The organism is Pseudomonas putida W15Oct28 (genome assembly GCF_000708715.2).
Taxonomy (GTDB): domain Bacteria; phylum Pseudomonadota; class Gammaproteobacteria; order Pseudomonadales; family Pseudomonadaceae; genus Aquipseudomonas; species Aquipseudomonas putida_R.
In genome coordinates, this window is sequence record NZ_JENB01000024.1 from 1 (window position 1) to 56,193 (window position 56,193).

General features: G+C 63.2%; 55 protein-coding genes (1 of these 55 only partly in view). 28 read left to right on the forward strand and 27 right to left on the reverse strand.

Annotated elements, in window-relative coordinates; genetic code table 11:
- Positions 1–648: DUF6515 family protein (locus AK81_RS17380; RefSeq protein ID WP_043200729.1), on the reverse strand; the 648-nt coding region annotated here is incomplete at its 3' end.
- A 395-nt stretch (positions 649–1,043) separates the two neighbouring features.
- On the opposite strand from AK81_RS17380, the gene AK81_RS17385 reads away from it, so the two are divergent.
- The gene (locus AK81_RS17385; RefSeq protein WP_016501780.1) at positions 1,044–1,520 is read left to right on the forward strand and encodes an Lrp/AsnC family transcriptional regulator; all 477 of its coding nucleotides are present in this window, start codon (positions 1,044–1,046) and stop codon (positions 1,518–1,520) included.
- A gap of 54 nt (positions 1,521–1,574) precedes the next feature.
- Complete coding sequence (locus AK81_RS17390) at positions 1,575–1,778, forward strand: DUF2788 domain-containing protein (RefSeq protein WP_003249787.1); 204 nt, start codon at positions 1,575–1,577, stop codon at positions 1,776–1,778.
- A gap of 114 nt (positions 1,779–1,892) precedes the next feature.
- Here AK81_RS17390 and AK81_RS17395 read toward each other — a convergent pair whose 3' ends face one another.
- The 3 genes from AK81_RS17395 to AK81_RS17405 form a co-directional block, all read right to left on the reverse strand.
- Entirely contained in the window at positions 1,893–2,525 is a 633-nt protein-coding gene (locus AK81_RS17395) for a pseudouridine synthase (RefSeq protein ID WP_043200731.1), read from the reverse strand.
- 6 nt (positions 2,526–2,531) lie between these two features.
- On the reverse strand, positions 2,532–3,995 hold the full coding sequence (amn, locus tag AK81_RS17400) for an AMP nucleosidase (RefSeq protein WP_043200733.1): 1,464 nt from the start codon (positions 3,993–3,995) through the stop codon (positions 2,532–2,534).
- 175 nt (positions 3,996–4,170) lie between these two features.
- Positions 4,171–5,823, reverse strand: a complete 1,653-nt coding sequence (locus tag AK81_RS17405; protein ID WP_043200737.1) for an acyl-CoA dehydrogenase family protein — start codon at positions 5,821–5,823, stop codon at positions 4,171–4,173.
- 266 nt (positions 5,824–6,089) lie between these two features.
- Here AK81_RS17405 and AK81_RS17410 point away from each other — a divergent pair, with 266 nt between their 5' ends.
- Together AK81_RS17410 and AK81_RS28460 are read left to right on the forward strand one after the other, a co-directional pair.
- On the forward strand, positions 6,090–7,496 hold the full coding sequence (locus AK81_RS17410; protein ID WP_081042092.1) for a PAAR domain-containing protein: 1,407 nt from the start codon (positions 6,090–6,092) through the stop codon (positions 7,494–7,496).
- Complete coding sequence (locus AK81_RS28460) at positions 7,489–7,875, forward strand: hypothetical protein (protein ID WP_081042093.1); 387 nt, start codon at positions 7,489–7,491, stop codon at positions 7,873–7,875. The genes AK81_RS17410 and AK81_RS28460 overlap by 8 nt, the downstream gene beginning before the upstream one ends.
- 155 nt (positions 7,876–8,030) lie before the next feature.
- Here AK81_RS28460 and AK81_RS17415 read toward each other — a convergent pair whose 3' ends face one another.
- Together AK81_RS17415 and AK81_RS17420 are read right to left on the reverse strand one after the other, a co-directional pair.
- Positions 8,031–8,291 carry a DUF3077 domain-containing protein gene (locus AK81_RS17415; RefSeq protein ID WP_043200740.1) on the reverse strand — a complete coding sequence of 87 codons (261 nt, stop codon included), beginning with the start codon at positions 8,289–8,291 and terminating at the stop codon, positions 8,031–8,033.
- A 696-nt stretch (positions 8,292–8,987) separates the two neighbouring features.
- Positions 8,988–10,976 (reverse strand): sensor histidine kinase, encoded by a 1,989-nt coding sequence (locus AK81_RS17420; RefSeq protein ID WP_043200741.1) that lies wholly within the window; start codon positions 10,974–10,976, stop codon positions 8,988–8,990.
- 265 nt (positions 10,977–11,241) lie between these two features.
- Here AK81_RS17420 and AK81_RS17425 point away from each other — a divergent pair, with 265 nt between their 5' ends.
- The 4 genes from AK81_RS17425 to AK81_RS17440 all read left to right on the forward strand — a co-directional run bounded on the left by AK81_RS17425 (position 11,242) and on the right by AK81_RS17440 (position 14,809).
- Entirely contained in the window at positions 11,242–12,039 is a 798-nt protein-coding gene (locus tag AK81_RS17425) for a hydroxymethylpyrimidine/phosphomethylpyrimidine kinase (protein WP_043200743.1), read from the forward strand.
- A gap of 13 nt (positions 12,040–12,052) precedes the next feature.
- Positions 12,053–12,676, forward strand: a complete 624-nt coding sequence (gene thiE, locus AK81_RS17430; protein WP_016501788.1) for a thiamine phosphate synthase — start codon at positions 12,053–12,055, stop codon at positions 12,674–12,676.
- A 17-nt stretch (positions 12,677–12,693) separates the two neighbouring features.
- Positions 12,694–13,977, forward strand: coding sequence for a glutamate-1-semialdehyde 2,1-aminomutase (gene hemL / locus AK81_RS17435; protein ID WP_043200745.1), 1,284 nt, complete (start codon positions 12,694–12,696; stop codon positions 13,975–13,977).
- Between the two features lie 286 nt (positions 13,978–14,263).
- The gene (locus AK81_RS17440; RefSeq protein WP_043200746.1) at positions 14,264–14,809 is read left to right on the forward strand and encodes a tetratricopeptide repeat protein; all 546 of its coding nucleotides are present in this window, start codon (positions 14,264–14,266) and stop codon (positions 14,807–14,809) included.
- Positions 14,810–14,812: 3 nt separating this feature from the next.
- On the opposite strand, the gene AK81_RS17445 is transcribed toward AK81_RS17440, so the two are convergent.
- The gene (locus AK81_RS17445) at positions 14,813–15,139 is read right to left on the reverse strand and encodes a DUF1820 family protein (RefSeq protein WP_041167902.1); all 327 of its coding nucleotides are present in this window, start codon (positions 15,137–15,139) and stop codon (positions 14,813–14,815) included.
- 275 nt (positions 15,140–15,414) lie between these two features.
- Here AK81_RS17445 and AK81_RS17450 point away from each other — a divergent pair, with 275 nt between their 5' ends.
- Genes AK81_RS17450 through lnt form a run of 4 tightly spaced genes read left to right on the forward strand, consistent with a single transcriptional unit; the run spans position 15,415 to position 19,270 of the window.
- Positions 15,415–16,413, forward strand: coding sequence for a PhoH family protein (locus tag AK81_RS17450; protein WP_043200750.1), 999 nt, complete (start codon positions 15,415–15,417; stop codon positions 16,411–16,413).
- Complete coding sequence (gene ybeY / locus AK81_RS17455) at positions 16,406–16,879, forward strand: rRNA maturation RNase YbeY (protein ID WP_043200752.1); 474 nt, start codon at positions 16,406–16,408, stop codon at positions 16,877–16,879. The genes AK81_RS17450 and ybeY overlap by 8 nt, the downstream gene beginning before the upstream one ends.
- Positions 16,880–16,904: 25 nt before the next feature.
- On the forward strand, positions 16,905–17,744 hold the full coding sequence (locus AK81_RS17460) for an HlyC/CorC family transporter (RefSeq protein WP_043200754.1): 840 nt from the start codon (positions 16,905–16,907) through the stop codon (positions 17,742–17,744).
- 8 nt (positions 17,745–17,752) lie between these two features.
- Complete coding sequence (lnt, locus tag AK81_RS17465) at positions 17,753–19,270, forward strand: apolipoprotein N-acyltransferase (RefSeq protein WP_043200756.1); 1,518 nt, start codon at positions 17,753–17,755, stop codon at positions 19,268–19,270.
- Positions 19,271–19,425: 155 nt separating this feature from the next.
- Here the strand turns inward: lnt and AK81_RS17470 are convergent, their stop codons facing one another.
- Both AK81_RS17470 and AK81_RS17475 read right to left on the reverse strand, forming a co-directional pair.
- On the reverse strand, positions 19,426–20,187 hold the full coding sequence (locus AK81_RS17470; RefSeq protein ID WP_043200758.1) for a YdcF family protein: 762 nt from the start codon (positions 20,185–20,187) through the stop codon (positions 19,426–19,428).
- Between the two features lie 135 nt (positions 20,188–20,322).
- The gene (locus AK81_RS17475; protein ID WP_043200760.1) at positions 20,323–20,637 is read right to left on the reverse strand and encodes a hypothetical protein; all 315 of its coding nucleotides are present in this window, start codon (positions 20,635–20,637) and stop codon (positions 20,323–20,325) included.
- A gap of 228 nt (positions 20,638–20,865) precedes the next feature.
- On the opposite strand from AK81_RS17475, the gene leuS reads away from it, so the two are divergent.
- The 5 genes from leuS (at position 20,866) to AK81_RS17500 (ending at position 26,947) form a co-directional block, all read left to right on the forward strand.
- Positions 20,866–23,472: a leucine--tRNA ligase gene (leuS, locus tag AK81_RS17480; protein WP_043200762.1), complete on the forward strand. Its 2,607-nt coding sequence runs from the start codon at positions 20,866–20,868 to the stop codon at positions 23,470–23,472.
- A gap of 61 nt (positions 23,473–23,533) precedes the next feature.
- A complete protein-coding gene (lptE, locus tag AK81_RS17485; protein ID WP_043200765.1) occupies positions 23,534–24,139 on the forward strand; it encodes an LPS assembly lipoprotein LptE in 606 nt (201 codons plus the stop codon).
- Positions 24,140–24,178: 39 nt separating this feature from the next.
- A complete protein-coding gene (holA, locus tag AK81_RS17490; RefSeq protein ID WP_043200766.1) occupies positions 24,179–25,216 on the forward strand; it encodes a DNA polymerase III subunit delta in 1,038 nt (345 codons plus the stop codon).
- 189 nt (positions 25,217–25,405) lie between these two features.
- Positions 25,406–25,570, forward strand: a complete 165-nt coding sequence (gene arfA, locus AK81_RS17495; RefSeq protein WP_012274368.1) for an alternative ribosome rescue factor ArfA — start codon at positions 25,406–25,408, stop codon at positions 25,568–25,570.
- Between the two features lie 60 nt (positions 25,571–25,630).
- Entirely contained in the window at positions 25,631–26,947 is a 1,317-nt protein-coding gene (locus AK81_RS17500) for a lytic murein transglycosylase (RefSeq protein ID WP_043200768.1), read from the forward strand.
- A 133-nt stretch (positions 26,948–27,080) separates the two neighbouring features.
- On the opposite strand, the gene AK81_RS17505 is transcribed toward AK81_RS17500, so the two are convergent.
- The 13 genes from AK81_RS17505 to AK81_RS17565 form a co-directional block, all read right to left on the reverse strand.
- The gene (locus AK81_RS17505) at positions 27,081–28,019 is read right to left on the reverse strand and encodes a S66 peptidase family protein (protein ID WP_043200770.1); all 939 of its coding nucleotides are present in this window, start codon (positions 28,017–28,019) and stop codon (positions 27,081–27,083) included.
- A gap of 87 nt (positions 28,020–28,106) precedes the next feature.
- Positions 28,107–29,123: a lipoyl synthase gene (gene lipA / locus AK81_RS17510; protein WP_043200771.1), complete on the reverse strand. Its 1,017-nt coding sequence runs from the start codon at positions 29,121–29,123 to the stop codon at positions 28,107–28,109.
- A 2-nt stretch (positions 29,124–29,125) separates the two neighbouring features.
- Complete coding sequence (gene lipB / locus AK81_RS17515; RefSeq protein WP_012274372.1) at positions 29,126–29,773, reverse strand: lipoyl(octanoyl) transferase LipB; 648 nt, start codon at positions 29,771–29,773, stop codon at positions 29,126–29,128.
- A complete protein-coding gene (locus tag AK81_RS17520) occupies positions 29,773–30,048 on the reverse strand; it encodes a DUF493 domain-containing protein (protein WP_043200772.1) in 276 nt (91 codons plus the stop codon). Before AK81_RS17520 ends, lipB begins: the two co-directional genes overlap by 1 nt.
- A 73-nt stretch (positions 30,049–30,121) precedes the next feature.
- Positions 30,122–31,282: a D-alanyl-D-alanine carboxypeptidase family protein gene (locus AK81_RS17525; protein WP_043200774.1), complete on the reverse strand. Its 1,161-nt coding sequence runs from the start codon at positions 31,280–31,282 to the stop codon at positions 30,122–30,124.
- Positions 31,283–31,554: 272 nt separating this feature from the next.
- Complete coding sequence (locus tag AK81_RS17530; protein ID WP_043200776.1) at positions 31,555–32,556, reverse strand: septal ring lytic transglycosylase RlpA family protein; 1,002 nt, start codon at positions 32,554–32,556, stop codon at positions 31,555–31,557.
- Positions 32,556–33,566, reverse strand: coding sequence for a lytic murein transglycosylase B (gene mltB / locus AK81_RS17535; protein WP_043200777.1), 1,011 nt, complete (start codon positions 33,564–33,566; stop codon positions 32,556–32,558). The genes AK81_RS17530 and mltB overlap by 1 nt, the downstream gene beginning before the upstream one ends.
- A gap of 17 nt (positions 33,567–33,583) precedes the next feature.
- A complete protein-coding gene (gene rodA, locus AK81_RS17540) occupies positions 33,584–34,687 on the reverse strand; it encodes a rod shape-determining protein RodA (protein ID WP_050491907.1) in 1,104 nt (367 codons plus the stop codon).
- A 38-nt stretch (positions 34,688–34,725) separates the two neighbouring features.
- Complete coding sequence (gene mrdA / locus AK81_RS17545; protein WP_043200780.1) at positions 34,726–36,615, reverse strand: penicillin-binding protein 2; 1,890 nt, start codon at positions 36,613–36,615, stop codon at positions 34,726–34,728.
- Between the two features lie 16 nt (positions 36,616–36,631).
- Positions 36,632–37,099 carry a 23S rRNA (pseudouridine(1915)-N(3))-methyltransferase RlmH gene (rlmH, locus tag AK81_RS17550; protein WP_003249722.1) on the reverse strand — a complete coding sequence of 156 codons (468 nt, stop codon included), beginning with the start codon at positions 37,097–37,099 and terminating at the stop codon, positions 36,632–36,634.
- Between the two features lie 9 nt (positions 37,100–37,108).
- Positions 37,109–37,540 carry a ribosome silencing factor gene (rsfS, locus tag AK81_RS17555; RefSeq protein ID WP_043200781.1) on the reverse strand — a complete coding sequence of 144 codons (432 nt, stop codon included), beginning with the start codon at positions 37,538–37,540 and terminating at the stop codon, positions 37,109–37,111.
- A 43-nt stretch (positions 37,541–37,583) separates the two neighbouring features.
- The gene (gene nadD, locus AK81_RS17560) at positions 37,584–38,243 is read right to left on the reverse strand and encodes a nicotinate-nucleotide adenylyltransferase (protein WP_043200783.1); all 660 of its coding nucleotides are present in this window, start codon (positions 38,241–38,243) and stop codon (positions 37,584–37,586) included.
- 1 nt (position 38,244) lies between these two features.
- A complete protein-coding gene (locus AK81_RS17565) occupies positions 38,245–39,516 on the reverse strand; it encodes a glutamate-5-semialdehyde dehydrogenase (protein WP_043200784.1) in 1,272 nt (423 codons plus the stop codon).
- A gap of 328 nt (positions 39,517–39,844) precedes the next feature.
- Here AK81_RS17565 and AK81_RS17570 point away from each other — a divergent pair, with 328 nt between their 5' ends.
- Positions 39,845–40,513 (forward strand): DNA-3-methyladenine glycosylase, encoded by a 669-nt coding sequence (locus AK81_RS17570; protein ID WP_043200786.1) that lies wholly within the window; start codon positions 39,845–39,847, stop codon positions 40,511–40,513.
- A 2-nt stretch (positions 40,514–40,515) separates the two neighbouring features.
- Complete coding sequence (locus tag AK81_RS17575) at positions 40,516–41,832, forward strand: bifunctional DedA family/phosphatase PAP2 family protein (RefSeq protein ID WP_043200787.1); 1,317 nt, start codon at positions 40,516–40,518, stop codon at positions 41,830–41,832.
- Between the two features lie 174 nt (positions 41,833–42,006).
- Here the strand turns inward: AK81_RS17575 and AK81_RS17580 are convergent, their stop codons facing one another.
- From AK81_RS17580 to AK81_RS17590, 3 genes are read right to left on the reverse strand one after another with little or no spacing between them, the layout of a single operon-like run.
- Positions 42,007–42,597: an LON peptidase substrate-binding domain-containing protein gene (locus AK81_RS17580; protein ID WP_016501812.1), complete on the reverse strand. Its 591-nt coding sequence runs from the start codon at positions 42,595–42,597 to the stop codon at positions 42,007–42,009.
- Positions 42,598–42,606: 9 nt separating this feature from the next.
- Positions 42,607–43,323 (reverse strand): LrgB family protein, encoded by a 717-nt coding sequence (locus AK81_RS17585; RefSeq protein ID WP_043200788.1) that lies wholly within the window; start codon positions 43,321–43,323, stop codon positions 42,607–42,609.
- A complete protein-coding gene (locus tag AK81_RS17590; protein WP_043200790.1) occupies positions 43,320–43,682 on the reverse strand; it encodes a CidA/LrgA family protein in 363 nt (120 codons plus the stop codon). The genes AK81_RS17585 and AK81_RS17590 overlap by 4 nt, the downstream gene beginning before the upstream one ends.
- Positions 43,683–43,825: 143 nt before the next feature.
- Here AK81_RS17590 and AK81_RS17595 point away from each other — a divergent pair, with 143 nt between their 5' ends.
- The 9 genes from AK81_RS17595 (at position 43,826) to AK81_RS17635 (ending at position 55,336) form a co-directional block, all read left to right on the forward strand.
- The gene (locus AK81_RS17595) at positions 43,826–44,281 is read left to right on the forward strand and encodes a MaoC family dehydratase (RefSeq protein ID WP_043200791.1); all 456 of its coding nucleotides are present in this window, start codon (positions 43,826–43,828) and stop codon (positions 44,279–44,281) included.
- A 390-nt stretch (positions 44,282–44,671) separates the two neighbouring features.
- Entirely contained in the window at positions 44,672–45,550 is an 879-nt protein-coding gene (gene prmA, locus AK81_RS17600) for a 50S ribosomal protein L11 methyltransferase (RefSeq protein ID WP_043200794.1), read from the forward strand.
- A gap of 42 nt (positions 45,551–45,592) precedes the next feature.
- Entirely contained in the window at positions 45,593–46,951 is a 1,359-nt protein-coding gene (locus AK81_RS17605) for a DUF3426 domain-containing protein (protein ID WP_043200795.1), read from the forward strand.
- Between the two features lie 174 nt (positions 46,952–47,125).
- Positions 47,126–48,139, forward strand: coding sequence for a tRNA dihydrouridine synthase DusB (dusB, locus tag AK81_RS17610; RefSeq protein ID WP_016501818.1), 1,014 nt, complete (start codon positions 47,126–47,128; stop codon positions 48,137–48,139).
- Positions 48,136–48,456 carry a DNA-binding transcriptional regulator Fis gene (gene fis / locus AK81_RS17615; protein ID WP_003249693.1) on the forward strand — a complete coding sequence of 107 codons (321 nt, stop codon included), beginning with the start codon at positions 48,136–48,138 and terminating at the stop codon, positions 48,454–48,456. Before dusB ends, fis begins: the two co-directional genes overlap by 4 nt.
- An 81-nt stretch (positions 48,457–48,537) precedes the next feature.
- A complete protein-coding gene (purH, locus tag AK81_RS17620; protein WP_043200796.1) occupies positions 48,538–50,145 on the forward strand; it encodes a bifunctional phosphoribosylaminoimidazolecarboxamide formyltransferase/IMP cyclohydrolase in 1,608 nt (535 codons plus the stop codon).
- A gap of 182 nt (positions 50,146–50,327) precedes the next feature.
- On the forward strand, positions 50,328–51,623 hold the full coding sequence (purD, locus tag AK81_RS17625; RefSeq protein WP_016501820.1) for a phosphoribosylamine--glycine ligase: 1,296 nt from the start codon (positions 50,328–50,330) through the stop codon (positions 51,621–51,623).
- A 150-nt stretch (positions 51,624–51,773) separates the two neighbouring features.
- Positions 51,774–54,545, forward strand: coding sequence for a hybrid sensor histidine kinase/response regulator (locus tag AK81_RS17630; protein WP_043200798.1), 2,772 nt, complete (start codon positions 51,774–51,776; stop codon positions 54,543–54,545).
- Positions 54,546–54,739: 194 nt separating this feature from the next.
- Complete coding sequence (locus tag AK81_RS17635; RefSeq protein WP_016489380.1) at positions 54,740–55,336, forward strand: MarC family protein; 597 nt, start codon at positions 54,740–54,742, stop codon at positions 55,334–55,336.
- On the opposite strand, the gene AK81_RS17640 is transcribed toward AK81_RS17635, so the two are convergent.
- On the reverse strand, positions 55,333–55,956 hold the full coding sequence (locus tag AK81_RS17640) for a hypothetical protein (RefSeq protein ID WP_043200800.1): 624 nt from the start codon (positions 55,954–55,956) through the stop codon (positions 55,333–55,335). The two genes, AK81_RS17635 and AK81_RS17640, sit on opposite strands and share 4 nt — an antisense overlap.
- A protein-coding gene (locus tag AK81_RS17645) for a hypothetical protein (RefSeq protein ID WP_081042096.1) crosses the window boundary here: on the reverse strand, positions 55,953–56,193 show its 3' portion. It continues 449 nt past the right edge of the window; 241 of the gene's 690 nt are visible here — the last part of the coding sequence; the start codon falls outside the window, past its right edge — the gene reads right to left on this strand; it ends in the stop codon at positions 55,953–55,955. Before AK81_RS17645 ends, AK81_RS17640 begins: the two co-directional genes overlap by 4 nt.

Here is a 56,193-nt window from a genome sequence, read left to right on the forward strand (position 1 = left end):
CCCGCCATTCGGCGGGGCCACCGGGACGGGCGCCGGGGCGGGCGCCGGGGCGGCGGCGGGCGGGTTGACCACCACATACTCCTGGCTGTCAGCCAGGTACTGGTAATAGGTGTCGGCCACCAGGAAGAACATCGCACCACCTAGCCAGACCTCCTGCGCATAGGGCGGCAGGTAATTGACCCGCACGCCGTAAGGCGGGGTTACCACGATGTAACTGCCACCCTGCGGGCGATACCAGTAGCCACCGGAGTAGAAGTAGTCCGCCCCCCGATAAGGCACTTTCCAGTAGCGGTCGGGGAAATGATCGACAGTGTGACCCGGTCGATACTGCGGCCCGGGCCCCCAGCCATTGCCATGGCCATCCGGGCGCCCCTGCCAGTCACCACCGGGGCGTTGCCCGGGGCCGCCGGCCTCCCACTGACGGTTATCGCCATGGCGCCGGGGAATGTCCTGGTAGTAGCCCTGCCTTGGCGGCTGGGTCTGACGCACTTCGTCGCGCGAGTTCAGTGACCGACCGGGCGACCCTTCTGGCTGCCCCTGCTGGCCTCGTTCGCCATACCCCTCACCCGGCCCTTCGGCCAAGGCCCCAAGGCTGATGCTCAAGCCCAGCAAACCTACACCTGCCAACTGCCAGATGCGCGACTTCATGGTGTTCCTCTCGGTAGAAAATACGGCAACCACAGCCAGTCTACCGTGACGGCCACACAGGCCAATTAAATTTCCAGACAGAAAAAAGGGAGGCCACAGGGCCTCCCTTCAGAAATTGTCGTCCGTGCTCGGCACTTGTGGCGCCGGCTCACCTCACACCGTCTTCTGGAGGGTGTGTAGCCCGGGGGCCGAGTGCATCCTGTTGGATGGCTGGCCGCGACCGCCCGCCTAGGGCGCGTCGCCGTGGACTGATGTCCGGGCAGTGATTCTGTTGATAAAGATACCGGACAGGTTGCGGCAGAGGATTGCGAAGATTGCTCAGATAAATAGCACTTGCGCAATTTTTCACCCTGGATTGATAATTCACCGCAATACGAACAGAAAAGGCAAATGCCATGAGCAAACTTGACCGCTACGACCTGAGCATCCTCGCCGAATTGCAGCGCGATGCGCGCATTTCCAACCAGGAACTGGCCGAACGCATTGGCCTGTCGCCTTCGCCATGCTCGCGTCGGGTCAAGCAACTGGAGGACGATGGCTACATCTCGCGCCAGGTGGCCCTGCTCGACCGCAAGAAGCTGGGCCTGAGCCTGACCGCCTACGTGCTGATCGGCATGGACCGCCACACCCCGGAGCGCTTCGAAACCTTCGAAGCGGCCATCCGTATCCTGCCGCAGGTGCTTGAATGCAGCCTGGTCACCGGGATGGATGCCGACTACCAGCTCAAAGTGGTAGTGCCGGACATGGACCATTATCAGAAACTGCTTCTAGGCAGCCTGACCCGTATCGAAGGCGTCACCAGCGTGCGATCGAGCTTCGTGCTCAACCAGGTGTTGGCCAGCACCGAGCTGCCATTGACCCACCTGCGTTAAATGCCCACGGTAGCCGGCATATGATCGGCTGCTCAGCCTGCCTGGAGAACACAGATGGATCCCGCCGTATTCGAAGAGTGGATGATGATCATCCTGGTCACCGTATTGATCGGTTTCATGGGCTTCATCGTCTGGGACCTGGCGAAAAAGTCCAAGGCTGGCAAGTTCGGGACGTTGATCCTGTTCTTCGTGCTGGGGCTGGGGGTGCTGGCCTTTATCATCAAGAGCGTGGTGGTGGGGTTTTTGGAAGGCGTGTAAAAAGTTTCAGGGCCATTCGCGGGCACGCCCGCTCCCACAGGATTGGCGCTGCCTCCAAGTACTGCGCCGTCCCTGTGGGAGCGGGCGTGCCCGCGAATAGGCCCTTGAACTGGACTAAAGCTTGGCAGGGACCTCGCGCCAACAACCCTGCTCCAGCCCATCCAGCGCCCAATCCCCGATCCGCACCCGCACCAGGCGCAAGGTCGGCAGCCCCACCGCCGCCGTCATCCGCCGAACCTGGCGGTTACGCCCCTCGCGGATCACCAGTTCCAGCCAGCTGGTCGGCACGCTCTTGCGAAAGCGTACCGGCGGGTTGCGTGGCCACAGGTCGGGTTCGTCCAGGCGCCGCGCTTCGGCCGGCAAGGTCGGCCCATCGTTCAGCTCCACGCCATCACGCAAGCGCTGCAACTGCTCGTCGCTCGGCTCACCCTCCACCTGCACCCAGTAAGTCTTGGCCAGCTTGTGCTTGGGGTCGGCGATACGCGCCTGCAGGCCGCCATCGTTGGTCAGCAACAGCAAGCCTTCACTGTCGCGGTCCAGCCGCCCGGCCGGGTACACGCCTGCAATGTCGATGAAGTCCTTGAGGGTCGCGCGCCCTTCGCCGTCGCTGAACTGGGTCAGCACGTCGAACGGTTTGTTGAACAGGATCAGGCGCGGCTCGGCCGGTGGCGCCTTGGGCTGGCGACGCGGGCCGGCGGCAGGCCGCGCCTGGGGGCGGCGCGGCTTGTTACGGGGTGGCAGTGACATGGATCCTCAGCGGAACGGCGGCTCATCGAAGCTGCGCAGTTTACGCGAGTGCAGCGAGTTGAGCTCGGTGCGCAGCAGGTCGAGGGCGGCAATGCCGATCTTAAGGTGCTGGCTGACCGCCCGGTTGTAGAAGGCGTTGGCCGAGCCCGGCAGCTTGATCTCGCTGTGCAGCGGCTTGTCGGACACACACAGCAAGGTGCCGTACGGCACGCGCAAACGATAACCCTGGGCGGCAATGGTGCCGCTTTCCATGTCCACGGCCACGGCACGCGACAGGTTGATCAGCGGCCGTTCCTGGGCCCAGCGCAGCTCCCAGTTACGGTCGTCGTAGGTCAGCACGGTGCCGGTGCGCAGGCGCTTCTTAAGCTGTTCACCACGCTCGCCGGTAACCTGCGCAGCCGCTTCCTGCAAGGCCAGCTGCACCTCGGCCAGGGCCGGAATCGGGATGTTCGGCGGCACCACCCGGTCGAGAATGCCGTCACGGCGCATGTAGGCGTGGGCCAGCACGTAGTCGCCGATGGTTTGCGACTGCCGCAGGCCGCCGCAGTGGCCGATCATCAGCCAGCAGTGCGGGCGCAGCACGGCCAGGTGGTCGGTGATGTTCTTGGCGTTGGATGGGCCTACACCAATGTTGACCAAGGTAACGCCGTCGCCGTCGGCGGCGATCAGGTGGTAGGCCGGCATCTGGTAGCGGTGCCAGATCACGCTGGCGACCAAAGCCTGGGTTTCACCGTGGTCCATGGCTTTTTCGATCACCACGTTGCCCGGCAGCACCATACGCACGAAGCGCGGGTCGTCGCGAAGTTGCTCAAGACCGTGGCTGATGAACTGGTCGACATAACGGTGGTAGTTGGTCAGCAGGATCCACGGCTGCACATGGCGCCAGTCGCTGCCGGTGTAGTGCACCAGGCGGCGCAGCGAAAAGTCGACGCGCGCGGCATCGAACAACGCCAGCGGCATGATTTCGGCACGGTCCCAGTCGTACAGGCCATCGGCAATGTTGTCGGTAGCGGCCGACAGGTCGGTGCTAGGGAACACCCGCGCCAGCTGCGCGGCGGTAATGCCGCTGCCGGCCAGTTCGTCGCCCTGGTCGACCACGTAAGGGTACGGAATGTTCTGCTCGCTGATGCCCACCTCAACCGTGACGGTGTAGTCGTGCATCAACGGGCGTAGCTGCTCCAGCAGGTAGCCACGGAACGCGGCGGGCTGGGTGACGGTGACACTGTAGGTGCCGGCAACCTGTACCTTGGCGTAGGCCCGCGTGGTGGCGGCAACCTCACCGTGGCTGTGGTAGGTCAGGCGCAGCGCCGGGTAGCGGTACAGGTCGCGTTCATCGGCATTCGGCTCGGTACGGTCCTTCAGGTAACGCTTGAGGGCCTGGCTAAGGGCCCCGGTGGCCTGTTCATGCAGGGCCGCCAGACGGTCGACGGCCTGTTCGGGGGTATCAACGACTACAAAAGCGTGGCTCACACTGTGCTTCCTGTCTGGACATGCATGTGAACCATCTTGCCTGCCTTCTTTGGTAAATACACCCCCATTGATCGCTGTTGGCTTCTTCGCGGGCACGCCCGCTCCCACAGGATATTCGCAACCCTGAGATCAGCACGTTTTCTGTGGGAGCGGGCGCGCCCGCGAAGAAGCCAACTCAGCCCTCCCAGACTGGTGTTGCTCTTGCGACCAACGCCTCAACATCCACGCCCCGCGGAAGTGCCCCGTACACCCGGCCACCACCTGTCAGGCGGCTGCCGATAAAGGCATCGCTGACCACCGCATTCCCCGCCTCCAGCAACAGCTTGGCCTGCAACGCCAAGGCAATATCCTCGGTCAGCTGCCGCGCGCGGTACTGCATGTCGCCGGTGTCGGCAAATGCCCCCTTGAGGTTGCCGATATGCGCTGCCAGGCGCGGGTCGCCATGCCCATCGCCCAATTCGGTGAACAGCGCATCGAGCACGCCCGGCTCCTTGGACAAGGCCCGCAGCACATCCAGGCACTGCACATTGCCCGAGCCCTCCCAGGTCGAATTGACCGGCGCCTCGCGGTACAGCCGCGGCAGGATGCTGTCTTCCACATAACCCGCGCCGCCCATGCACTCGGCGGCCTCGTTGATCATGGCCGGCGCCCGTTTGCAGATCCAGTACTTGCCCACCGCCGTGACCAGCCGGGCGAAATGCGCCTGCTGCGGGTCATCCAACTGCTCCAGCGCCTGCCCCATACGCAGGCTCAGGGCCAGTGCAGCCTCGCTTTCCAGCGCCAGGTCGGCCAGCACGTTCTGCATCAGGGGCTGTTCGTTCAGCACCCGCCCGCCGACCTTGCGGTGCGCGCAGTGGTGGGCCGCCTGGGTCAGCGCTTGTCGCATCAGCGCGCTGGAGCCAACCATGCAGTCGAAACGGGTCATGGCCACCATCTCGATGATGGTCGGTACACCCCGCCCCTCTTCCCCAATCATCCACGCCAGCGCACCACGGAACTCCACTTCGCTGGAAGCGTTGGAGCTGTTGCCCAGCTTGTTCTTCAGGCGCTGGATATAGAACTGGTTGCGGTTGTCATCCGGGCGATGGCGCGGCAGCAGGAAGCAGCTCAGGCCTTTTTCTGTGTGGGCCAGGGTGAGGAAGGCATCGCACATGGGCGCAGAGCAGAACCACTTGTGCCCGACCAGCTCATACGGCTGGCCCGGGCCAGGTGCGCCTACCGGATACGCCCGCGTGGTATTGGCGCGTACATCGGTGCCGCCCTGCTTCTCGGTCATGGCCATGCCCAAGGTGACACCGGCCTTGTGCCGGTCGCCAACGTTGCGCGGGTCATATTCGCAGGCAAGGATTTTCGGCAGCCAGTACTCGGCCAGTTCGGGCTGCAGGCGCAGCGCCGGCACGGCGGCGAATGTCATGGTCAGCGGGCAGCCGGTGCCAGCTTCGGCCTGGCTGTGCAGGTAGGTCATCGACGCCCGCGCCACATGGGCACCTGCGCGGGGCTCGGCCCACGGCAAAGAAGGTAGGCCGTGCTCGACGGCAGTGCGCATCAGCTCGTGGTAAGCCGGGTGGAACTCCACCAGGTCGATGCGATGGCCGTAGCGGTCATGGCTGATGAATTCAGGTTTGTGCGCATTCGCCAGAAAGCCCGCCTGCATCAGCGGGCCACCGGCCAGGGCACCGTAGGCATCGATCCGCGACTCGGCCCAGCCCGCGCCGAAACGCCGTGACCACTCCTGCAATGGCAGGTCGAGGCGGTACAGGTTGGCACCGTCGAGGGACGGCGGCTGGTTGGTGACTTCGTGGGTTTCAGCGTACTGGTGCAGGTTCATCGGGGGCTCCTGGATCCGGGTAGGCTTGAGAGACCCAGTGAAGCACTGCTTGCGGGGGAGTCAAAGGGGCATTAATGACTAAACATGTGGTGGGGGTGGCGCATGTCTTGAGAATGCATGAGGGCAGACAGGCGGTGCCACTCAAAAGGATTTGTAGTCCGATTCTCTATCCTGCGTAGGACCTTTCCTAAAGCCTCCCCGCCCCGAAAATACCCGTCTACAGGCTGCTAGGTTCCTGGCTCTCATCTTCAAAAAAGAGGCGAGCCATGAGCATGCGCATGAACATCTTCGGCCGATACCAGGGCCTGGACGGCGACCAAACCACCACCGGCGCTATCTGCATCGCCGGCCGGGCCAGGGGCCGCGTGCATGGCCGCGACTGGCTGCTCGAAGGCGACAAGACCACACCCTGCCCGTGCTGTGGACAGCCAGGCACCATCGTCGAGGGCGAAGTCCGCTGGCGGCAGGACGGCATACCCACGGCAGTGGATGGAGCGATGGTGCAATGCGCATGCCCATCGGGCAGCAATCGCCTGGTTGCAAGTGGTTTCGCACCTGCGGCGTCGCGCAGGGCGCCTGCACCTGAGCCTGTTCATGAGGCACCGCCACAGGCCCAAGCAAGCAACCAGGTAAGAAGCAGCTATCAACCTGGGGCACATCAGCCCTCAACCGCTGCGCAAGGCATGGAACCTGGCTTCTACATCGTGCCGCGCTGCATGACGTATCAGGAAGTCCTGGCAGAACTCGGCGCGCCGCAGGCCAACCTGCCTAGCTCGATTCTGGAACGACTGAACCCGACCTATCAGCGTGGGTTCAAGGCAGGTGAGATCTTCGTTATTGGCGACGGTTTGCGGCGGCCGGTGTGTACGCGTGAAGAACTGACTGCAATGAGTGCGGCGAAGCAGGCGCGGGAAGCGTTGGCAAACCTGACGCCAGAAGAGGCCGAGTTCATGATGCGCCATCAGGCCGAGATTGCCGGGTTGCTCAGCGATGTGAGCTTGGCGATGGGTGTGAGTGAGGCGATGGTTGGCAAGTCGCTGGATGAGCTCAGCGACATATTGCGAAAAATTGAAGAGCTGCATAAAAATCAATTTATCAAGCATGGGCATCTTAGGCACCCTGAGTTTTTTGCGAAGCGTCAAAAACTGTTCACTCAATTGAGTGCAAACTTAAAAGCGACCGTTCTGAACAAACGACTCAACCTCGGGAACTATGAAAACCTGCGCCGGGACTTAGGCATATCGTCAAGAAGCTTGGTGCACCACTGGAGTAAAGCGGGAGGACCGACACACATCCCTGGTTACTCGACACACTTGGACAAGCTGGCCAAGATGGCTAAATATTTAAGGGCCGGAGGACATATTGGCATCGCTGTTGGCGGTGGTGGATCTGCTCTGAAAATTTCTGAGGTGTGCAAAGAGGGCAACCCAAATACTTGTAAAAAAGTCAGCGTTACTGAGGCCGGTAATTTTTCAGGTGGCTTAGCAGGTGGCTGGATGGCAGGAAAACTTTCGGGCAAAATCTCTGCGAAGGTTTGCTGGAGAGTCGGACCCTATGCCTTGGCATGCGGAGTAGTCATCACTGGCGGAGGCGCTTTGGCCGGCAGCATCGGTGGCATGGAGGCGGGTGAGGAGTTCGGCGAGTTAGTCTTCGAGGTCTTTGGAGATGATTGATCACCTTGACGTAAAACTAAGACTATTTCTGTTAGGCACCCCTATATGCCTCGCCTTGATCGGGCTTGCATCTGATATTCACATCGCCTGCTCTCGCCAATATAAAGAAATGACCTCAGCACTCCAGCGGAGCGCGTGCCTTCCATTTGCGACCGCCATGTGGGGAGAGAAAACAATAGGTTCCAGAATTCTAGTTATTTCTGTAATCGCTGGCGGCATTGGCTCCCCCGCCTCTAGCATTCGCAGTGGGTTTCTGGATGAGCAAGACCATTTACAATTCCCTAGGTATTTAAGAAGAAAAATACTCATTGCATCTTCTCTAAATACTATTGGCATTGTCTGGATAGCAGCATACTACCTAATGAAGCTCATCAAATGATGATGACAAGAGTATGATTTCAGATCAAAGCTGATCGCACAGCTAATTCGCGGCTAAACCCGCTCCCATAACGGATCGCGTATCTTTCAGGTTATGCACAACGCCTGTGGGAGCGGGCTCACCCGCGAAAGGGCGGGTACAGCCCATACAAACAGTCAGCGCATCAAGCCCAACTCGGCATCATCCAGCAGCGCTTTTGCCATAGCTGAGAAGTAGTGCGAAGCCCAGAGCATCTGCTGATCGCCATCCATCAAACCAGTCAGCGACAGGTCCCGTGCATAGCCCATCAGTTCCGAGGCTTGCTCGCGGGCGCTGCGGCAGGGAATGCCTTCGGCGATGCGGAACAGCGGGTGGGTTTGGCCTTCGCCTTGGAAGAAGTAGGTAACGCCTGGGGTGGTTTTGGTTTCGTCGTTCATTGGGTGGGCACCATAATGATATGTGTCACCCGTCCGTTTCCACACATAGGGGTGACAGCTGCACACGGGGTGGAAAACCAGGCATGGTGCGAACCCGGTAGACCCGAAGGTCTCCCGCGTACAGCTGTCATAACGACACGCGCCATATGTCTTGCCAGGTTTCCACACCCGATCACTGAACCGTCAGCGACAGGAAAAGCCTAGAGGGCGGGATGTGCAGGAACAATCAGACGCGTGTCGACAGGAGTTGTAGGGTATTTCGCAGAGAATGCAGTTACTAGTGCAGATGCGTAGGAAGAGTCTGGAGTTGTTGTAGGTCGCAAGGGTATGTCTTGAGAATGCATCAGGGCTGACAGGTGCTCGCCACAACAGGTGCAGCGCCTATGAGATCGAGCGCCGCCCGCGCGGCGCATCGCCGGCAAGCCAGCTCCCACATCTGTTTCGGGCCAGTCTCTCCTGCGCCTTTGGCGCGCGCCCCCTGGGTGCATGGCTGGGGATCGATAAAAAGCAGCAGCGCAACCTTCGATATCGAAAGGAACAGACAAGGCGGGCAGCGGTGCCCCCACAGGACTGACTGGCCCGAAACAGATGTGGGAGCTGGCTTGCGGGCGATGCGCCGCGCGGGCGGCGCTCGATCTCATAGGCACTGCACCTGTTGTGGCGAGCCCCCTTCAGCCCTGACCGAGTCCCATGCCTTCAAAGCGAGCGCCGCGCCTGCAGGATATTCGGGCTCATCTGCACCTGCGAAATCGCCATGTTCAAACTCAACTCGAACCGGCTCCCCAACCCGCGCGTCGACTCATGCGCCAACCTGGCGCCCAGCAATTCCCCCATCTGCCGGCAGATCGACAAGCCAATCCCCAAGCCGCCATAGCGCCGGGTCATCGACCCGTCGACCTGGAAGAACCGCTGATACAGGGTCGACTGCTCCAGGTCATCGAAGCCGATACCGCTATCACTGACGGTGAAGGTCAAGGCCAGATCGCCCGGCCCCAACCGGCGGCCGCGCACCTGGATCATCACCCCGCCCTGATGGGTGAACTTCAAACCGTTGTCCACCAGGCAACCCAGGCAGTGGGCCAGTTTCTCGCCGTCGCCCAGCAGCCCGTCTGGCAGGTCGGCCGGGATGTCCAGGCTCAGGTACAAGCCTTTGCGCAGGGCCTGCCCGGCATGGCCGGCGCGCAAGCCCTGCAGCATCGCGCGCAGGCTGAACGGCGCCGGCTGCGCACGCAGGCGGCCGGCCTGCAATTCAGACAGAGTGAGAATGGCGTCGACCATGTCCATCATGCCTTGGGCCGACCCCACCGCCGTATGGTGGTACTGGGCCATTTCGGCTTCCATCGGCAGGGTGTGCATCAGCTCCAGCGAGCCGATCACACCATTCATCGGGGTGCGCAGCTCATGGGTCACGCTGGCCAGGAACTCGTCCTTCAGGCGGTTGCTCCTGGCCAGTTGCAGGTTCAACTGCTCCAGCGTGCGGCCGGTGTCGCGCAAGGTTTGTGCCTGCTGCTCGCGCAGGCTGTTGATGCGGTCGGCCAGCGCCAGCGACAGCAACGCCACCTCAAGCGCCGAACCCAGCTGGCTGGCATACATGGTGATGAACACGTTCGGCAGGTAGCCCAGCACCATCAGGGTGTTGACCAGCCCGCCGAGCAGGAAGGCCGTCCAGGCGATGATGAACCAGCGCGCCACGCGCAAGCCACGCCACCAGGCGTACAAGCCGGCGCTGAAGATGCTCACGGTGAACAACAACGCCAGCAGTGTGGCCATGCGCAGGGCAATGCCGTAGGGCATGCTCACCGCCAGCACCATGACCAGCGCGCCACCCAGCATCAGTAGCTGCAGCAGCCGGTCGAAACCACGGCTGATGTTGCCCATTTGCAGGAAGTGCCGGGCGAACTGGCAACCAAACAGGCCCGCTGCACCGATGAACAGCGGCGTCGAGGCGTTGGCCCACCAAGGGCTGTCCGGCCAGAAGTAGGCCACGCCCGCACCGTTCACCGACACCTGGTATAGCCCGAACGAGGCGATATAGAAGATGTAGTAGAGGTAGCTGACGTCGCGCACGCTGAGGTAGATGAACAGGTTGTACACCAGCATCACCAGCAACACGCCGTAGATGATCCCCAGCACATACAGGCGCGTGGGCTGATCTTCCATATAGGCTTCAGGGGACCACAGCGCCAGCGGCGCTTGCACCGACCCTTGGCTGTGCAGCCGCAGGTAGGCGGTGGTCACCTTTCCAGGGGGCAACTGCAGCTTGAACAGGTAGTTGTTCTGCCGGATCTGCCGGCTGTCGTAGGGCAAGGCATCGCCAGTGCGCTGCGCCAGGCGATATATGCCGCTGTCGTCAGGCAAGTACAGCTCGAGGTGGTCCAGCGGCGGGTAGGCCAGCTCCAGCAGCCACTGCCGTGGGGCAGCGCTGGGCGCAGCAACGGGGCGCAGCTCGACCTTGAGCCAGAACACCGAGGTGGAATAACCGGCGTTCAGCACGTCTTCATGGTGGGGGCGGAAGGCTTTGGCGAACCCGGGGGCACTGACCTGGGCGATGCTGGCACTGCCATCGAGGTCTTCGTAAACCTGCATGGCCTTGCCCAATGGAAGATGCCGGGTAGCGTCGTCGAAATCGACCGCTCCGGCGAGCACGGGCAGCAAGCCCAGAAGCACAATCAGCAAATAGCGCATACAGCCCCAGCATGGCCTGTCCGGTCGCGTCGCGGTAGCCTCCCATCCGTTTGAGACGACGTGATCCTGCAGAACCCGTTTGTCGAGTTATCCGAGCACTCTAGCATAGCTTCGCAACCTGGCAATCGGCCATATCAAAAACCAAAGAAAAGGCTCTAAATCAATACTTTCAGAATGTCAGCCAATTAAAATCTGACCGATCGATCAGTAAAACTCGTTTGTCGGACGATCCGCCCAAACAGGTTTGGTGGTAAGCTCGCCGACCATGAATACCTACAGCTCCCGCCCCGTTGTCCTCTGTCTCTCCGGCCACGACCCCAGTGGCGGCGCCGGCCTGCAGGCAGATATCGAAGCCCTGATCGCCCAAGGCTGTCACGCTGCACCCGCAGTGACCGCCCTGACCGTGCAGGATACCGTCAACGTTTCCGACTTCCGCGTGCTCGACCGCGAGTGGGTACTGGCCCAGGCCAATGCCGTGCTGGCCGACTCCACGGTGGCCGCCGTCAAGCTGGGCATGCTCGGTTCGATCGAGATGGTCGACACCGTCGCCGAACTGCTGGCCGCCCACCCGCACCTGCCGCTGGTCTGCGACCCGGTACTGCGTGCTGGCGGCGGCGGCCGCCTGGGCAAGGACGAAGTGGGCTACGCCGTGCGCGAGCGCCTGCTGCCGCTGGCGACCATCGCCACGCCGAACCTGCCCGAAGCCCGCATCCTCGCCGAACTGCCCGAAGGCACCGCCGACGAATGTGCCGAAAAGCTGCTGCCGTACTGTAGACACCTGCTGATTACCGGCGGTCACGGCGACGAAGACGAAATTCACAACCCCCTGTACACCCAGGACGGCCAGCTCCACACCTGGACCTGCCAACGCCTGCCGGGCAGCTACCACGGCTCGGGCTGCACCCTGGCCAGCGCCCTGGCTGGCCGCCTGGCCCTCGGCGAGCAGCTGGAAAGCGCCGTGCGCAGCGCCCTGGACTACACCTGGCGCACCCTGCGTGACGCCGAGCAGCTGGGCAAGGGCCAGTTCGTGCCACGCCGCCTGCCCCTGGACTTCTGTTCCTGATACGAGGCCTTCAATGAAGCTACGCGGTCTGTATGCAATCACCGACAGCCAGCTGCTCGCCGGCCGGTTCCTGTCCCATGTCGAGGCGGCACTGGAAGGCGGCGTGTGCCTGCTGCAGTACCGCGACAAAAGTGACGACGCGGCGCGCCGCCTGCGTGAAGCCGAAGGGCTGATGAAGCTCTGCGAGCGCTATGGCACCCAGCTGCTCATCAACGACGACGCCGAACTGGCCGCACGCCTGGGCGTCGGCGTACACCTGGGCCAGACCGACGGCCCGCTGACCCCGGCCCGCGCCCTGCTCGGCCGCCGGGCGATCATCGGCTCCACCTGCCACGCCAGCCTCGACCTGGCCGCCCAGGCCGCCAGCGAAGGCGCCAGCTACGTGGCCTTCGGCCGCTTCTTCAATTCAGTTACCAAGCCGGGCGCGCCCGCCGCCAACGTCGAACTGCTGGAGCAGGCGCGTGCCCAGGTGAAACTGCCGATTGCCGTGATCGGCGGCATCACCCTCGACAACGCCGCCCCGCTGGTCGCCCACGGCGCCGACCTGCTGGCGGTGATCCATGGCCTGTTCGGTGCCGACAGCGCGCAGGAAGTTACCCGCCGCGCCCGCGCCTTCAATGCCTTGTTCGCATCCTGATTTCGAGAGAACCTTTCATGTCCCGTTCCGAAGACCTGTTCGCCAAAGCCCAGAAGCACATCCCCGGCGGCGTCAACTCGCCAGTGCGCGCGTTCAAAAGCGTGGGCGGCACGCCGCTGTTCTTCAAGCATGCCGAAGGCGCCTACGTCGTTGACGAAGACGACAAGCGCTATGTCGACTACGTCGGCTCCTGGGGCCCGATGATCCTGGGCCACGGCCACCCGGACGTACTGGATGCGGTACGCAAGCAACTGGAGCACGGCCTGTCCTACGGCGCGCCGACCGCCATGGAAACCGACATGGCCGACCTGGTCTGCTCGCTGGTGCCGTCCATGGAAATGGTGCGCATGGTCAGCTCGGGCACCGAAGCCACCATGAGTGCCATCCGCCTTGCCCGTGGCTACACCGGCCGTGACGCCATCATCAAGTTCGAAGGCTGCTACCACGGCCACTCCGACAGCCTGCTGGTAAAAGCCGGCTCCGGCCTGCTGACCCAGGGCGTGCCAAGCTCGGCCGGCGTGCCGGCCGACTTCGCCAAGCACACCCTGACCCTGCCGTTCAACGACATCGCCGCGGTCGAGAAAACCCTGGCTGACGTCGGCCAGACCGTGGCCTGTATCATCGTCGAGCCTGTGGCCGGCAACATGAACTGCGTCCCCCCGGCGCCGGGCTTCCTTGAAGGCCTGCGCGAGCAGTGCGACAAACACGGCGTGGTGCTGATCTTCGACGAAGTGATGACCGGCTTCCGCGTCTCGCTGGGCGGCGCCCAGGGCCACTATGGCATCAAGCCGGACCTGTCCACCTTCGGCAAGATCGTCGGTGGCGGCATGCCGGTCGGCTGCTTCGGCGGCAAGCGCGAAATCATGGGCTGCATCGCCCCGCTCGGCCCGGTCTACCAGGCCGGTACCCTGTCGGGCAACCCGCTGGCCATGGCCGCCGGCCTGACCACCCTGAAGCTGATCAGCCGCCCGGGCTTCCACGCCGAGCTGACCGACTACACCAGCCGCATGCTTGATGGCCTGCAGCAACGTGCCGATGCCGCTGGCATACCGTTCGTCACCACCCAGGCCGGTGCCATGTTCGGCCTGTACTTCAGCGGCGCCGACGACATCGTCACCTTCGAAGACGTGATGAGCAGCGATGCCGAACGCTTCAAGCGCTTCTTCCATTTGATGCTGGACGGTGGCGTGTACCTGGCGCCGAGCGCGTTCGAGGCGGGCTTCACCTCCATCGCCCATGGCGACAAGGAGCTGCAGATCACCCTGGATGCGGCTGAAAAGGCCTTTGCAGCCCTGAAATAAGCAGCTGCTCCCCTTTGTGGGAGCGGCCTTGTGTCGCGATAGGGCCGCAAAGCGGCCCCGGCAATTGATGCATTCATGCTGAAGTTCTGGGGCTGCTCCGCAGCCCTATCGCGACACAAGGCCGCTCCCACAGGGGCCGTTACAGGAAATAAATAACCCCGCACAATCAGCTGACTTCCCCAACCAAGCAGAAATTCGAGTAAAACTTTGTAAGGTTGGCGCTGCTTATCCCATAATGTGCCACCAGAGACATTGGCCGCAGCTTCGCAGAGGTAAGTCGATCCCCATGAACCGCACCGGCCGCGCCCTGACCCTGGGCTGCCTGTTGCTTCTTCAGCCCCTGCTGGCCTTGGCGGAGGGCGGTAACTCGTTGCTGATTCCGGCGACGGGCCGCTGCACCTTGAATGTTCAGCCTGAAGACCTGGCAAACGCCCTCAAGGCCTGCGAGCAGACGGCTACCGCGGGGGATGCCCAGGCGCAATTCGAACTGGGCGAGTACTACTACACGCAAACGCCGAAAAACCTCAACAAAGCCCTGGACTGGTTCCAGAAGGCTTCGCTGCAGGGCCAGGCCGACGCCCAGTACCGTCTGGGTGCAATGTTCTTCCATGGCGAAGGGGTCAAGGCCAACAACGTGCAGGCCTACATCCTGCTGAAGATGGCCGCGGTCAACGGTGCCGAAGATGCATTGGACATGGCCGACGAAGTGACCGAGCAAATGCCCCGCGACGAGCTGGAGCATGCCACCCAGGTGCTCGGCCAGATCTTCCGCAAATACCTGCTGGAACTGCAGAACGCCGAAGGGCGCACGCCGTTCTCGCCACTCCCCTGACGGTTACTTTTCCGGCATTGGCATCGGGAACGGCATCACATTGCCGCCACCCTTGGCTTCGCTGATCTTTGCCGTGCCCAGGCGCTCCACTTCGTCGATGCGCACGATCGAGTGCATCGGCACGAAACTGCGGATCACCCCCTCGAACTGGTTCTTGAGCTTCTCCTCGCTCGGGTCCACCACCAGTTGCGAGCGCTCGCCGAACACGAACTCCTCGATTTCCAGGAAGCCCCACAGGTCGCTCTGGTAGATCTGCTTGGCGTACATCTCGAAGACCTGCCCCTGGTTGAGGAAGATCACTTTATAGATGGCAGGTTCGCGTTTGCTCATGTCGGGAGGGATAACACATGCGTAAGAAAAGGGGCGCATCATAGCAGACAGGTTTGCAGATCTGTGTCGGCTGTACCGGCCTCATCGCCGGCAAGCCAGCTCCCACAGGTACTGTGCAAGCCTGAGGCCTGTGCAGTACCTGTGGGAGCTGGCTTGCCGGCGATAGGGCTGGAACAGGCCATACATACCGTTGAACGTTTCAGTGCTTTCGCCACTGGCATTCAAGGGTTATTCTTGAGTTCACACCCATTGCCGTCGAGCGGCTAAAAACGACCTTGAACGCACCCATAGAACCCCATCGTTTCCTCCTCGAGCCCTTCGAGGCCCACCGTTTCGCCAACCTGTGCGGGCAGTTCGACGAGCACTTGCGCCTGATCGAACAGCGCTTGGCCATCGAAATCCGCAACCGCGGCAATCAGTTCGAACTGATCGGCGAACCCAGGATCACCTCTGCGGCCGAACAGTTGCTGCGCCGTCTCTACCGCGAGACCAAGGCCACCGACCTGTCGCCGGAAACCGTGCACCTGTACCTGCAGGAATCGGCTGTCGAGAACATCGACAACCCGGCCGTCAACGAGGTCAGCGTGTCGCTGCGTACGCGCAAGGGCAACATCCGCCCGCGCGGGCTCAACCAGCAGCGCTACGTGAAGGAAATCCTGGCCAACGACATCAACTTCGGCGTCGGCCCGGCCGGTACCGGCAAGACCTACCTTGCCGTGGCCTGCGCGGTGGACGCGCTGGAGCGTGAACAGGTGCGCCGTATCCTGCTGGTGCGCCCGGCGGTCGAGGCAGGCGAAAAGCTTGGCTTCCTGCCCGGTGACCTGGCACAGAAGATCGACCCGTACCTGCGCCCGCTGTACGACGCCCTGTACGAAATGCTCGGCTTCGAACACGTGGCCAAGCTGATCGAACGCCAGGTGATCGAGATCGCCCCGCTGGCCTACATGCGTGGCCGCACCCTGAACAACAGCTTCATCATCCTCGACGAAAGCCAGAACACCACGCTGGAACAGATGAAAATGTTCCTCACCCGCATCGGCTTCGGCTCCACGGCGGTGATCACCGGCGACATCACCCAGGTCGACCTGCCACGTGGCACCAAGTCGGGCCTGGCACATGTCATCGAGGTGCTGAAGGACGTTCCGGGCATCAGCTTTACCCACTTCCAACCCAAAGATGTGGTTCGTCACCCACTGGTGCAGCGTATTGTCGAAGCCTACGACCGCTTCGAAGCCCGCCAGGCCAAGCCCGAGGCGCCCGGCAAAGATGCTTGAACTTGATATCCAACGGGCCACGGATGCTGCCGCCCCGGACGACGCTGCCTTCCGCCGCTGGTGCGAACTGGCACTGCGCCAGCGCAGCGCCGACTCGGAAATGACCATTCGCCTGGTCGACGAAGCCGAAGGCCGTGAGCTGAACCACACCTACCGGCACAAAGACTACGCGACCAATGTGCTGTCGTTCCCGGCCGATGTGCCCGACGAACTGCTCGATATTCCGCTGCTGGGCGACCTGGTGATCTGTGTTGCGGTGGTCGAGCGCGAAGCGGCCGAACAAGGCAAGTCGCTCGAAGCCCACTGGGCGCACCTGGTCATCCACGGTTGCCTGCACCTGCTCGGCTACGACCACATCGATGATGAGGAAGCCGAGGAAATGGAAAGCCTGGAACGGGAATTGCTGGCAGAACTGGGTCACCCCGACCCGTATGCCGACGATGAAACCGACTCAATCACACACTGAAACACGAAGGATCACGAGAACCGCCATGAGCGAAGATCGATCGAGCAACGGGCAAAAGTCCTGGCTGGGCAAACTGACCCAGGCTTTTGCCCATGAGCCGAAAAACCGCCAGGAGCTCCTTGAGCTGCTGCGCGAAGCCCATCAGAACAAACTGCTGGACAGCGAAGCGCTGACCATCGTCGAAGGCGCCATCCAGGTCGCCGACCTGCAGGTACGCGACATCATGGTGCCGCGTTCGCAGATGAACAGCATCAAGGCAGGCCAGTCGCCTCGCGAATTTCTGCCAGCGGTGATCGACGCCGCGCACTCGCGCTACCCGGTGATCGGTGAAAGCCACGACGATGTGCTCGGGATCCTGCTTGCCAAAGACCTGCTGCCGCTGATCCTCAAGGAGAACGGCGACAGCTTCAACATCAAGGACCTGCTGCGCCCGGCCACCTTCGTGCCCGAGTCCAAGCGCCTGAACGTGTTGCTGCGCGAGTTCCGCGCCAACCATAACCACATGGCCATCGTCATCGACGAATATGGCGGTGTGGCGGGCCTGGTGACCATCGAAGACGTGCTGGAGCAGATCGTCGGCGATATCGAAGACGAGCACGACGTCGAGGAAGACAGCTACATCAAGCCGCTGCCAAGCGGTGACTTCCTGGTCAAGGCGCTTACGCCGATCGACAACTTCAACGAGTTCTTCGACAGCGAGTTCTCCGATGACGAGTTCGACACGGTTGGCGGGCTGGTGATGAGTGCCTTCGGCCACCTGCCCAAGCGCAACGAAACCACCGAGATCGGGTCTTACAAGTTCCGCATTCTCAACGCCGACAGCCGGCGGATACACTTGCTGCGCCTGACCCCGATCACCCGTTAAGGACAAACATGCGTTGGATCACCCGCCCCGGCTGGCCCGGTAACCTGCTGGCCCTGGCGGCCGGTGCTTCCACCCTTCTGGCCCTGGCGCCGTTCGACATCTGGCCGCTGGCCGTGCTGTCCATCGCCATGCTTTACCTTGGCCTGCGCGAGCTTAGCCCGCGCCAGGCCATGTGGCGGGGCTGGTGGTTCGGTTTCGGCCTGTATGGCGCCGGCACCTGGTGGATCTACGTCAGCATGAACACCTACGGCGGCGCCTCGCCGCTGCTGGCGATCCTGCTGCTGCTGGCGTTCTTCGCCGCCCTGGCCTGGTTCTTTGCCTTGCCCACCTGGCTGTGGGCACGCTGGCTGAGGCGCAATGAAGCGCCACTGGCCGACGCCTTGTGCTTCGCCGCCCTGTGGCTGCTGCAAGAGGCCTTCCGCGGCTGGTTCCTCACCGGTTTCCCTTGGCTCTACGCCGGCTACAGCCAGCTGGACGGCCCACTGGCGGGCTTGGCACCGCTGGGCGGCGTGTGGCTGGTTTCCTTCACCCTGGCGCTCACTGCTGCCTTGCTGTGCAACCTGCACCGCCTGCGCGCCCGCCCCTCGTTCCTGGCGGTGGCCGGCCTGCTGTTGCTGGCCCCGTGGGCACTGGGCCTGGCGCTCAAGGGGCATGCCTGGACCAAACCGGCAGGCGACCCACTGAAAGTGGCAGCCATTCAGGGCAACGTCGAGCAGGACCTGAAATGGGACCCGGCGCACATCGACGCGCAACTGGCGCTGTACCGCGACCTGAGCTTCAGCTCCAAACCGGTGGACCTGCTGATCTGGCCAGAAACCGCAGTGCCGGTGCTAAAGGACCAGGCCCAGGGCTACATCGACGTGATGGGCCGCTTCGCTGCCGAGCGGCATTCGGCGCTGATCACCGGCGTGCCGGTGCGTGAAGTGGTGCATCACCAGCGCCGCTACTACAACGGCATCACCGTCACCGGTGAAGGCGATGGCACCTACCTCAAGCAGAAGCTGGTGCCGTTTGGTGAATACGTGCCGCTGCAGGACATGCTGCGGGGCATGATCGAGTTCTTCAACCTGCCCATGTCCGACTTCGCCCGCGGGCCGGAAGACCAGCCGCTGCTGCAGGCCAAGGGTTACCAGATTGCGCCGTACATCTGCTACGAAGTGGTCTACCCCGAGTTCGCCGCAGGCCTGGCCGCGCGCAGCGACCTGCTGCTGACCATCAGCAACGACACCTGGTTCGGCAAATCGATCGGCCCCTTGCAGCACCTGCAGATGGCACAGATGCGCGCACTGGAGGCCGGCCGCTGGATGATCCGCGCCACCAACAACGGCGTGACTGCGCTGATCGACCCGTTTGGCCGCATTACCACGCAGGTTCCGCAGTTCCAGCAGGCGGTGCTGTATGGCGAAGTGGTGCCGATGCAGCAATTGACGCCGTACCTGAAATGGCGCTCGTGGCCACTGGCGATTGTCTGCGTGCTGCTGCTGGGCTGGGCATTGCTGGCGGGGCGCATAGCCAAAACCGTCTGATTGGCGAGACGCGCCCCCCTGTGGGAGCGGCCTTGTGTCGCGAAAGGGCCGCAGAGCGGCCCCGGTTTTTTTGCATTGATGCTGCAATCTGGGGCTGCTGCGCAGCCCATCGCGACACAAGGCCGCTTCCACAGAGGGTTGTGCAAGCCGGTAAATCAGTAGAACACCCGATACCCCACCAACCCCACCACTTCATTAAGCAACTGCCCGCTCTGCCACATCGCCCGGCTCTCCGGCAGCAACCCGGCAAACGGCCGTGCATGATCGCGCCCCAGGAACCCCACCGGCGCAGGCACCACCTCAAACCCAGCCTGCTCGAAGCTCCAGCGCGAGCGCTGCATGTGCCAGGCCTGGGTCACCACCACCACACGGCGAATGCCCAACGGCTGCAACACCTTGGCTGTGAGCTGGGCATTTTCCCAGGTCGTGCGGCTGGCCTCTTCGCGCCACTTCACCTCGACCGCAAAGTCTTCCTGCAGCCGATCAGCCATCAACCGCGCCTCGCTCGGCGGCGTGCCATAGTGCAGCCCACCACTGGTCAACACTGGCAAGCCCGAGGCCTTGGCCAGCCGCGCGGCAAAGCGCATGCGCTCCAGCGCTGTGGCCGTGGGCTGGTCGCTGCCGCCCCAGGCCGGGTCGCCGCGCTCGCGCCCCGCACCCAGCACCACAATGGCATCGGCCCGGCTCGCCAGGGCGGCCCAGTCGCTCACTGCCAGCGGCGGCTCGCTTTCCAGCACTCGGGCGGTTTCCTGCACCACCAGCGGCAGGCTCATCAGCCACAGGCCACCAAGCCCCACGGCAAAGCACAGCGCCGCCAGCCGTGGCCGCCGCGCACGCAGCCACCAGGCCGCAAGCAGCAGCAGGAACAGGATGCCCGGCGGCATCAGCCATTGTTTGATGAAGAATCGGATCGGCATCGGCCACACCTCCTTGGCAGGGGTGCAGCCTAAAAGGATCGGCGCCGGTCAACAAGGGTGCGACCGGCGCCAATCGTGAGCTGTGTGATATTGAAGAACCGGCGCGCGATGGCCTGCGGCTGGCATCCTGAACGGCTAGCGATGTGGCAGCGTCCTGGACTTCGCCGTATTGGCGGGGCGTTTCTTGTCCTTGAGCCAGATGATCTTGGCCGATGTCGGCTCCGCTTGTGGGTAACTGCCGGCACAGGCACTCTGGCGCACCGGGATGGATTCCAGGTAGGCCTTGATCACTTCGAACTCTGCGTGGCTCAGGCCGCGCAATTCCAGCTCGGCCGGCATCTCGTCGCGCAATCGCACCGAGGTCCTGGCCGCTTCCAGCGCCAGGCCAAGCCGGTCGATCAGGCGTTCATAAAGCTCCGGCTTGATTGCGGGTAGCTGCGTCTCTCCCATCCGTTCACCTCATTGAAGATAAAGAATATCTCCCCCCACACCTGAGCTTAGCGGCGCAATGAAAAGCAGCTGCCTGCCGCGACCAGCGGGCATTCGCAACGAAGGTTTCCCACGATGCGCAACGCTGCTGTATGCTACGGCGTTCACTCTAAACGACACCGGAGTACCGGTTGCAGCGAGGTTCCGCTGCCTGGAACAAGGTCTCTTCTCTCTCAGCCAAAAGTAGCCATGCACGAACAATACACGCCCCGTGATATCGAAGCCGCCGCCCAGAACTTCTGGGACGAGCAACAATCGTTCGCTGTTACCGAACAGCCAGGCAAAGACACCTTCTATTGCCTATCGATGTTCCCGTACCCGAGCGGCAAGCTACACATGGGCCACGTGCGCAACTACACCATCGGCGACGTGATTGCCCGCTACCAGCGTATGCTGGGCAAAAACGTCCTGCAGCCGATGGGCTGGGACGCTTTCGGCATGCCCGCGGAAAACGCGGCGATGAAAAACAACGTCGCCCCGGCCAAGTGGACCTACGAAAACATCGACTACATGAAGACCCAGCTCAAGAGCCTGGGCCTGGCCATCGACTGGGCACGTGAAGTGACCACCTGCAAACCCGACTACTACCGTTGGGAGCAGTGGCTGTTCACCCGCCTGTTCGAGAAAGGCATCATCTACCGCAAGAACGGGACCGTGAACTGGGACCCGGCAGACCAGACCGTACTGGCCAACGAGCAGGTCATCGACGGCCGTGGCTGGCGTTCGGGCGCGCTGATCGAGAAGCGCGAAATCCCGATGTACTACTTCCGCATCACCGACTACGCCGACGAGCTGCTGGAAAGCCTCGACGAGCTGCCGGGCTGGCCTGAGCAGGTCAAGACCATGCAGCGCAACTGGATCGGCAAGTCGCGCGGCATGGAAGTACAGTTCCCGTACGACCAGGCCAGCATCGGCCACGAAGGCACCCTGAAGGTCTTCACCACCCGCCCGGACACGCTGATGGGCGCGACTTACGTCGCCGTCGCCGCCGAGCACCCGTTGGCCACCCAGGCTGCCCAGGGCAACCCGGCACTGCAGGCGTTCATCGACGAGTGCAAGAGCGGCAGCGTCGCCGAGGCCGACATGGCCACCCAGGAAAAGAAGGGCATGGCCACTTCCCTGCTGGTCGAGCACCCGCTGACCGGCGAGAAACTGCCGGTCTGGGTCGCCAACTACGTGCTGATGCACTACGGCGACGGCGCCGTGATGGCCGTGCCGGCCCACGACGAGCGTGACTTCGAGTTCGCCCGCAAGTACAACCTGCCGGTGAAGGCCGTGGTGCGCACCAGCGAAGGCGACGAAGTCGGTAACGAATGGCTGGCCGCTTACAACGAGCACGGCCAACTGATCAACTCCGGCGAGTTCGACGGCCTGGACTTCGCCGGCGCCTTCGACGCCATCGAAGCCGCCCTGATCCGCAAGGAACTCGGCAAATCGCGCACCCAGTTCCGCCTGCGTGACTGGGGCATCAGCCGCCAGCGCTACTGGGGCTGCCCGATTCCGATCATCCACTGCCCGTCCTGCGGCGACGTACCGGTGCCGGAAGACCAGCTGCCGGTCACCCTGCCGGAGAACGTGGTACCGGACGGCGCCGGTTCGCCACTGGCGCGCATGCCTGAATTCTACGAATGCACCTGCCCGAAATGCGGCACTGCGGCCAAGCGCGAAACCGACACCATGGACACCTTCGTCGAGTCGTCCTGGTACTTCGCCCGCTACGCATCGCCTAACTACGACAAGGGCCTGGTCGACCCGAAAGCCGCCAACCACTGGCTGCCTGTCGACCAGTACATCGGCGGTATCGAACACGCGATCCTGCACCTGCTGTATGCGCGCTTCTTCCACAAGCTGATGCGCGACGAAGGCCTGGTCACCTCGAACGAGCCATTCAAGAACCTGCTGACCCAGGGCATGGTGGTCGCCGAAACCTACTACCGCGTGGCCAGCAACGGCGGCAAGGACTGGTTCAACCCGGCCGATGTCGAAATCGAGCGCGATGCCAAGGCCAAGATCATCGGCGCCCGCCTGAAGACCGACGGCCTGCCGGTGGAAATCGGCGGCACCGAGAAGATGTCGAAGTCGAAGAACAACGGCGTCGACCCGCAATCGATGATCGAAGCGTACGGCGCCGACACCTGCCGCCTGTTCATGATGTTCGCCTCGCCGCCCGACATGAGCCTGGAATGGTCCGATTCCGGCGTCGAGGGTGCCAGCCGCTTCCTGCGCCGTGTCTGGCGCCTGGCTCAGGCTCACGTCAGCCAAGGTCTGCCGGGCAAGCTGGATGTCGCCGCACTGGACGACGCGCAGAAGGTCATTCGCCGCGCCATCCATGCCGCCATCAAGCAGGCCAGCACCGATGTCGGCCAGTTCCACAAGTTCAACACCGCCATCGCCCAGGTGATGACCGTGATGAACGTGCTGGAAAAGGCCCCGCAAGCCAGCGAACAGGACCGAGCCCTGCTGCAGGAAGGCCTGGAGGCCGTTACCCTGCTGCTGGCGCCGATCACCCCGCACATCTCCCATGAGCTGTGGCTGCATCTGGGCCACGCAGGGTCTGTGATCGATGCCGCCTGGCCGAGCGTCGACGAACAGGCACTGGTGCAGGACACCGTTACCCTGGTGGTTCAGGTCAACGGTAAACTGCGCGGCCAGGTCGAGATGCCTGCCGCGGCCAGCCGCGAAGAAGTCGAAGCCGCCGCCCGCAGCAACGAGAATGTCCTGCGCTTCATCGATGGCCTGACCATCCGCAAGGTCATCGTGGTACCGGGCAAGCTGGTCAACATCGTCGCCAACTGATGAAAACGCCCACCCGCAGTGGCTGCGGGTGGGCGGCACAGGCCCACAAGGGAGCAACAACATGATCAAACGCAATTTGCTGGTAATCGGCCTGGCGGTCATGCTCAGCGCCTGCGGTTTCCAGCTGCGCGGCACCGGCTCTACCGAGCTGAGTGTGAAGGAAATGGACGTCAGCGCACGCAATGCCTACGGCCCGACCGTGGTCCAGCTGCGCGAGGTACTGGAGCGTAGCGGTGTCAACGTGCATGCCGGCGCGCCTTACCGCCTGGTGCTGACCAACGAGCAGGAGCGCGAGCGCTCGGCAACCTACAGCAGCGGTAACCGTACCGCCGAGTACGAGCTGACCACGGAGCTGAACTACAGCATCCAGGGCCTGAACAACCTGGAACTGATGAGCGACAAGCTGGAAGTGCGCAAGGTCTACGTGCGTGACGGCTCGAACATCACCGGTTCCGAGCAGGAAGCCAACCGCGCCCGTGAAGAAATGCGCCGCGACCTGGTCAACGCCATGGTCGTGCGCCTGCAGATGCTGAGCCCGTCCCAGCTGGACGAGCTGCAGCGCAAAGCCGACGAACGCGCCAAGGCCGAAGCCGACGCGCTGGAGGCCGCCCGCCGTCAGCAGGCCGAAACGCCTCAGCAGTCGCCACTGGAAGTACCGGGCAACTAAGCCCGCGTGGGGCACCCTCGGGTGCCCCGCCTGTTTCCCATGAAACTCGCCCCCGCCCAACTCAACAAGCACCTGCAAGGCGCTCTGGCACCGGTTTACGTGGTCAGCGGCGACGACCCGCTGCTGTGCCAGGAAGCCGCTGACGCCATTCGCAACGCGGCACGCCAGCAAGGCTTCGACGAACGCCAGGTATTCAGTGCCGACGCCAACTTCGACTGGGGCACCCTGCTCCAGGCTGGCGCCAGCCTGTCGCTGTTCGCCCAGCGCCGCCTGCTGGAATTGCGCCTGCCCTCGGGCAAGCCCGGTGACAAGGGCGCCGCCGCGCTGATGGAATACTGCGCCAGGCCCGCCGAAGACACCGTGCTGCTGGTCAGCCTGCCCAAGCTCGACGGCAGCGCGCAGAAGACCAAATGGGGCAAGGCCTTGATCGAAGGTGCCCACTGCCAGTTCATCCAGATCTGGCCGGTGGATGTGCACCAGCTGCCACAGTGGATCAACCAGCGGCTGCAGCAAGCCGGCCTGTCGGCGCAACGTGACGCTGTCGACCTGATCGCTGCGCGCGTGGAAGGCAACCTGCTGGCCGCCGCGCAGGAAATCGAAAAGCTCAAGCTGCTCTCCGACGGCAACCAGATCACGGTGGAAACCGTGCAGGCGGCTGTCGCCGACAGCGCCCGCTTCGATGTCTTCGGCCTGGTCGACGCCATTCTCAACGGCGAAGCGGCCCATGCCCTGCGCATGCTCGAAGGCTTGCGGGGTGAAGGCGTAGAGCCGCCCGTGATCCTCTGGGCCCTGGCCCGTGAACTACGCCAACTGGCCGGGCTGGCCCAACAGTTCAGCCAGGGCGTGCCGCTGGACAAGGCCTTCAGCCAGGCCCGCCCGCCTATCTGGGACAAACGCCGGCCACTGGTCAGCAAAGCCCTGCAGCGCCTGTCGGCGCAGCGTTGGGGGCAGTTGTTGCAGGATGCCCAGCGTATCGATGCCCAGATCAAGGGCCAGGCCGAGGGGTCTCCTTGGACGGGTTTGGCTCGGCTGTCGCTGCTGATGGCTGGCCAGCGACTGGCTCTTCCCCCCGAGTAATTGGGGTCCCTGTGGGAGCGGGCGTGCCCGCGAATCAGGCGACGCGGTGGATGGCACCGGCTTCGCCGGTGTTCGCGGGCACGCCCGCTCCCACAGGACTGCGATCGACCATAAACATAATCAATTGGCCCCTACCCGTACCAAGCCCTACAGTGCGCCCCGAAACCCACCCAACCCGGGAACCCCGCCATGAGCAAAAAGCCGAAAAAGCACGGCCCCAACAAGGCCAAGTCGATCATCGCCCAGCCCCTGTTCCGCTGCCGCCAGGAACAACCGGACAAGGGCAAGGGCAGCTACCGCCGCGAAGCCTTCCAATCGAGAGATTGGGAGGCTTCTTACTTTTTGGCGGCATGAAAGCATCGCAAGCGCAGGCATGGTATGGTCGTCACCTGACCTGCAATTCTGGATCTGTGCATGCTCTTCCGTCTTCTCCCCCGTTGGGAAACCCGCCAGCTGATCGCGGCCTCCAGCTTCATCCTGCTCGTGGCCTGCGCGGAAAAACCCACCGCTGCCGACGCACTGCCGCTGGCCCCTGCCCAACCCGCTCCAGTGGTGACTGTGCCCGGCACAACGCCTGACGTCAGCACTGAAATCCAGCCTCTGCAAACCTTTGCCCAGTGGCAGGCAGGCTTCCGCCAGCAAGCCCTGCAAGCCGGCATCTCGCCGAGCACGTTCGACAGCGCCTTCCTCGGCGTCACCCCCGACCTGGACGTGATCAAGGCCGACCGCAGCCAGCCGGAGTTCACCCGCCCGGTATGGGAATACCTCGAAGGCGCCCTGTCGCCTCTGCGCGTGCGCAACGGCAAGAGGCTGCTGGAGCAGAATGCCGAGCTGCTGACCCGCCTCGAGCAACGCTATGGCGTCGACCGCCAGGTGCTGGTCGCGGTGTGGGGCATGGAAAGCAACTTCGGTCAGTTCCAGGGCAACAAGTCGGTGATTCGCTCGCTGGCCACGCTGGCCTATGAAGGCCGCCGCCCGCAGTTCGCCCAGGACCAGCTCATCGCCGCGCTGCAGATCATCCAGCATGGCGACATCCAGCCTGAAGCCATGCGTGGTTCGTGGGCCGGCGCCATGGGCCAGACCCAGTTCATCCCGACCACCTACAACACCCATGCCGTGGACTTCGACGGTGATGGCCGCCGCGACATCTGGAACAGCACACCAGATGCCCTGGCCTCGACTGCGCACTACCTGCAAAGCTCGGGCTGGAAGCGTGGTCAGCCATGGGGCTTCGAGGTACAAGTGCCGGCCGGTTTCGATTTCTGGCAAGCCGATGGCGCGTTGCGCAAGCCGGTGAGCGAGTGGCTGGCGATGGGCGTGAAACTGCCTGCAGGCACGCAATTGCCGGCCAACAGCAACCAGCTGTCTGCCGCCCTGCTGCTGCCAGCGGGCGCGCGCGGGCCGGCGTTCCTGGTACTGGACAACTTCCGCGCCATTCTCAAGTACAACAACTCATCCTCCTACGCGCTGGCGGTGAGCCTGCTGGGGGATCGCTTCAGCGGCTGGGGCTTCATTGCCGGCAGCTGGCCGAAAGAAGACCTGCCGCTGAGCCGCAGCGAGCGCATGGAGTTGCAAAACCTGCTGAACAGCCGCGGGCATGAGGCCGGGAATGCCGATGGCATCATCGGCGCCAATACCCGCAAAGCCATTCGTAATGCCCAGCAAGGGCTGGGGTGGCCGGCGGACGGGTATCCGACCCATAAGCTGCTCGAGAGCCTGCGCCGCCAGTGACATTTTTGGGGCCGCTTTGCGGCCCATCGCGACGCAAGGCCGCTCCTACAGGGATCGTGTAACTACAATGTATCGCGATCCCCTGTAGGAGCGGCCTTGTGTCGCGATGGGCTGCAAAGCAGCCCCGACAATCTCAAGCCTTGAACAAATCCTCTTCCAGCACCAGGCTCTGCCGATCACTGTCCAGCCGAACCCGAGCCCCCAACGGCAAGCACACATTCGGGTCGCAATGCCCACTGCGCCACCCCGCCAGCACCGGCACACCCAGCGGCGCGAAGGTATCCTCCAGCAACGGCGCCAACGCCGCCGTGGTAATCCCGGCAAAGTCCCCCACCAGCACGCCCTTGACGCCGTCCAGCTTGCCCGCCAGGCGCAACTGGGTCAGCAGGCGGTCGACCCGGTACAACGGCTCGTTGACGTCTTCGATGAACAGGATGCAACCCTGGGTATCCAGCTCGGCAAGCGTCCCCATGGTCGCGCCCAGCATCGACAGGTTGCCGCCCAGCAGCGGCCCGCTGGCCACACCCGGCAACACACTGCTCAATGCATAGTCCGCCGGGTGCACGATCGGCTCGCCTGCCCGCACATGCCCACCCAGCTGCGCCAGCAACGACGACTCGGTCGGAGGCAACTTGGCCCCCAGCAGGTCGGCATTGAGCATCCCCCCATGGAAGGTAACCAGCCCGCTATGCCGGTAGATCGCCGTATGCAGCGCGGTGATGTCGCTGTAGCCGATCAACGGCTTGGGGTTGCGCCGGATAAGCTCGAAGTCGAGCTGGCCCAGCAAGCGCATGCTGCCGTAGCCCCCACGCATGCACAGGATGGCGTCGATGGCCGGGTCGGCAAAGGCATCGTGCAGGTCCTGCAGGCGCTGTTGGTCCGGCCCTGCCAGGTAACCCTGCGCCTGTAAGGCACCCGGGTAGATACGGCAACGGTAGCCGCGGTCAACGAACCACTGGCTGACCTTGTGCGTATCCAGCCGCGCCGCACCCGCCGGGGCGACAATGGCAAAGCAGGCGTTAGCCGGCAGCGCAGCTGGCAGGCCGGGTTGGAAGGTTTCGGCGCAATTCATCGCGGCTCCTTGCAGCGGGTGTGGCACAAACAAAAATGCCGATGCCGCCTTTCGGCGTGCATCGGCATGCGTAACTCTGATTTTGCCTCAGAGCTTGATCTTGGCTTCGTGAGCTTGCTGGTCAGCGTGGTACGAAGAACGCACCAGCGGGCCGGAGGCAACGTTCTTGAAGCCCATCTTGTACCCTTCCTCGGCGAACCAGGCGAAGGTGTCCGGGTGAACGAAACGTTGCACCGGCAGGTGGCTACGCGATGGCTGCAGGTACTGGCCGAGGGTGAGCATGTCGATTTCATGCTCACGCATGCGGTGCATCACCTCGATCACTTCTTCGTCAGTCTCGCCAAGGCCGAGCATCAGGCCCGACTTGGTCGGTACGTGCGGCACCATCTGCTTGAACTTCTGCAGCAGGTCCAGCGACCAGTCGTAATCCGAACCCGGACGCGCGGCCTTGTACAGGCGCGGCACGGTCTCGAGGTTGTGGTTGAACACATCTGGCGGCTGTTGTGCGGTGATTTCCAGCGCAACGTCCATGCGGCCACGGTAGTCCGGCACCAGGGTTTCCAGCTGCACACCCGGCGACAGCGCGCGAATTTCGCGGATGCAGTCGGCAAAGTGCTGGGCACCGCCGTCACGCAGGTCGTCGCGGTCTACCGAGGTGATCACCACGTACTTCAGGCGCAGGTCGGCAATGGCGACAGCCAGGTTTTTCGGCTCGTCCAGGTCCAGCGGTTTTGGTCGGCCGTGGCCAACGTCGCAGAACGGGCAGCGACGGGTGCAGATGTCACCCATGATCATGAAGGTGGCGGTGCCACCAGAGAAGCACTCGCCCAGGTTCGGGCAGGAGGCCTCTTCGCACACGCTGTGCAGCTTGTGCTTGCGCAGCAGTTGCTTGATGCGGTCTACCTCGGGCGAAACCGGGATACGCACGCGGATCCAGTCAGGCTTTTTCGGCAGCTCGTCGGTAGGGATGATCTTTACCGGGATGCGCGCGACCTTGTCGGCGCCACGCAGTTTAACCCCAGCTTCCACCTTCTTCGGCGCTTGGCGCGGGGTGACATCCTGGGTAGGTATCAGGTTCGGCACGGCTTCTTGCACAGTTGTCATATTCAGTCGATTCCGCCCGTGAGGGTCGTCTGCTCAGCGTAGTCGAGGTGCTTGACCAGCTGTCCGCGCAGCCTTGTCCTGACCTCGTCGAGTTCGATCGGGCCTGCCAGATCGCGCAGCTGGGTCATGGCCAGCCCCGCATAGCCGCAGGGGTTGATTCGGCGGAATGGCGCAAGGTCCATGTCCACGTTCAGGGCAAGGCCGTGGAACGAACGGCCGTTGCGAATTCGCAGGCCGAGGGAGGCAATCTTCGCTCCGTCGACATAGACGCCCGGGGCATCGGGCTTGGCCGATGCCTGCACGTCGTAACTGGCGAGCAGGCCGATCAGGGCCTGTTCGATACGGCTGACCAACTCGCGTACGCCAAAGCCAAGCCGGCGCACGTCCAGCAGCAGATAGGCAACCTGCTGACCGGGGCCATGGTAGGTCACCTGGCCGCCGCGGTCGGTCTGCACCACCGGGATATCGCCCGGCACCAGCAGGTGCTCGGCCTTGCCGGCCTGGCCCTGGGTGAAGACTGCGGGGTGCTCGACCAGCCAGATTTCATCCTGGCTGTCCGGGCTGCGCTGCTCGGTAAAGCGACGCATGGCCTCCAGCACCGGTTCGTAGGGCTGCAGGCCAAGCTCGCGAAAACCGAGACAGGCGGACATCAGAGCACCATTTTCACGATGCCGGTAGCGCGCAGGGCGCTATTGATGTCGTGCAACTGGTCTTCGCTGGTGGCAACGATGTGCAATTGCACGGTGGTGTACTTGCCTTCCTTGCTCTGGCGCTCAGCCAAGGACTTCATGTCGACCTCGGCATATTTCATCAGGATCTCGACGACCGTGTCCTTGAAATGGACAACGGTATCGCCGATCACCTTGATCGGGTAATCAGCGCAAGGGAATTCGATCTTGTGCGACTTGACGTCTGGTTCGCTCATGGCGGAAACGGCCTCGTAAGCCGTGGCAACAACAACGCCCCCGCAAGGAACGCGGGGGCATGCAGGTCACGTATCAGTTGAACAACCCGAAGAAGAATAGACGGATGCTATCCCACATACGGCGGAAGAAACCACCTTCCTCGACGCCATCGAGGGCGATCAGGTCGGCGCTGTGAACCACTTTCTCGTCCAGTTTGACTTCCACTTTGCCGATCACGTCACCTTTGGCGATTGGCGCGGTGAGCTGCGGGTTCATGGTCATCGAAGCCTGCAGGCGCTTAAGCTGGCCTTTAGGCATAGTCATGGTCAGGTCATCAGCCAGGCCAGCCTTGATCTGGCTGGTGGCGCCCTTCCAGACCGGGGCCTGGGTCAGCTCGGTGCCCTTCTGGTAGAAGGTCTGGGTTTCGAAGAAGCGGAAACCGTAGGTCAGCAGCTTCTGGGTCTCGGCAGCACGCGACTGCTCGCTGTTGGTGCCGAACACCACGGCGATCAGGCGCTGGCCATCGCGAACGGCCGAAGCCACCATGCAGTAGCCGGCTTCGTCAGTATGGCCGGTCTTCAGGCCATCGACGGTCTTGTCACGCCACAGCAGCAGGTTGCGGTTAGGCTGCTTGATGTTGTTCCAGAAGAACTCTTTCTGCGAGTAGATGGCGTAGTGGGCCGGGTCGACGGTGATGATCGCACGGGCCAGGGTTGCCATGTCATGCGCCGACGAGTAGTGCTCCGGGTTCGGCAGGCCGGTCGGGTTCATGAAGTGGCTGTTGCTCATGCCCAGGTCGGCAGCCGTCTTGTTCATCATGTCGGCAAAGGCATCTTCGCTGCCGGCGATGTGCTCGGACAGGGCGACCGAGGCGTCGTTGCCGGACTGGATGATGATGCCGTGCAGCAGGTCGCTGACAGTCACCTGGCTGCCGACCTTGATGAACATGCGCGAACCGCCGGTACGCCAGGCGTTTTCGCTGACGGTAACCGGGTCGTTCTCACCGATCTGGCCGCGGCGGATGTCCAGGGTGGCGATGTAGGCGGTCATCAGCTTGGTCAGGCTGGCTGGCGGCAGACGCTCGTCACCGTTGTTCTCGACCAGCACGTTGCCGCTGGACGCGTCCATGAGTACGTAGGACTTGGCTGCCAGTTGCGGTGGCGCCGGCGTCATCTGCTCTGCCGCGAAGGCGGCAGGCGTGATCATCAGCAGTACAGGCAGGCAAAGTCGTTTGGCAAGGTTGGTGATGTTCATCCGTCTCTCGAAAATCGCTAATGGTCTGAGATGTTCCCTGGGCAAGATCGTGTGCCCAGCGCCAGTCAGTCTAGTTTTATGGCCGGTGGCCTGGCCCGCGCATGTGCGGCTTTATGTCGCTGCGGGCAAAAGCCGTCATTGTACATGGCCGCGCCCGGCAATTCATGACAAAACCGACAGTTTGGTGTTGCCTCCTTCGCGGGCACGCCCGCTCCCACAGGGTGTCGCCTACCCCTGTGGGAGCGGGCGTGCCCGCGAAGAAGACGACGCGGTCAGTCAGCTGTGACCAGCTTGGCCTGCCCCAAGTTCGCCAGGCGGATGCTGTCTTGTGCTTGCTGGATCTCGCCCTGGCTGCCGATTGGCCCCAGGCGCACGCGGTGCAGGGTCTGCTGGTTACGCACGATCGAGCTGATGAACACCGGTGCACTGACCATGGTGCTTAGCTTGGAGCGCAGCAGTTCGGCGGCGTCCGGGTTGGCAAAGGCGCCTACCTGCAAGAAGCTGCCGCCATTGCCGCCAGGTACGTTGTTGCCCCCCACCTGCACCGGCACCACCGGCGCTGCATGCTGCTGGGCCGGCGGGGTCCATTGCTCGACACGCCCGGTAGTGGCCGGGATTGCCTGGGTCTGCGCCATCTGCGGCTCTTTCAGCACCATCGGCGGCGTCTGGCCACGCTGGGCCCACCACTGCTGCGGGTCGATACCCTCGACGCGCACATGCGCCGTGCCGGTCTCGGCATAGCCGAGTTTTTTCGCCGCCGCGTAGGACAGGTCGATGATGCGGTCGGAATAGAACGGGCCACGGTCATTCACCCGCAGGACCACGCTACGGCCGTTGGCCAGGTTGGTCACCCGCACGTAGGCCGGCAGCGGCAAGGTCTTGTGCGCCGCGCTCATGCCATACAGGTCGTACAGCTCGCCGTTGGCGGTGTTCTGGCCGTGGAACTTGGTGCCGTACCACGACGCGGTGCCCTCGGCGCGGTAATTGCGCGAGTCCTGCATCGGGTAGTAGGTCTTGCCCAGCACCGTGTAGGGGTTGGCCTTGTAGTTACCGGTGTGCACGGTCGGCGTGGCGTCGGGGATCTTGTTCACATCCACATCCCACCACGGCGCGCCGTCCTTGTGGGCCCGGTTGATGTCCAGCCCCGGCTGGGTACGTACGACGTTGCCACTGCTTTGCTGGGTCGGGCGGCTGGATGAACAGCTGGCCAGCACCACACCAACGGCGAGGCAGGTCAACAGCTTGAAGGAATTGGCAGAAATGATTGCGCGCATTACTTGACGCCCCGTGCTTGAACCAGCTGTTGCGCAAGCTGATGCACCGCCATGGCATACATCACGCTGCGGTTGTAGCGAGTGATCGCGTAGAAATTCTTGAGACCCAACCAGTACTCGGGGCCATTGTCGCCCTCAAGGCGGAAGGCCGTGACCGGCAGATCATCGCGCAGCGAATCATGAACCGACCAGCCAAGCGCGCGCAACTCCCCTACCGTTTTCACCGGTTCGATGCCGGTGGTCAGGCCTTGGTCGGCTCGTGCACCGTCCACCCAGGCGCGGCTGACCACGCCCCCGCCTGCCACCCAGCCATGGCGCTTGAAGTAGCTGGCGACGCTGCCGATGGCATCGTCCGGGTTGTTCCAGATATTGATGTGGCCATCGCCGTCGAAGTCCACCGCGTAGTTGCGAAAACTGCTCGGCATGAACTGCGGCAGGCCCATGGCGCCGGCATAGGAGCCTTTGAGCGTGAGCGGGTCGAGCTGCTCATCACGGGCCAGCAGCAGGAATTCGCGCAGTTCCTTGCGGAAGAACTCGGCCCGCGGCGGGTAGTCGAAGCCCAGGGTCGACAGCGCGTCGATCACCCGGTAGTTGCCGGTGTTGCGGCCAAAGAACGTTTCCACGCCGATGATCGAAACAATGTACTGCGCCGGCACGCCGTATTCCTGCTCGGCACGGGCCAGCACGGCCTCGTGCTGGCGCCAGAAGTCCACACCACGGGCAATGCGCGCGTCGGTGAGGAACATCGGCCGGTAGTCCTTCCAGGGCTTGACCTTTTCGGCCGGGCGCGAGATGGCGTCGAGGATCGACTGCTTGCGCTGCACTTCACGGAAGACGCCCATCAGTTGCTCAGGGGCAAAACCATGGTCGCGGCTCATTTCGCCAACGAACTCGGCCACCTGCGGTGAGCCTTGATAATCGCCGGCATGGGCCAGCTGTACAGCGCCGAACAGGCCCACCGCGCCGATCCACGGCGCACAACGGGCAGCCCAGTTACGCACTGCTTGCATGAAATTCTTCACCTTATTCAAACCTGCGCGATCCATTTGCGGTGCGTATGGATCGACATCAGAACGCCAAACGCTGACAGCAGCGTCACCAACGATGTTCCGCCATAGCTGATGAAGGGTAGCGGCACGCCCACCACGGGCAGGAGGCCGCTGACCATCCCGATATTGACGAACACGTATACAAAGAAGGTCATGGTCAGGCTGCCCGCGAGCAGCTTGCCGAACAGGGTCTGCGCCTGGGCGGTGATCATCAGGCCACGGCCGATCAGCAGCAGGTAGACGATAAGCAGCAGGCAGATGCCGACCAGGCCGAACTCCTCGCCCAGTACGGCGATAATGAAGTCGGTGTGGCTTTCAGGCAGAAAGTCCAGGTGCGACTGGGTGCCGAGCAACCAACCCTTGCCGAATACCCCGCCCGAGCCGATCGCCGCCTTGGACTGGATGATGTTCCAACCCGTGCCCAACGGGTCGCTTTCCGGGTCGAGGAAGGTCAGTACCCGCTGTTTCTGGTAGTCGTGCATGACGAAGAACCACATCGCCACCGCCACCGGCACCGCCGCCGCCAGCACGCTGAGGATCCAGCGCCAGCGCAGGCCACCCATGAACAGCACGAAGGCGCCGGAGGCGAGAATCAGCAGCGCCGTGCCCAGGTCGGGCTGGCGCACGATCAGGATGAACGGTACGCCGATCAGCACCAGGCTGATGGCCACGTGCTTCAAGTGCGGCGGCAAGGTGCGCTTGGACAGGTACCAGGCGATGGTCGCCGGCATGATGATCTTCATGAATTCCGAGGGCTGGAAGCGGATCACCCCGGGGATGTTGATCCAGCGCGTGGCACCCATGGCGTTGTGGCCCATCACGTCCACCACCACCAGCAACAGCACCCCGGCCAGGTAGGCCAGCGGCACCCAGCGGGCCATGAAGCGTGGTTCCAGCTGGGCGATGACGAACATCGACACAAGGCCGATGCCGAACGAGGTGGCCTGCTTGAGCAACAGGTCCCAGTTCTTGCCACTGGCCGAATAGAGCACGAACAGGCTGCCGGCCGCGAGGGTCAGCAGAATGACCAGCAAGGGGCCGTCGATATGGATGCGCTGCAGAAAGCTGGCGCGCCGACGCATCACATCCTCACTGGAGAGCATGCGATCGAAATTGTTCATCACAGGGCCGATTCCTGGGTAACGGTGGCAGGCACGAACTCGGGCTTGAGCCGGCCGTTTTCGTCGAGCAGCCAGGCGTCCATGATCTGGCGTACCACGGGCGCAGCGACACCCGAGCCGGACTCACCGTTCTCGACCATCACCGAAATCACGATCTTCGGGTTATCGGCCGGGGCAAAGGCGACGAACAGGGCGTGGTCGCGGTGGCGCTCCTGAAGCTTGTTGCGGTCGTACTTCTCGCCCTGCTTGATCGCCACCACCTGGGCGGTACCGCTCTTGCCGGCAATGCGGTACTGGGCGCCGGCGGCAGCCTTGCGCGCAGTACCTCGGGCGCCGTGCATCACCTGCTCCATGCCATGGGTGACCTTGGCCCAGTCGGACTTGTCACGCAGCATGATGTTTTCCATGGGGTTGTCGTCCACTGGCGCCTGGCCTTCGATGGTCTTGGCCAGGTGCGGGCGGTTCCACACGCCCTTGTTGGCGATCAGCGCAGTGGCCTGAGCCAGCTGCAGCGGCGTGGCCTGCATGTAGCCCTGGCCGATACCGAGAATCAGGGTTTCACCGGGGAACCACGCCTGGCGGCGGGTGGCGCGCTTCCATTCGCGCGACGGCATCAACCCGGCAGACTCCTCGAACATATCGAGGGAAACCCGCTGGCCGATGCCGAACTTGTTCATGTAGCTGGACAGCCGATCGATGCCCATCTTGTGCGCAAGGTCGTAGAAGTAGGTGTCGTTGGAACGCATGATCGCGGTGTCCAGGTCGACCCAGCCATCGCCGGAGCGGTTCCAGTTACGGTACTTGTGGTCATAGTTGGGCAGTTGGTAATAGCCCGGGTCGAACACCCGGCTGCTGGCATTGACCACGCCACTGTCCAGGCCAGCGATGGCCACCGCCGGCTTGATGGTCGAACCGGGCGGGTACAGGCCACGCAGAACGCGGTTGAACAGCGGGCGGTCGATCGAATCGCGCAGTTCGGCGTAGGCCTTGAAGCTGATGCCGGTGACGAACAGGTTGGGGTCGAAGCTTGGCTGGCTGACCATCGCCAGCACCTCGCCGGTGCGTGGGTCGAGTGCCACCACTGCGCCACGTCGGCCACCCAGGGCGGCCTCGGCGGCTTCCTGCAGCTTGATGTCCAGGCTCAGCACAATATCCTTCCCCGGTTTCGGGTCGGTGCGCTTGAGCACCCGTAGCACGCGGCCTCGGGCGTTGGTCTCGACTTCCTCGTAGCCAACCTGGCCGTGCAGGGCGTCTTCGTAGAAGCGCTCGATGCCGGTCTTGCCGATATGGTGGGTACCGCTGTAGTTCACCGGGTCGAGGGTTTTCAGCTCTTTCTCGTTGATGCGCCCCACATAACCCACCGAATGGGCGAAATGCGCCCCCTGCGGGTAATGCCGCACCAGCTGGGCCACCACTTCCACGCCTGGCAGGCGGAACTGGTTCACCGCCACCCGGGCGATCTGCTCTTCGTTGAGCTCGAACAGGATTGGCACCGGCTCGAACGGCCGACGCCCCTGACGCATGCGCTTCTCGAACAGGGCCCGGTCGTCGGCCGTCAGCTCCAGCACTTCGACGATGGTGTCCAGCACTTCCTGCCAGTTACCCGCACGTTCGCGGGTCATCGACAGGCTGAAGCTGGGCCGGTTGTCGGCAACGATCACCCCGTTGCGGTCGAAGATCAGCCCGCGGGTCGGCGGGATCGGCTGCACGTGCACCCGGTTGTTCTCCGACAGCGTCGAGTGATAGTCGTACTGGATGATCTGCAGGTAGTACAGCCGCGCGATCAGCACGCAAATAAGCAGCATGATCGCAACCGCGCCGACCACGACGCGGTTGCGCACCAGGCGGGCGTCTTTCTCGTGGTCCTTGAGGCGGATCGGCTGCGACATCTGACTGCTTACAGGCTCATTTGTGGTAAGGGTGCCCGGACAACACGGTCCAGGCGCGGTAGATCTGCTCGCCGATGAGTATCCTTACCAACGGGTGCGGCAGGGTCAGCGGCGACAGCGACCAGCGTTGCTCGGCGCGCGCGCAAACCTCAGGCGCCAGGCCTTCCGGGCCGCCCACCATCAAATTCACCGTGCGCGCATCCAGGCGCCAGCGGTCCAGCTCGGTCGCCAGCTGCTCGGTGCTCCAGGGCTTGCCATGGACCTCGAGGGTGACAATGCGTTCCCCAGGCTGAACCTTGCTCAGCATGGCTTCGCCCTCCTGACGGATCAGGCGGGCGACGTCGGCATTCTTGCCACGGGTGTTCAGCGGGATTTCCACCAGCTCCAGCGACAGCTCGGCGGGCAGGCGCTTGGCATATTCATGCCAGCCTTCCTCGACCCACTTCGGCATGCGCGAGCCGACCGCGATCAGACGCAGACGCACGACGCTTCCTTATTCCCGGTCTTTGATCTTGTCATCGAAGTAGGCGCTGGCGTTTTCCGGGCTGTGATGCTTGGCATCAGCAGCACGGCTCTGCTCGGCACCCGCCCACAGACGCTCCAGGTCGTAGAACTGGCGGGCAGCGGCAGTCATCATGTGCACGATGACGTCGTTGAGGTCCAGCAGTACCCAGTCGCTGTCGCCCTTGCCTTCTTCGCCCAGCGGCTGCGCGCCTTGTTTCTTGACCGCTTCACGGACCTTTTCCAGCATCGCGTTGATCTGGCGGTTGGAGGTACCGGTGGCAATGATCATGTAGTCGGTCAGGCTGTGCTTTTCGCGCACGTCGATAACCTGGATGTCCAGGGCCTTGACGTCTTCCAGAGCGCTAATGGTCAGTTTGACCAGTTCTTCGCCACTGATGCCATTGGTTTTCTGCTTGCTCATATAAAACTCGTTCAACTCGTTGGATGAGGCGCCAGAGGCACCGTCAGTTAGGCGCACGATACAGTTCGTGCGCCTCGATGTAGGCCAGTACGGCGTCCGGCACCAGGAACCTCACCGATTTGCCGCTGGCCAGCAGCTGTCGGATCTGTGTAGCCGACACCGCAAGCGGCGTCTGCCAGACGAACGAAATATTTCCCGCCGGGCCGGACATGGCGGCGGGATCGCTCTCCGAGCGCGCAGCCAGCAGGTTGCGCAGCTCGTCAGGGGGTTCTACGTCGGCATCCGGCCGTTGCAGCACCAGGATGTGACAATGTTGCAGCAATTCTTCCCAGCGGTGCCAGCCAGGCAGGCCACAGAAGGCATCCCAGCCCAGCACCAGGAACAGCTGGTCGTTGCCGGCCAGTTCGGCGCGGATCGATTCCAGCGTATCGATGGTGTAAGACGGCTTGTCCCGTTCCAGCTCGCGGGCATCGACGCTCAGGCAAGCAACGCCCTGCACTGCTTCGCGGACCATGGCCAGGCGATCCTGCGCGGCCACCTGCGGGGTGTCACGGTGCGGCGGCCGGGCGTTGGGCAACAGGCGCAGCTCGTCCAGCCCCATGAACTCGGCCACTTCCAGCGCGCTGCGCAGGTGGCCGATGTGCACGGGGTCGAAGGTGCCGCCTAGAATGCCGATGCGCCGGACTGCCTGGGCCTTGCTCAACTCAGCAGGACCCCTGACCGCGCAGCTGACCGTCGCCGATCACTACGTACTTCTCGCACGTCAGGCCTTCGAGGCCGACCGGGCCACGGGCATGCAGCTTGTCGGTGGAAATACCGATTTCCGCACCCAGCCCATACTCGAAACCGTCGGCGAAGCAGGTCGGGGCGTTGAGCATGACCGACGCCGAGTCGACCTCGGCCATGAACTGGCGGGCTTCACCCTGGTGTTCGCTGATGATCGAGTCGGTGTGGTGCGAGCCATAGTGGTTGATGTGCTCGATGGCCTGGTCCAGGCCATCGACGACGCGGATCGACAGGATCGCGTCCAGGTACTCGGTGTGCCAGTCGTCTTCAGTGGCCGGCTTGGCCTCGATCAGCGCGCGGGTGCGCTCGCAGCCCCGCAGCTCCACGCCCTTCTCCTGGAAGCGGCGGGCCATTTCCGGCAGGAAGCGCTCGGCCACTTGCTGGTCGACCAGCAGGGTTTCCATGGCGCCGCAGATGCCATAACGGTAGGTCTTGGCGTTGAAGGCGACGTTCCAGGCCTTGTCCAGGTCGGCATGCTGGCTGACATAGATGTGGCAGATGCCGTCCAGGTGCTTGATGACCGGCACGCGGGCATCGCGGCTGATGCGCTCGATCAGCCCACGGCCGCCACGCGGCACGATGACGTCAACAAATTGCGGCATGCTGATCAGCGCACCCACGGCTTCGCGGTCGGTAGTCTCGACCACCTGTACCACGGCGGCCGGCAGGCCCGCTGCGGCCAGGCCACGCTGGATGCAGGTGGCGATGGCGCGGTTGGAGTGAATGGCTTCGGAGCCGCCACGCAGGATGGTCGCGTTACCCGACTTCAGGCACAGGCTGGCGGCATCGATGGTCACGTTAGGGCGCGACTCGTAGATGATCCCGATCACCCCCAGCGGCGCGCGCATCTTGCCGACCTGAATACCGGATGGGCGGTAGCTCAGGTCGCGGATGGCACCGACCGGGTCCGGCAGGCTGGCTACCTGGCGCAGGCCGGTGATCATGCCGTCGATGCGCGCAGGGGTAAGCGCCAGGCGGTCGAGCAGCGCCGGCTCAAGGCCATTGGCGCGGCCGGCAGCCAGGTCCAGCTCGTTGGCGGCAGTCAGTTCGGCACGGGCAGCATCCAGCGCATCGGCAGCGGCTTGCAGGGCGCGGTTCTTCTGCGCGGTGCTGGCACGGCCGATCACCCGGGAAGCCTCACGGGCAGCGCGACCCAAACGGGTCATGTAGTCAAGAACGGACTCAGTCATGGGTTCGGTGTCTTGGCGAAGGGGAAATCGGCTGATTATAACTGCCGCGCAGGTGTACGCCCAGCGGCGGGTGGCGGATGGTAGAAAATGGCAGGGGCAATGTGTAGGAAAGATGTAACCAGGGTTATCGAAATTTCTTTCTCCTGTTGCGGCCCTTTCGCGGGCGCGCCCGCTCCCACAGGGATTTCACAAGGCCTGGGGCTATGCAGTACCTGTGGGAGCGGGCATGCCCGCGAAGAGGCCGGCACTGCCAAGATCACACTCGATTCAGCCTCGATTAAGCCATTCATTGCTATCATCCCCGCCTCCCCAGCCACGAACTGCCCGCATGCCAGCCCTGCCCGACCGCTTTTTCGACCGTGATGCCCAGACCTTGGCCAAGGCCCTGCTGGGCAAGGTAATCCGCCATCGCCACGGCGACCTGTGGCTGGCTGCGCGCATCATCGAGACCGAGGCCTACTACCTCACCGACAAAGGCAGCCACGCCTCGCTCGGCTTCACCGAAAAGCGCAAGGCGCTGTTCCTCGATGGCGGGCACATCTACATGTACTACGCCCGTGGCGGCGACTCGCTGAACTTCAGTGCCCATGGCCCAGGTAACGCGGTGCTGATCAAGTCTGCCTATCCTTGGCAGGACGCCCGCTCAGGCCCGAACAGCCTGGCGCAGATGCAGTTGAACAACCCCGACGCCAGCGGCAGGCTGCGCCCGGATGAGCGCCTGTGCGCCGGCCAGACCCTGCTGTGCCGGGCCCTGGGCCTGAAAGTGCCCCACTGGGACGCCCAGCGCTTCGACGCCGAGCGGCTGTACGTGGAGGATTGCGGCAATGCTGTACCTCGGGTGATCCAGGCCGCGCGGCTGGGCATCCCGCACGGGCGCGACGAGCACCTGCCCTACCGCTTCGTCGACGCCGAGTACGCCCGTTTCTGCACGCGGAACCCGTTACGTCGCGGCCAAGTCGAAGGCCGTGACTTCTTCATTCTCGAACAAGGAAGCTGAACATGGGCCAATGGCTCGACAGCCTGACCGGCTGGCTCAGCGCCAACCCGCAGTGGCTTGGCGTGGCGATATTTCTGGTGGCCTGCGTCGAATGCCTGGCCATTGCCGGCATCATCGTGCCTGGCACCGTGCTGCTGTTCGCCGTCGCGGTACTGGCCGGCAGCGGTGCCTTCAGCCTGGGCGAAACCCTGCTACTGGGTTTTCTCGGCGGCTTGCTGGGCGATGTCGTGTCGTACACGGTGGGCAAGTACTTCCACCAGAATATCCGGCGCCTGCCACTGCTACGCCATCACCCTGAGTGGATCGGCAGCGCCGAAACCTACTTTCAGCGTTACGGCATTGCCAGCCTGCTGGTGGGGCGCTTCATCGGCCCTTTGCGGCCAATGCTGCCAATGGTCGCCGGCATGTTCGACATGCCCCTGCCGCGCTTCATCGCCGTCAGCCTTGTAGCCGGGGCCGGCTGGTCGGTCGCCTACCTGCTGCCAGGCTGGGCTACCGGCGCGGCCATGCGCCTGCCGCTGCCGGAGGGCTTCTGGCTGGATGCCGGCATCATCGCCGGCACCTTGGCCGTACTGATCGGCCTGAGCCTGAACAGCAGCCTGCGTGACCAACGCCACGGCACCCGGCTGGTCGCCGGCCTGAGCTTCATCGCCCTGGCCGGGATATTCCTCGGCTGGCCGTACCTGCACGAATTCGACCAGGGGGTGATGACGCTGGTGCAGGAGCACCGCAGCCAGGTCATCGATGGCGCCGTGGTGCTGGTGACCCGACTGGGTGATTTTCGTACCCAACTGTTTCTTGGCGGGCTGCTGACCGGCCTGTTGCTGCTTGCCCGCCAGTGGCGGCACGCATTTTTTGCTGCGGGCGCGCTGATGGGCACGGCGATCGCCAACGGTACGCTGAAATGGCTGTTCGCCCGGGCACGGCCGGAAGTGCTGACCGACCCGCTGACCAGCTACAGCATGCCCAGCGGGCACAGCTCGGCGTCGTTTGCGTTCTTCCTGGTGATGGCAGTGCTGGCAGGGCGCGGACAGCCACCACGAATGCGCCTGACCTGGGTGATGCTGGGTTGTATTCCGGCGCTGTCGATTGCCCTGTCACGGGTTTACCTGGGCGCACACTGGCCAACCGACATCCTCGCCGGGGCGCTGCTGGCGTGCTGTGTGTGTGCGCTTAGCCTGGCAGTGGTGCAGCGTAAGCAGACGCTGCCGGCCTTGCCGCAGCGTGCGTGGTGGCTGGTGTTGCCGGCATGTATTGCGCTGCTGGCGTTCTTTGCCATGCATGCGCTGCCTCAGGCTTTGCTCCGGTACCAATATTGATGTCGCCTGCCCCAAACGGGCATCACGATCCGTGTAGGAGCGGCCTTGCGTCGCGATGGGCCGCACAGCGGCCCCGACAATTTGTGCAGCGCTGCTGAAATTATGGGGCTGCTTTGCAGCCCATCGCGACACAAGGCCGCTCCTACAAAAGCCGTGCGGAATGCAGGTAAGCCATCAGGCAAACAGCTCACCCTGAATCCGCTCCAGCAATTTCTGGATCTCGCCCAACCGCTGCTGCGGCGAGTCGAGGGTCAGCAGGTCCAGCTTGTCTTCTTCCATGAACGGCAGCAGGTACGCCAGCTGATTGGCCAGTGCCTGGCGCCCGTCCACCGGGCGCGGCATGTCCAGCGCCTCGACCATCGGGTGCTCGCCTAGCGCCACCAGCAGCGCCAGCAGGTCGTCATCGGCCTCGAGCAACGGGCTGTCCGCCTGCTCCGGTAGCCATTGCACCTGCCCCACCAGCAACTGGTCCTTCTGCACCTCGGTGCTTTCCAGGTTGAAGCGCCGTACGCCTTCGACGCGAATACCCAGCAAACCGTTATCCTGCTGCACGAAGTCGCGGATCACCGCTTCGCAACCGATCGACGCGACCATTGGTGGCGCCTTGCCAACCTGCTCGCCCTCCAGGATGCAGACCACCCCAAAGCCTTCGCCCTGCTTCATGCAGCGCCCGATCATGTCCAGGTAGCGTGCCTCGAAAATCTGCAAATCGAGAAAGCAACCCGGGAACAGCACGGTATTGAGCGGAAACAGCGGTAGTGTCATCACAATTCCTCAAGCCACCAGGCTGACTGCCAGCGGCAGGAACACTGCCGTGGCTACCCCCATCAAGCTCATCGCCAGCGCGGCAAAAGCGCCGCATTCGTCACCTTCCTGCAGGGCGACCGAAGTACCCACCGCATGCGCGGTCACACCCAGCGACATGCCGCGCGCCTCCGGGCTGTGCACGCCAAAGCGACTCAGCAGCGCCGGGCCGAAGATCGCGCCGATCACCCCGGTGATCAGTACGAACACTGCCGCCAGGGCCGCCACACCGCCAATCTGCTCTGCCACCAGCATGGCGATTGGCGAGGTCACCGACTTGGGTGCCATGGTCATCAGGATCATGTGTTCTGCACCGAACCACCAGCCTAGCAACAGGCAGCAGAGCGTGGCGAACAGGCCCCCGATTACCAGCGTAGTAAATGTGGGCCAGAACAGCTGCCGGATACGCCGCAAGTTGAGATAGAGCGGCACAGCCAGCGCCACGGTGGCGGGGCCCAGCAGGATGTTCATGATTTCGGTGCTCTTGCGGTACTCGCTGTACTCGATGCCGCACAGCAGCAGCACGCCGATTACCAGCAACATCGACACCAATACCGGCTGCAGGAAGATCCAGCGGGTTTTCTCGTAGGCCGCCAGCACCACCTGGTACGCACCGAGCGTGATACCGATACCGAACAAAGGATGGTGCACCACGGCATCCAGCGCGCCTTGCCAATCGAGCATCATGGCTGCTCCTCGCGCTTGCCCTGGCGATGGATGAGTTTTTGCATCAGCACACCGACAAACACCAGCGTCACCAGGCAGGAAATCAGCAGGGCACCAGCAATCGCCCAGAAGTCGGCGGCGATGTCCTTGGCGTATACCATCACCCCCACTGCCGGCGGCACCAGCAACAGCGGCAGGTAGCGCAGCAGGCTGCTGGCCGCCTCGTTCAGCGGCTTGCCCACCTCACCGCGGGCCATGAGGAAGAACAACAGCAGCACCAGGCCGATGATCGGCCCCGGCAGAAACGGCACCAACAGGTGATTGATCGCCGTCCCCAGCAGCTGGAACAGGACCAGCCAGGTCAAACCACGCAACAGCATAAGCATCTCCCTCGGGCATGGCCGCCATTATAAGCACGCACAGCTATATACCGATATTCGCCGAAAAGCAGACAACTTGACTGAAACGGTTCGCCGTGCTGATCTTGCACTTTCGTACCAACTGACAACCTGGAGAGTCCGCGATGCCCTATGTACCGGTTACAGAGCTTTCGCAATACGTTGGTAAGGAACTGGGCCGCTCCGCCTGGCTGAAAATCGACCAGCAGCGCATCAACCTGTTCGCCGAGGCGACGGGCGATTTCCAATACATCCATGTCGACCCTGAAAAGGCGGCGAAAACCCCGTTTGGCGGCACGATCGCCCACGGCTTCCTGACATTGTCACTGATCCCCAAGCTGATCGAGGACATCCTGGTCCTGCCAGAAGGGCTGAAGATGGTGGTGAACTACGGACTGGACAGCGTGCGGTTCATCCAGCCGGTCAAGGTCGACAGCCAGGTCAGGCTGAAGGTGGACCTGGCCGAGGTGGTGGAGAAGAAGCCGGGGCAATGGTTGCTCAAGGCGATTGCCACGCTGGAGATCGAAGGGGAAGAGAAGCCTGCTTATATAGCTGAGTCGCTGTCGCTCTGTTTCGTCTGATACACCACGATCTCTATGGGAGCGGCCTTGCGTCGCGATTGGGCTGCGGAGCAGCCCCAGGTCTCTGCACCCTGCCGAAATTGCCGGGGCCGCTCCGCGGCCCTTTCGCGACACAAGGCCGCTCCCACAGGGTCCATCTCTGGTCTTCTCTACAAACCCCCCGCACTCGCGTAAACTGCCAGCCTTCGCGCAGCCTAGGGTTTGTACGAAAAGTCGCCGAGCGGCGATCAGGCAAGGCGAAAACAGGCGAGGAACGGTCGGAGTCGCGCTCGACTTTACGGGTTGTAAATGAGCATTCCGAGCCTGTTTTCAACGCAGCATGATCGTCGCGCAGGCACTTTTTGTACAAAGCCTAGGGCTGCCCCTGTCGATTTACCAAAGGTGCCCGCCATGCCCTGGCTGCAAGTACGCCTGGCCATCAGCCCGGAACAAGCCGAAACCTACGAAGATGCCCTGCTCGAAGTAGGCGCCGTCTCGGTCACGTTCATGGACGCCGAAGATCAACCGATCTTCGAGCCAGACCTCAACACCACCCCGCTGTGGTCGCACACCCACCTGCTGGCACTGTTCGAGGCCGATGCCGAGCCTGAGCAGGTGTTTGCCCACCTGCGCCTGCTGACCGGCGCCGAGCTGCCACAGCACCAGGCCGAGGTGATCGAGGACCAGGACTGGGAGCGCAGCTGGATGGACAACTTCCAGCCCATGCGTTTCGGCCGCCGCCTGTGGATCGTGCCAAGCTGGCACGAGGCCCCGGAAAAGGACGCCGTCAACCTGCTGCTGGACCCGGGCCTGGCCTTCGGCACCGGCACCCACCCGACCACCGCCCTGTGCCTGGAATGGCTCGACGGCCAGCAACTCGAAGGTACCCAGGTGCTGGACTTCGGCTGCGGTTCGGGCATCCTGGCCATCGCCTCGCTGCTGCTGGGGGCCCGTGAAGCGGTCGGTACCGACATCGACGTGCAGGCCATCGAGGCTTCTCGCGACAATGCCCAGCGCAACGGCATCGCCGATGAAAAGCTGGCGCTTTACCTGCCCGAGCACATGCCGGCCATGCAGGCCGACGTGCTGGTCGCCAACATCCTCGCAGGCCCCCTGGTGTCGCTGGCGCCGCAGTTGTCCGGCCTGGTTCGCCCAGGTGGCCTGCTGGCGCTGTCCGGCATTCTGGCCGAACAGGGCGAGGACGTGGCTGCGGCCTACGCCGCCGACTTCGAGCTGGACCCGATCGTCGTCCGCGACGGCTGGGTGCGCATCAGTGGTCGCCGCCGCTAAGCGGGCCTAGAATATCTTTCTGCACAGCTCCCGGATTGCCGCATGACCGACAGTTTCGTCACCCAGTGCCCGCATTGCCAGACCAGCTTTCGCGTCACCCACCACCAGTTGAGCGTGGCCCGCGGCGTGGTGCGCTGCGGCCATTGCCTGCAGGTGTTCAATGCCGCCAAGCAACTGCTGGAGCAGAACCGTGCCAGCGAACCTGAGGTACCGGTACCGGTGCCTGTGCCTGCGGCGCCTGCCGAGCCAGTGGCAGAGCCGGCGATTACGCCCGAGCCTGTCACCCGCGAGCGCAGCATCACGCCTGACGAGGACTGGGCGCTGACCGCCCAGGCGCTGGACGCACTCGACCTCGACCAGGAACTGGCACGCCTGGAGCGCCGCGGCCAACCGGCCCCGGCACGCCCCGCCAACCTGGATGACGGGCTGCAGGCGCGGCGTGACGAACTGCACCCGGACGAGCATGCGGACGACCTGTTCGGCAACGCCACCGATGAGCCTTTCGAGCCGCAAACGCCAGCAGAACCTGCCCCGGTGCTGCTGGCGCCAGAACCCCTGGAGCTGGACCTGGAGCCTGCACCCGGTGAGCGCACCGAGCCGACCCTGGGCAGTAACCTTGACCTGGGCATCGATGACGAGCCGCCCGTACACCGCGCAGCCGAAATCGACGACCAGCCCACATTCAGCGAAGCGCTACGCGCCAGCGATGACGAAATCCCGGAAAAAGGCCTGAGCGCCCGCGACGATGAACCGCTGGCGCTGCACCTGTCGGCGCGCGACGGCGAGCCTGTCGAGCCGCTGCCGGGTGAGCGCCTGGAGCCAGGCCTTGCCAGCAAGCCCGAGCGCACGGCGCGCAAGGAACCGCTGGTCGATGTGGTTGACGACCCGCTGCAGCTGGGCTGGGAAAAACCCGCGCCCAACTGGGGCAAGCGCCTGCTGTGGGGCTTCCTGACCCTGCTGGCCGCTGGCCTGCTGGCGTTCCAGTATGTGTGGTTCCACTTCGACGAAATGGCCCGCCAGGACCAGTACCGGCCGATCTTCCAGCAAATCTGCCCGATTATCGGGTGCCAGGTACCGACCCGCGTCGATATCGCAAGAATCAAGAGCAGCAACCTGGTGGTGCGCAGCCACCCGGACTTCAAAGGCGCACTGATCGTCGATGCGATCATCTACAACCGTGCGCCGTTCGCCCAGCCGTTCCCGCTGCTGGAACTGCGCTTTGCCGACCTCAATGGCCAGCTGATCGCCAGCCGGCGCTTCAAGCCCAGCGAGTACCTGTCTGGCGAGTTGGCCGGGCGTGGCGACATGCCAAGCCAGACGCCGATCCATATCGCCCTGGACATCCTCGACCCGGGGCCGAAGGCCGTGAACTACAGCCTCAGCTTCCGTTCGCCGGAGTAAGCAGCAGGCCTGCCGGGGGCGCATTGCGCCCCCGAGCCCTCACGCATACCAAATGTCATAAGCCGACAACTGTTCAGATTTTATCCAAATCCATCTTTATCCGGTCACCGAGAGCGGGTATCATGCCCACCCTTTTTCGAACTCCAAGATTCGGCCCCACAACAGGGATCACCTATGTCGGCGGTACGCATCGGCCCATACACACTACGTAACAACCTGATCCTCGCGCCCATGGCCGGGGTCACGGACCAGCCTTTCCGTACACTTTGCAAGCGCCTGGGCGCGGGCATGGTGGTGTCGGAAATGGTCTCCAGCGACATGAGCCTGTGGAACAGCCGCAAGTCGAGCCTGCGCCGCATCCATGAAGGTGATCCCGAGCCACGCTCGGTGCAGATCGCCGGTGGTGATGCGCAGATGATGGCTGCGGCAGCAAAGGCCAACGTCGAAGCGGGTGCCCAGATCATCGACATCAACATGGGCTGCCCGGCAAAAAAAGTCTGCAACAAAGCTGCAGGCTCTGCTTTATTGAGAGATGAAGCCTTGGTCAGCGAGATCCTCCACGCCGTGGTCGGCGCTGTGGACGTCCCGGTGACCCTGAAGATCCGCACCGGTTGGGACCGGGCAAACAAGAACGGCCTGAACGTGGCGAAGATCGCCGAACAGGCCGGCATCCAGGCGCTGGCGGTGCATGGCCGCACACGCGCCGACCTGTACACCGGCGAAGCCGAATACGACACCATCGCGGCCATCAAGCAAGCGGTGTCTATCCCGGTCTTTGCCAATGGCGATATCACCTCGCCAGAAAAGGCCCGGGCGGTGCTGGATGCCACCGGGGTCGACGGCCTGTTGATCGGCCGGGCTGCCCAGGGGCGGCCATGGATCTTTCGCGAGATCGAGCATTACCTGCGCACTGGCGAATACCTGCCAGCGCCGCAACTGGACGAAGTGGAACGCATCCTGCTGGAGCACCTGGCCGCGTTGCATGCCTTTTATGGCGATGTGATGGGCGTACGTATCGCCCGCAAGCACGTTGGCTGGTACCTGGCAACACGACCCGGCGGCAAGGAGTTTCGCTCCCGGTTCAACGCTTTGGAAGACACACAAGCGCAGTGCGCCAACGTTCGCGCGTTTTTCAGTGAACGTCGACAGAGCCTTGAGACAGAGGACGGACAAGGGGTGGCCGCATGACGATGATGACCGAGAATTTTGTGAGTGGAACAACGCCCGTGAGCGACAACGCCAACCTGAAACAGCACCTCAACACGCCGAGCGAAGAGGGCCAGACCCTTCGCGACAGCGTCGAGAAGGCGCTGCACAACTACTTCGCCCACCTGGAAGGCGCGACCGTGACGGACGTGTACAACCTGGTGCTCTCCGAAGTGGAGGCGCCCCTGCTCGAAAGCGTGATGAACTACGTGAAGGGCAACCAGACCAAGGCCAGCGAGATGCTCGGGCTGAACCGAGGCACCCTGCGCAAGAAGCTCAAGCAGTACGACTTGCTGTAAGCCAGAATCCCAACCAGAAAAGGCGGCTCCCTGAACAGAGGCGCCTTTTTTGCAGACTCCACCGCGTTATTGGAACCCGAAATGACCGACCAGACTACCCGCCTGCCAGTCCGCCGCGCCCTGATCAGCGTCTCCGACAAGACCGGTATCCTCGAATTCGCCCGTGAGCTGCAGCAGCTCGGTGTCGAGATCCTGTCCACCGGCGGCACCTACAAGCTGCTCAAGGACAACGGCGTAAACGCGGTGGAAGTGGCCGACTACACCGGCTTCGCCGAAATGATGGATGGCCGGGTCAAGACCCTGCACCCGAAAATCCACGGTGGCATCCTCGGCCGTCGCGGCACCGACGACGCCATCATGAGCGAGCACGGCATCAAGCCGATCGACCTGGTTGCGGTCAACCTGTACCCGTTCGAAGCCACCATTTCCAAGCCTGGCTGTGACCTGCCGACCGCCATCGAGAACATCGACATCGGCGGCCCGACCATGGTCCGTTCGGCAGCCAAGAACCACAAAGACGTCGCCATCGTGGTCAACGCCAGCGACTACGCCGGCATCGTCGAAGGCCTCAAGGCCGGCGGCCTGACCTACGCCCAGCGCTTCGACCTGATGCTCAAGGCGTTCGAGCATACCGCCGCCTACGACGGCATGATCGCCAACTACATGGGCACCATCGACCAGGCCAAAGAGACCCTTTCGACTTCCGAACGCAGCGAATTCCCGCGCACCTTCAACAGCCAGTTCGTCAAGGCCCAGGAAATGCGCTACGGCGAGAACCCGCACCAGAGCGCGGCGTTCTACGTAGAAGCCAAAAAAGGCGAAGCCAGCATTTCCACCGCCATCCAGCTGCAGGGCAAAGAGCTGTCGTTCAACAACGTGGCCGACACCGACGCCGCGCTGGAGTGCGTGAAGAGCTTCGTCAAGCCAGCCTGTGTCATCGTCAAGCACGCCAACCCGTGCGGTGTGGCCGTTGTGCCTGAAGACGAAGGCGGCATCCGCAAGGCCTACGACCTGGCCTACGCCACTGACACCGAGTCGGCCTTCGGCGGCATCATTGCCTTCAACCGCGAACTGGACGGCGAAACCGCCAAGGCCATCGTCGAGCGCCAGTTCGTCGAAGTCATCATCGCCCCGAAAATTTCCCAGGCTGCCCGCGACGTGGTAGCTGCCAAGCAGAACGTACGCCTGCTGGAGTGCGGCGAGTGGCCAGCTGAGCGCGCTGCCGGTTGGGACTTCAAGCGCGTCAACGGTGGCCTGCTGGTGCAAAGCCGCGATATCGGCATGATCACCGCCGACGACCTGAAGATCGTCACCAAGCGTGCCCCGACCGAGCAAGAGGTCCACGACCTGGTGTTTGCCTGGAAGGTGGCCAAGTTCGTCAAGTCCAACGCCATTGTCTACGCCAAGCAGCGCCAGACCATCGGCGTCGGCGCTGGCCAGATGAGCCGCGTCAACTCCGCTCGTATTGCTGCAATCAAGGCAGAGCATGCTGGCCTGCAAGTGCAGGGCGCAGTCATGGCATCGGACGCGTTCTTCCCGTTCCGTGATGGCATCGACAATGCGGCTAAAGTGGGTATCAGCGCCGTGATCCAGCCGGGTGGCTCGATGCGTGATGCCGAGGTGATTGCCGCCGCTGACGAAGCCGGCATCGCGATGGTGTTCACCGGTATGCGCCACTTCCGCCACTGATTTACGGCAATCGGCCGCACTGAAGCAGGCATCTGCTGCGTTGGGGCCGGTTCCGCTGATGCTCATTGCCAGAAGGCAACTCCGCTCATCGGAACCGGCCCCGCCTTGCATCTACCTGCTTCATTGCGACCTCGTACAGCGTGAGGCTTCGCCTTGCGCCCGAAAGAATTCGAGGTTTTGACATGAAAGTTTTGATCATCGGCAGCGGCGGCCGTGAGCACGCCCTGGCCTGGAAAGTTGCCCAGGACCCACGCGTCGAGAAAGTCTTCGTTGCCCCAGGCAACGCCGGCACCGCCATTGAAGCCAAGTGCGAGAACGTCGCCATCGACGTGTGCGCCCTGGAGCAACTGGCCGACTTCGCCGAAAAGAACGTCGACCTGACCATCGTCGGCCCGGAAGCACCACTGGTCATCGGTGTGGTGGACCTGTTCCGCAGCCGTGGCCTGGACTGCTTCGGCCCAACCAAGGGTGCGGCCCAGCTGGAAGGCTCCAAGGCCTTCACCAAGGACTTCCTGGCGCGTCACAAGATCCCGACCGCCGACTACCAGAACTTCACCGAAATCGAGCCGGCGCTGGCCTACCTGCAAGAAAAAGGTGCGCCGATCGTGATCAAGGCCGACGGCCTGGCTGCGGGCAAAGGCGTGATCGTCGCCATGACCCTCGAAGAAGCCGAAGCCGCCGTGCGTGACATGCTGGCCGGCAACGCCTTCGGTGAAGCCGGTTCGCGTGTGGTGATCGAAGAGTTCCTCGATGGCGAAGAAGCCAGCTTCATCGTCATGGTCGACGGCCACAACGTGCTGCCCATGGCCACCAGCCAGGACCACAAGCGCGTCGGCGATCAGGACACCGGCCCGAACACGGGCGGCATGGGTGCCTACTCCCCTGCCCCGGTCGTTACCGCTGACGTGCACCAGCGCGTGATGGACCAGGTGATCTGGCCAACCGTGCGCGGCATGGCCGAGGAAGGCAACGTCTACACCGGCTTCCTCTACGCTGGCCTGATGATCGACAAGGCGGGCAACCCCAAAGTCATCGAGTTCAACTGCCGCTTCGGCGACCCAGAAACCCAGCCAGTCATGCTGCGCCTGGAGTCGAGCCTGGTGCTGTTGATCGAGGCTGCCTTCGCCAAGGCGCTGGACAAGGTCGAAGCCCAGTGGGACCCGCGCCCGAGCCTGGGCGTTGTGCTGGCAGCTGGCGGTTACCCGGGCGATTACGCCAAGGGCGACGTGATCAGCGGCCTGGACGCAGCAGCCAAGATCGAAGGCAAGGTGTTCCATGCCGGTACTTCGCTCAAGGACGGCCAAGTGGCCACCAACGGCGGGCGCGTGCTGTGCGCCACGGCAATGGGCAGCACGGTTGCCGATGCGCAGCAGCAGGCTTACCGCCTGGCCAGGGAAGTAAGCTGGAACGGTAGTTTCTACCGCACTGACATCGGCTACCGGGCCATCGCCCGCGAGCGCGGTGAGCACCAGCAGTAAGCACTACCGGAGCGCCGTGCCGCCCAGGGCTGTCAACCGCCCGGCGCACGGCATCCGGCTCGTCGACAAGACCCGGCACGGGCCTTGCCTTCGACTTGGCGCGCCGCGCATAGTTAGTACCCGGCACATCGGCTAAGAAGGGATTTCGTAGTGCGTCGGCTTCGGATTGCCTCAGCTCTGATCGTCACCTTGCTGACCTTGCTCTGCATGTTACCGGCTGCAGCCGAACATGACGGAGGCTGGACCGTTTTGCTCGACGAACAGGCCAACCTGCAACTGAGCGATGTGCGCTCCGAGCGCTACCGTAACCAGTTCAGCCCCCTGATCCTTGCCGAACTGGACGCCGCCCCGCCGGAACAGGCCTTGTGGCTGCACTACCGCCTGGAACCCGGCGACCAGGAGCAACTGCTCCGGGTATTCGCCCCCGACCTGTCTGGCCTTGACCTCTACGCCCTCGAAGGCGACCAACTTCTGCGTCAGCTGCACCACGGGCGCCAGGCCGGCAATGCCAGCCCGACCCTGCGTGGCAGCGACCATGTACTGCCCCTGCCCAACAGCAAGCAACCGCTGGACATCTACCTGCGCCTGGTCTCCGAGCACCAGTTGCGCCCGGCCATCAGCCTGGAGCCGGCAGCCGTAGCCGCCTCGGACCAGAGCCAGCCACTGCTGTTCGGCATGCTGTTCGGCGGCCTGGTCATGCTGATCCTGCACAACCTGATCCGCTTCCTCTACAGCCGTTCCACCACCACTCTGATTTTGGCGCTGTACCACGGCCTGATGCTGCTCAGCGGCCTGATCCTGCTGAACCTCAGCGGCCCCTGGTGGCACGTGTGGCACAACGCGCAAACCCCGGCCGCCTACCTGACACTGGTACTGGCCGGCCTGGCGGGGCTGTATTTCACCCAGCATTTCTTCAACCCGTGCAACTCACCGCGGCTCAACCGCCTGCTGCAGGGCGAAATGTTGGTGGTGGGGGTCAGCGGGCTGGTGCTGTTGTTCGTCGACACCCTGCCCCTGAACCTGATGACCTACGCCCTGATGGCCCTGGGGAGCGTGAGCATGCTGCTGGTCAGCAGCTATCACTGGTACCGGGGCTACGCACCCGGGCGCCTGTTCAGCCTGGCCATGGTGGTGTTCAACCTGGGCGGCCTGGTGTTGCTGCCGGCACTGCTGGGCCTGACCCGCACCTCGACGCCCTGGCTGCTGTGCGTCTTGCTGGGGTTGGCCGTGGCCAGTGGCCTGCTGCTCAACCTGGCAGTCAGCGAGCGCCTGCGCCGCATGAGCGAGGAGCGCTTCAGCGCCAGCCGTGCCTTGGCCGCCAGCGATGCCGAAATCAACGCCAAGGCCGAGTTCCTGGCCAAGATCAGCCACGAAATCCGCACCCCCATGAACGGCGTGCTGGGCATGACTGAACTGCTGCTGGGCACACCGCTGTCAGTCAAACAACGTGACTACGTGCAGACCATCCACAGCGCCGGCAACGAGCTGCTGACGCTGATCAACGAGATTCTCGACATTTCCAAGCTGGAGTCCCGGCAGATCGAGCTGGATGACGTGCAGTTCGACCTCAATGCGCTGATCGAGGATTGCCTGAACATCTTCCGCGCCAAGGCCGAGCAGCAGAACATCGAGCTGATCAGCTTCACCCAGCCGCAAGTACCGCGGGTGATCAGCGGCGACCCGACGCGTCTGCGCCAAGCCTTGTCGAGCCTGCTGGAAAACGCCCTGAAAAACACCGACCAGGGCGAGATCCTGCTGGTTGTGGCGCTGGACCAACGGGGTGAGCTACCGCGCCTGCGCATCGCCGTGCAGGACAGCGGCGAGCCGTTGCCCGCCGCAGACCGGGAAGCCTTGTTGCAGGCCGAGCTGCACAGCCACCACTTCCTGTCCAGCAACAAGCTCGGCGGCCACCTTGGGCTGGTCATCGCCAAACAGCTGATCGGCCTGATGCAGGGCGAGTTCGGCATCAAGAGCAGCACCGGCATGGGCAACACCTTGTGGCTGACCCTGCCGCTGGACCCTTCTCGCCTGGAACAGCCCCCGGCCGACCTCGATAGCCCGCTGCGTGATGCCCGCGTGCTGGTGGTGGACGACAATGACACCTGCCGCAAGGTGCTGGTCCAGCAGTGCAGCGCCTGGGGCATGAACGTCAGCGCGGTGCCGTCGGGCAAGGAGGCCCTGGCCCTGTTGCGCACCAAGGCGCACCTGCGCGACTACTTCGACGCGGTGCTGCTGGACCAGAACATGCCCGGCATGACCGGCATGCAGCTGGCCGCCAAGATCAAGGAAGACCCCAGCCTGAACCACGACATCCTGGTGGTGATGCTCACCGGCATCAGCAATGCACCGAGTAAGGTCATCGCGCGCAACGCCGGGGTCAAACGCATACTTGCCAAGCCGGTGGCCGGCTACACGCTGAAGACCACCCTGGCCGAAGAACTGGCCCAGCGCGGCCGCGATCAGGCGGTGCCGGCCAGCCTGCCCGGTGTCCCGCAGGCACTGGACCTGCCCGGCGACTTCCGCGTGCTGGTCGCCGAGGACAACAGCATTTCGACCAAGGTGATACGCGGCATGCTCGGCAAGCTCAACCTTGAGCCCGACACCGCCTGCAATGGCGAAGAGGCCCTGCAGGCGATGAAAGCCCAGCGCTATGACCTGGTGCTGATGGACTGCGAGATGCCGATTCTGGACGGTTTCTCGGCCACCCAGCAGCTGCGCGCCTGGGAAACCGCCAACCAGCGCCAGCGCACCCCGGTGGTGGCGCTGACCGCGCACATTCTGACTGAACACAAGGAACGCGCCCGTCTGGCGGGCATGGACGGGCACATGGCCAAGCCGGTCGAGCTGTCGCAGTTGCGCGAACTGATCCAGTACTGGGCCAATCACCGGGAAGCCAAGGTGGACCCGGCGCATACTTCCTAGACTACGCTGTCGAGCAGTGAACACTGCTCACAAGATCTCTACGGCCCCTGTGGGAGCGGGAGCGCCCGCGAAGAAGCCACCTCGCTGTATGGCACCGGCTCTGCCGGTGTTCGCGGGCATGCCCGCTCCCACAGAGATAGCGCACTTGGTGCACCGAGCGCGCATCCTTCTTAAGTTTCCGAGGATCAGCACTCATGCTCCATGAGTTGTTCAGCGTCTACCTGAAAATGCTTGTGCTCTACAGCCCGTTCTTCGTGCTGTCGTGCTTCATCAGCCTGACCCGCGGCCACTCCAGCAAGGAGCGCAAGCAACTGGCCTGGAAGGTAGCCTTCGCAGCCCTGGTCGCCAGCGTGCTGCTGTACCTGTTCGGTCGGGTGATCTTCGGCATCTTCGGCATCACCGCCGACGCCTTCCGCATCGGTGCCGGCAGCGTGCTGTTCATTTCGGCATTGGGCATGGCCCAGGGCAAGCCGGCGGTACAGGCCGATAACGTACAGCAGGATGTGACCATCGTGCCGCTGACCATTCCGCTGACGGTTGGCCCCGGTACCATCGGTGCACTGTTGGTGATGGGTGTAAGCCAGCCGCACTGGGACGACAAACTGCTGGCCATCGTCAGTATCGCGCTGGCCAGCTTCACCGTCGGCCTGGTGCTTTACCTGTCGCACGGTATCGAGCGGATCCTGGGCGACCAGGGCCTGCAGATCGTCAGCCGTCTGATGGGGCTGTTCGTCTGTGCCCTGGCGGCGCAGATCATCTTTACCGGGATCAAAGGGTACCTGGTGCCTTAAATGGCATAGTCATGAATGCGCGCGAGGGATACCTTGACCACGCTTTCCTGCACTTTTGCCAATACGCTGTTCTCAAAGGCCAGAATATTGAACCGGACCAGTTCCGCACGCACATTCTTGTAACTGCGCTTGCGGCTGATGAACCCTGCACTGAAAACAGACTGCTTGTCCGTTTCGTGGTAAATCACCATGTCGACACGGTTATTACCGGCCGGCGCGCAGGCCAACACTTGAAAGTGCTGCATCTCGAATGCCTTTTTCTCAAGTTCCTTCAGCACCGACGGCTTGGTCAGCAACGTTTGAATGGACACTTTGACCGACGAAGCAAAGCTGTCCCCGGCAGTTTTAGACAGGGTCTGCAGCACGTGATCCGTCTGTTGCGTACGCGTCTTGTCCGGCCAATGGATCTGCTCAGCCGTTACCGCATCCCACCCCATGAATTTGAGCTGGTTACGGTAATAAGCGAACCAGTCTTTAATCAGCCCCTCCTTGTAAGCGGTATCAGTGGCGCGTTCGGCCATCGCCAGGGCCAGCTTCACCTTGTTTTTCTGCGCGGTATCAATGCCCGGCAAGAACGAAACAATCCCAGCGCCGATCACGGCAGACATGGCTTCACTCATGATGCTGCTCCTGTAGGTTGTGCGTAAGGGTCGAACCGGTAAACGGCCTGTGCATCCTTGGTTTTCATCAAGGCCTGCAATTCATCACGCTGGCGTTGGAAGCGTCCTTCATCCAACGCCAGGGAAACGCCGTTGAACTCGGCCTCGCCCTCAAGTACTTGTTCGCCCAGAAATGTCTCCAGCGAAACTAGCGAGAGTGGCTTGTCGATTTGCAGCGAGATGCTGCACAGGTCCAGC

Excerpts from the sequence above, each read along its gene's own strand:
- mltB (WP_043200777.1), bottom strand. The coding sequence starts at position 33,566 with ATGCAAGCAGTGCGTAACTGGGCTGCCCGTTGTGCGCCGTGGATCGGC.
- AK81_RS17410 (WP_081042092.1), top strand. The coding sequence starts at position 6,090 with ATGAGCATGCGCATGAACATCTTCGGCCGATACCAGGGCCTGGACGGC.
- AK81_RS17575 (WP_043200787.1), top strand. The coding sequence starts at position 40,516 with ATGGGCCAATGGCTCGACAGCCTGACCGGCTGGCTCAGCGCCAACCCG.
- AK81_RS17520 (WP_043200772.1), bottom strand. The coding sequence starts at position 30,048 with ATGAGCGAACCAGACGTCAAGTCGCACAAGATCGAATTCCCTTGCGCT.
- ybeY (WP_043200752.1), top strand. The coding sequence starts at position 16,406 with ATGCTTGAACTTGATATCCAACGGGCCACGGATGCTGCCGCCCCGGAC.
- arfA (WP_012274368.1), top strand. The coding sequence starts at position 25,406 with ATGAGCAAAAAGCCGAAAAAGCACGGCCCCAACAAGGCCAAGTCGATC.
- AK81_RS17475 (WP_043200760.1), bottom strand. The coding sequence starts at position 20,637 with ATGGGAGAGACGCAGCTACCCGCAATCAAGCCGGAGCTTTATGAACGC.
- AK81_RS28460 (WP_081042093.1), top strand. The coding sequence starts at position 7,489 with ATGATTGATCACCTTGACGTAAAACTAAGACTATTTCTGTTAGGCACC.
- AK81_RS17395 (WP_043200731.1), bottom strand. The coding sequence starts at position 2,525 with ATGTCACTGCCACCCCGTAACAAGCCGCGCCGCCCCCAGGCGCGGCCT.
- lptE (WP_043200765.1), top strand. The coding sequence starts at position 23,534 with ATGATCAAACGCAATTTGCTGGTAATCGGCCTGGCGGTCATGCTCAGC.
- thiE (WP_016501788.1), top strand. The coding sequence starts at position 12,053 with ATGAAGCTACGCGGTCTGTATGCAATCACCGACAGCCAGCTGCTCGCC.
- leuS (WP_043200762.1), top strand. The coding sequence starts at position 20,866 with ATGCACGAACAATACACGCCCCGTGATATCGAAGCCGCCGCCCAGAAC.
- AK81_RS17525 (WP_043200774.1), bottom strand. The coding sequence starts at position 31,282 with ATGAACATCACCAACCTTGCCAAACGACTTTGCCTGCCTGTACTGCTG.
- AK81_RS17460 (WP_043200754.1), top strand. The coding sequence starts at position 16,905 with ATGAGCGAAGATCGATCGAGCAACGGGCAAAAGTCCTGGCTGGGCAAA.
- AK81_RS17425 (WP_043200743.1), top strand. The coding sequence starts at position 11,242 with ATGAATACCTACAGCTCCCGCCCCGTTGTCCTCTGTCTCTCCGGCCAC.
- AK81_RS17585 (WP_043200788.1), bottom strand. The coding sequence starts at position 43,323 with ATGATGCTCGATTGGCAAGGCGCGCTGGATGCCGTGGTGCACCATCCT.
- AK81_RS17590 (WP_043200790.1), bottom strand. The coding sequence starts at position 43,682 with ATGCTGTTGCGTGGTTTGACCTGGCTGGTCCTGTTCCAGCTGCTGGGG.
- purD (WP_016501820.1), top strand. The coding sequence starts at position 50,328 with ATGAAAGTTTTGATCATCGGCAGCGGCGGCCGTGAGCACGCCCTGGCC.
- AK81_RS17505 (WP_043200770.1), bottom strand. The coding sequence starts at position 28,019 with ATGAATTGCGCCGAAACCTTCCAACCCGGCCTGCCAGCTGCGCTGCCG.
- AK81_RS17595 (WP_043200791.1), top strand. The coding sequence starts at position 43,826 with ATGCCCTATGTACCGGTTACAGAGCTTTCGCAATACGTTGGTAAGGAA.
- holA (WP_043200766.1), top strand. The coding sequence starts at position 24,179 with ATGAAACTCGCCCCCGCCCAACTCAACAAGCACCTGCAAGGCGCTCTG.
- AK81_RS17415 (WP_043200740.1), bottom strand. The coding sequence starts at position 8,291 with ATGAACGACGAAACCAAAACCACCCCAGGCGTTACCTACTTCTTCCAA.
- AK81_RS17440 (WP_043200746.1), top strand. The coding sequence starts at position 14,264 with ATGAACCGCACCGGCCGCGCCCTGACCCTGGGCTGCCTGTTGCTTCTT.
- lipB (WP_012274372.1), bottom strand. The coding sequence starts at position 29,773 with ATGTCCGCCTGTCTCGGTTTTCGCGAGCTTGGCCTGCAGCCCTACGAA.
- AK81_RS17605 (WP_043200795.1), top strand. The coding sequence starts at position 45,593 with ATGACCGACAGTTTCGTCACCCAGTGCCCGCATTGCCAGACCAGCTTT.
- AK81_RS17570 (WP_043200786.1), top strand. The coding sequence starts at position 39,845 with ATGCCAGCCCTGCCCGACCGCTTTTTCGACCGTGATGCCCAGACCTTG.
- fis (WP_003249693.1), top strand. The coding sequence starts at position 48,136 with ATGACGATGATGACCGAGAATTTTGTGAGTGGAACAACGCCCGTGAGC.
- AK81_RS17635 (WP_016489380.1), top strand. The coding sequence starts at position 54,740 with ATGCTCCATGAGTTGTTCAGCGTCTACCTGAAAATGCTTGTGCTCTAC.
- AK81_RS17405 (WP_043200737.1), bottom strand. The coding sequence starts at position 5,823 with ATGAACCTGCACCAGTACGCTGAAACCCACGAAGTCACCAACCAGCCG.
- AK81_RS17390 (WP_003249787.1), top strand. The coding sequence starts at position 1,575 with ATGGATCCCGCCGTATTCGAAGAGTGGATGATGATCATCCTGGTCACC.
- lipA (WP_043200771.1), bottom strand. The coding sequence starts at position 29,123 with ATGACAACTGTGCAAGAAGCCGTGCCGAACCTGATACCTACCCAGGAT.
- AK81_RS17530 (WP_043200776.1), bottom strand. The coding sequence starts at position 32,556 with ATGCGCGCAATCATTTCTGCCAATTCCTTCAAGCTGTTGACCTGCCTC.
- AK81_RS17445 (WP_041167902.1), bottom strand. The coding sequence starts at position 15,139 with ATGAGCAAACGCGAACCTGCCATCTATAAAGTGATCTTCCTCAACCAG.
- dusB (WP_016501818.1), top strand. The coding sequence starts at position 47,126 with ATGTCGGCGGTACGCATCGGCCCATACACACTACGTAACAACCTGATC.
- hemL (WP_043200745.1), top strand. The coding sequence starts at position 12,694 with ATGTCCCGTTCCGAAGACCTGTTCGCCAAAGCCCAGAAGCACATCCCC.
- AK81_RS17565 (WP_043200784.1), bottom strand. The coding sequence starts at position 39,516 with ATGACTGAGTCCGTTCTTGACTACATGACCCGTTTGGGTCGCGCTGCC.
- AK81_RS17420 (WP_043200741.1), bottom strand. The coding sequence starts at position 10,976 with ATGCGCTATTTGCTGATTGTGCTTCTGGGCTTGCTGCCCGTGCTCGCC.
- mrdA (WP_043200780.1), bottom strand. The coding sequence starts at position 36,615 with ATGTCGCAGCCGATCCGCCTCAAGGACCACGAGAAAGACGCCCGCCTG.
- AK81_RS17385 (WP_016501780.1), top strand. The coding sequence starts at position 1,044 with ATGAGCAAACTTGACCGCTACGACCTGAGCATCCTCGCCGAATTGCAG.
- purH (WP_043200796.1), top strand. The coding sequence starts at position 48,538 with ATGACCGACCAGACTACCCGCCTGCCAGTCCGCCGCGCCCTGATCAGC.
- AK81_RS17470 (WP_043200758.1), bottom strand. The coding sequence starts at position 20,187 with ATGCCGATCCGATTCTTCATCAAACAATGGCTGATGCCGCCGGGCATC.
- prmA (WP_043200794.1), top strand. The coding sequence starts at position 44,672 with ATGCCCTGGCTGCAAGTACGCCTGGCCATCAGCCCGGAACAAGCCGAA.
- AK81_RS17500 (WP_043200768.1), top strand. The coding sequence starts at position 25,631 with ATGCTCTTCCGTCTTCTCCCCCGTTGGGAAACCCGCCAGCTGATCGCG.
- AK81_RS17580 (WP_016501812.1), bottom strand. The coding sequence starts at position 42,597 with ATGACACTACCGCTGTTTCCGCTCAATACCGTGCTGTTCCCGGGTTGC.
- lnt (WP_043200756.1), top strand. The coding sequence starts at position 17,753 with ATGCGTTGGATCACCCGCCCCGGCTGGCCCGGTAACCTGCTGGCCCTG.
- rsfS (WP_043200781.1), bottom strand. The coding sequence starts at position 37,540 with ATGAGCAAGCAGAAAACCAATGGCATCAGTGGCGAAGAACTGGTCAAA.
- rodA (WP_050491907.1), bottom strand. The coding sequence starts at position 34,687 with ATGCGTCGGCGCGCCAGCTTTCTGCAGCGCATCCATATCGACGGCCCC.
- AK81_RS17640 (WP_043200800.1), bottom strand. The coding sequence starts at position 55,956 with ATGAGTGAAGCCATGTCTGCCGTGATCGGCGCTGGGATTGTTTCGTTC.